Genomic DNA, 57,075 nt, shown 5'->3' with positions numbered 1-57,075 from the left:
GGATCTTTCTGAATTAAGCACAGGGCTTAAGTTGAATCCGCATATGCCTTATTATCTCGTCCCGATTGTTACGCTAAATAATATCGACCGTTTAGAGGCCCATGAGCTTGCGATTGGAAAAATGAAAATATCCTTTTTTGCCGGCTATCGGAATAAGGAGTTAGAGTCTGATGACACGAATATTGAGACTCAACAGGACGATATTTTATTACGAAAAATGATGGTGCAAACCATCCCTAAACGACAGTTAACAAGTGATATCGAAGCTCTTTGTCGTAGGAAGGCAGGTTTGAGAAATCCGCAGGTGTTCCTTGTGTATCAGGAATTTCAGCCGATGATAGCCTGTACGCTAGAAATGGAGGATCGCTTCGATTTACTGATGGTCGTTGATTCTCGCTATCCAGACTGTAAGCCTAGTATTCTTGTGACCTATAAGGATGGGAGTCAAAACGAATTTCAGCCTGATTGGTCCGATTCATTTATTCAAAACATGGACAAGCTCCTTTCCTCTCTCATCGATGATAGTGAAGAGGCACTGAATCAAGTAAACAAGGAAATCGCTACTGTCCCGGTGAATTCACCGATACAAAAGAGATCTACACAACAGCGAGCAAGGATTTTCCATCGGTTAAAACGACGGAGGGTGAGGGCTTCCCAACCTTCTAGGAGACATCGCGCACGGAAATCTAATATAAGTGATGAAATGCGATTCCTCGTAGAAACGAATGGGACCAAGCTGATTACCCATATAAGCCGTCATCATTATGAGGAATCCAGCCATTTATCCCTATCAAAATTATTACTTTCTACTAATATCAAAGCGGAGGAGGAAATCTAGATGTCCCAGCAGGTGGATCTGAACAAGTTACGCCAAACGATTTTAGCTAGTCAAAATAAAAAGGAAGCGTTACCAGCTGATAAAGATCGAAAAGTGATGGTGACGAAAGAAGGGAAAATTGTCGCTGGCGGCGATGCCCATAGCAAAAGTCAGAAGCAATTATCGGAGGTTCATCAAGGCGTATTTGCGCAGTCAAGAATCGAGGCCGAAAAAAAGGTCGTTAAGGAAAAGTTTCCCGGCAACACTCAAATGCTTGAAGTAGATGGGATTCACGGCTGGTATTATTCATTTAAAGATGAATTTACACGGCTTTATAAAATGTATGCCTATTTTGATGGCACGGCTTATCAAGTGAAGGTAGTTTATCCAGAGGTGGAGGGGAGATACAAAAGTGTTCATGCCTGTCATTTGTATTCCGATGGACGAATTTGTTTTGGCAACCAATATGGCGGTGGCCTGCCCTCACTAGAAAAGGCTTATGCCAAATCAGTTCTTTGGGCAAATGGCTTTACCATTTTTGAAAATACAAAGTTATATCCATTTTCAACAAACAATTTGTAGAACGGAGGGATAGCAATGGATGGAGATAGACAGTCTATTCTTTCGGATCAAGTTAAAAATGAAATACTGGACGGCCTCTTTTCGCGTACGCTTGGTGTTCTTACTAAAGATATTTTGACAAAACATGTTCTTGTTGTCGGGATTGGCTCCGTCGGTTCCTATATTTCCGAACAGCTAATCCGCAGTGGTGTTGGACAGCTTACTGCGATCGACCCTGATATCGTAGAATATTCGAATCTATCCAGAACTATTTTTACCCTTCATGATGTTGGAAAGCCAAAAGTGGAGGGGCTATCCCACAAGCTCCATCAGATTCATCCAACGCTGAAGCTGCAAACCTATCAGCAAGATATTCATGATTTTGACGCAGTATCGTTAAAGGAGATTTTTACACAAGCGGATGTGGTCGTGGCGGCAACGGATGATCCCGGGGCTCAGCGAGTAATCAATCGCTTTGCCTATGGGACCGGAAAGCCGGCGGTATTTGTTGGTCTTTATCAGGGGGCTGAAGGAGGCGAGGTTATTTTAAGCATTCCAGAAAAAACAGCCTGTTATCAGTGCAGTACATCGATTCGACATGAATTGGAACAAAATGCTGGCAAGGTGGCAGTCAAGACAGACTACGGAACAGGGAAATTAGAGGGAGTCATTGCGCTTGCAGCGGACATTCACCATGTCTCAAGTGCAGCCGTGAAGATGATTTTATCCTTGCTCGTCCCTGAGGAATCCAATGTGAAATTAAAAGGGTTCGTATCGGAGGCCATCGATAAGGAGTTTACCTATCTCACCTTTTCGATGAAGGATCAATATTGGTTTTATCCTCATCTCTTTGATGGTGTTCCGGGGCAGCATGCTTATCAAAGTGTCTGGCTGACGCCGACACGAAAAGAGGATTGCCCGATTTGCGGAAAGGTCGAGGAGCGAACCGGTTTAACCTTAGCCCCCGTTACCACTCCTTCTGCCGAAAGTATTCGAAAGGCGTTTACGTAACATGTCTCATCCAGATTTAAACCGTCTTAGAAACCAAATCCGTAAAGTCGAAGCCGAAAAGAAAAAAGCGAATCAAAAAATGGAAAGAGTATTATGGGGCATTTTGATAATAAGTTTGGTGACGATTGTGTTCGTCTTCCTGAATGTTGTTCCATAAACTATGCCGAACGTGAAATCACAATAAAAAGACCTCTCTGTTGAAAGTTGGAGGGGTCTTTACCTGTAGTTTATTTCATTTATATAGGATTTGGAAATAAAAAAAGGATCTTAAATCCATTAAGATCCTCGAATGCTAGACTTGGTTTACTAACATGGTAATTACTGCACTTAAGATGACTGTGCCGATCATAATTGAAACATAGATAAGAGTTTTCTTCATCTTTTTCTTACGAAAGGCTTCTTCTGGTGTAATCCATATGCTTTTTGACATACATAGTTGCTCCTTTATTGTTTAATGGCGGCTGGCTGACTTTGTCACAATGACCTTAGTCCCTTTAGCTTTGCGTCATCACTTTTCAGTGATTTTGCCCTTGCACCTCACTAAAGACCATTATATACAGATTTTATATAAAAATCATCAAAATTCGACAAAAAACTTTTTGGAAAAGATAGGTCGATTGTCAATGTTTTTTTAGGGCGTAATGCCTATTTCTCCGCAAAAAAAACTTGAAAAAGCGTAAGTGGTGGCCACTTACGCTCGGATTCTGTCGTTTTCAAAAATGTAGTAATTTGATCATTAATTTGATCCAACCAATAAATGCAATCCATAATGGAACACTTAAAGACGTACCCCAAAGCAGTCCGGTCAGGAAATTCCCTCGTTCTTCCATGAAATCCACTCCCAAATAAAAGTTGTAGATTAGCTTTTGTGATTTCCGGTTGTCTATTAGTGTTTGACCAAATGAACCATTTTCATACTTTAGGATAGCAAAAAGAAACAAGAAATGATGGAGAATTATACGGGATAACGAACAAATTTGTTCGACAGATTTAACCAACAAAAAAGCCGAGTAGATTTCTCTACTCAGCTTTTTTGCTTAATCAAGCTCTATCCCCTGACCAAGGCGCTTCCGCTTTGTTATTTTATTGTAGCTCTAGTTGAGCTTTTAATTCATTTTGTACCCGTTGTTGTTCTTCAGCTGTGACGATTCCATAATAAATATTATTAATTTTTGTGCCACTTGATTTGATCTCCATTTGTTGGATGTTTTGACCGGCAGATTTATAATTTTTTTGGATATCAAACATTTGGTCAAAAGTTAGGTTTGTTCGGACATTGTTACCAAGGGCTGAAAAGATATCAGAGAAATTCGTTAAGCTTGATAGGCTGGCACCTTTATTGATAACTCCTTGAATAATTTGGCGTTGTCGCGTTTGACGACCAAAGTCACCGCGCGGATCTTCATATCGCATTCTGGAGTAGCTTAACGCTTTTTCACCATTTAGGGTAAGCTCCCCTTTTGTAAAATGAAAGCCATCATAAGTGAAATCAAGGTCGTTATTAACGGTTACGCCGCCAACGGCATCAACAATATCTTTAAAGCCTTCCATATTAATCTGAATATAGTAATCGATAGGAATATCAAGGAAGTTTTCAACGGTATCCATCGCCATCGGCACGCCGCCAAAAGCATAAGCATGGTTAATTTTATCCTCTTTCCCTTTTCCAATGATTTCAGTTCGCGTGTCACGTGGTATGCTGAGCATCTTAACGGAATTATTGTTAGGATTCACCGTTAAGACAATAATCGTGTCTGAGCGGCCCTTATCACCTGAGCGCTCATCCACACCTAGCATTAACACGGAAAATGGATCTTTCTTCTCGAGAGCAATAGGCTCCTCGCGTTTCACCGATACTTCTCGTTCAATCGGTTCGTGCATGGTGTCAACTGCACTTTTAAAAGATTTATATACAGTGAAAGCATAGGCGCCACCAGCTAATAACAAGATTAATAGGATAATTCCCGTGACTTTGAGCCAGGTTTTCTTCTTCTTTTTTTGCGACCTCATTCGGTTATTCCTCCAAAAATCTACAATATTTTACATCTAAAAGATAGAATAACAAAATATTGCTTCCAAGGATATAGAAAAATAGTGGAAGGGTTACATTTTACTTAGTTCTTTAGCGCTGAAAACGCTTTCTGCCAAAAAGAGTTAAATTGTAGAAGCAGATAAAGGTTAACAAAGGCAAGTTTGGACTACTATTTTCATGAAAGTAATTTGTAGGAAAATGCTGTAAATGATAAAAATAAATAATATAAAAATGATGAATAACCGACAAGAACTAACACCCTAGCTGGAAAGTCGTGGATATAATTAACATACTATTGCAATTAAGCATATTGTCCTATTAGTGATTTGTTCAATATGGAAGGTAGTATTACTTAAGTTGTAGTGGTGAATGGTAACGGCACACCTCTTGATAGGACGGTGCGATTGAACGAATGACGGCAAAGGGCCACTAAGCCTATTTGTCTGAAATAGTGAAGTTATATATAAGGGGTGAAATGAATGATTGTTTCCGATAGTCCAGTGGACGCCCTCGACAAAGAGTGGTTTGCACTGATATTAGAAGCACGTCAATTGGGATTATCCATTGATGCGGTACAGGAATTTCTAAAACAGGATAGTAAATAACAACCCTAAATAAAGGATGGTACATAGAGTGGTGATTGACTAATTTGAGTGTGGGCCTATAAACAATTAAATAATGAGGGTGTTCCAAAAAAAAATTTGGAATACCCTCTTTTTATTTTGATAAAAGGGAAAACTGAGGATAGGGTTTAAGAAAGGAATGGACGAATGAATCGAATTCAAGTGCTGTTGGCAGACGATAATCTAGCTTCAATGGAGATCATAAAATATTTTATAAGTGATTTACTTGACTTTCAGCTTATCGGACAGTGTGAGAATGGAGATGAACTGGTCGAACAAGTTATGTTAAAGAAGCCAGACCTTGTCCTGACAGATGTTAATATGCCAAAGAAAAATGGCCTCCAAGCGGTCAAAGAATGTCAGATGTTTTACCCGAATCTGAAGGTCATTTTTTTAACAGGTTATGATGATTATGCGATCGATGCCTTTAATTTTGCTGCGGTTGATTATATCGTCAAACCAATTGAAAAAGACCGTTTATTCCAGGCATTAGAAAAAGCAAAAGATATCATATTGTTTGAACAAGGGAAAATGAATGAGCAACTGGAGAACACTAAAAGGAATGTCCTGCTTCTAAAGGACAACAGCTGTACCCGATTTATCCCATTTGAAGATATTTACTTTGTTGAAAAAGCTGGGAAAAAGTGTCTTGTATATACAAAGGCAGAAATATATGAAACAAACGAAACGATTGGAAGAATATTAAGCCGTCTGGATGACTCATTTTTCCAAGCGCATCGCTCCTATATCATTAATTTGCAAGAGGTTATGCAAATTACCCAGCATAACGAAACTTTTATTGCATATTTTAGAGGTTATGATAAACAAGCAGGTATTTCAAAACTGAAAATTAATGAAGTGAGAGAAAGAATCGGAAGGTAGAAAACTTAGGAAAGGATGTGCGATATTCATTCTTTTTTTTTCATTTCTTTTGTTATTGATCATGCTTTTGATTATTGTTTTTATTCTTTCAGTTATCGTTTATAAGAAAAATGGGGCAGAACGGCAAGTAGTAGAGTCGAAGGAACATATAAGAAAATCTCAGCAGGATTTAATAAATACGATTCAAAGGCAGCAAGGAATGACGTTTAAATTTATGAAGCTTGGGGGCCAATATATCCATACCTTATGTGAAGGGGAATTGCTCGGAAAATTAGGTTTTACTCCTGCAATGGTTGTAGGAAAACCCTTGCATTCCATCCTGCCGAAGGAGGATGCTGAAAACAAAATGTACTCCTATACAAGGGCATGGAATGGTGAAATTACAAGCTATGAAGCAAATTTAAACGGAATCGATTATTATGTCACCTTAAGTCCAGTCTTTCATGAAGGAAAGGTCAGGGAAGTTATTGGGTCTGGGGTTGATATAACTGAGCGGAAAAAAACAGAAATTAAATTGAGAGAATCCAATGCGTTAAGAAGAACGATTATTGATAGTTTGCCAATTGGAATGATTGTCATCGGGAATGACAAAAAAATTATTGCAATGAATCGAACTTTTCACCAAGTTTTTCAGTTGGAGGATCCTATTCAGAATATTATTGGCCAATCTGCATTAAATTACTATGATTTCTTTTATGGAAATAGTGAAGAGGAGGAGGAAAAGGTTAACGAAATACTGTTGAGGCAAGTACCAACAGTTGATGAAGTAGAAATCTTCAATCATCGAATTTTCCAAAGAAGTTATTTTCCTTTTTATATCGATCAGGAACTGAAAGGGCATTTATGGACATTTGAAGATATTACCGAAAGGAAGATGATGGAAAGAGGTATCATTCAAGCAAAAGAAGTAGCGATTAAGGCGAATTTGGCGAAATCGGAGTTTTTAGCCAATATGAGTCATGAACTTAGGACACCACTCAATGCCATTCTCGGATTCTCCCAATTGCTAGAAATTAAGGAACCTTTAAGTAATCAGCAAGGTATATTTGTCAAAGAAATTTTAAAAGGTGGTCGTCATTTATTAAATCTGATTAATGAAGTACTTGACCTTTCAAGAATTGAAGCTGGGAAATTAAAAATTGTAACCGATACAATTAACATTTGCAACGTCCTGAATGAATGTATGAATTTAGTAGGACCATCAGCGGAAAGCCGAGGGATTCGCATCATGAATGAACCTTCAGCTTGTGTGAATCAATTTGTCCATGCAGATCCGGTAAGGCTTAAGCAAATTATCCTGAACTTATTAAATAATGCGATTAAATACAACAAGGAAAACGGGAAGATATTTCTTTCCTGTGAAACTCGTGGTGATTTCCTTTATATTCATATCCGTGATACCGGAATGGGAATACCATTGGATGAACAAATTCGAATTTTTGAGCCTTTTTATCGACTGGAACACCCTCAAGTTGAAGGGACCGGAATAGGACTCTCACTTGTCAGGCAACTAGTTCAATTGATGGATGGCGAAGTTGGTGTCGACAGTCGTTTAGAAGAGGGAAGTGATTTCTGGTTCAGTCTGCCAATGGTCCATTCCTATCATCCCGAACTTACACAGTCGCTTATGATGCAACCAAGTTCACTGCCGCTGAAGAAAGGGAAGTCGATTTTATATATTGAAGATCATCAAACGAATGTCCAATTAGTCGAGGAAATCCTTACTACTGTTGAAGGAGTGATGTTGGATTCAGCTACAACGGCAAGAGAAGGCTTACAGATAGCCAAACAGCGCAAATTCGATCTTATCTTATTGGATCTCCATCTTCCAGATGCAAATGGTTTTGACGTGCTTGATCATTTAAAAGCAGATTCAGAGACGAAGAAAATTCCTGTCATTGCAGTAAGTGCCAATGCAATGAAGGAGGATATCAACTGGGCATTAACGAAGGGCTTTGATGAATATGTTACGAAGCCAATTGATGTACCTTCTTTTTTAAGTGTGATAACAAAATACTTGAATGAATAAGGGGAAGAGCGGTTCCAAGTATCGGAATCGTTCTTTTTTTATATTTTTTGAAAATTTGTATTTTGTCGTAATATGTCCTTTTTATGTCGTAACCTGTCCTCAGGAAATATTTTTATGCGGCTTTTAGTGCCTCTCATGTCCTATATCGATTAGACATTAAGGCCTAGAGAAGGTACATTATTGCTAATAACAAATTCCTGCTATCCGATTAAGCCCTAAGCGAATGGATGAGAATAATCCTTTGAAGATCAAGGGAAATTAATCTTATTAAAGTTCGCAGGAAAAGAGGGGTTGAATTGGATGAAATGAACGTAATCATAGCGGATGATGATCTTCCGTCCAGTACTCTTCTTGGTTATTTAATTGAGCTAATGCCAGGATATAAAGTAGTCGGTATGGCTGGCAATGGACAGGAATTGCTGAAATTGGCATCAAAGGAAAAACCAAATATCATTTTAGTCGATATTCAAATGCCTGGAATGAATGGAGTGGAGGCCGCGAAAAAGTGCAAAGAAATGTTTCCTTCTCTTCAGGTGATATTCACGACTGGTTCTGATGAATATGCCGTTGAAGCTTTTAGTCTTTCAGCGGTTGATTATATTGTCAAGCCGATTGAAAAGGTACGTCTCTATATTGCTTTGGAAAAAGCTAAGCATTTGTTGAAAATACAAGAAAATAAGAGTGTGAAGGCGGGATCGAAAAGTAAGCTGGCGATCAAATCAAGTAATACCTCTGTTTATCTATTCATTGAGGACATCCTTTATATCGAAAAAGAAGGAAGAAAAACGATTCTTCATACCGAAAAAGATCGATATGAAACACTAGAGTCGCTGCAAGAAATCACAGAAAGACTCCCTGAATACTTTTACAAGACACATCGTTCTTATTTAGTAAATTTAAGGAAAATCGTAAAGATTGAAGCTTTCGGGGAAACCTACCTAGCAAGTTTTTCGAATCTTCAAAAAACCGCTCATATATCAAAGCTTAAAATTAATGAAGTACACAGATTACTTGGATTATAAAGTCCTAACAACTTTGAAAGGAGGTGAATCCACATGAAAGCACGTGTAAAGAATATTCTAACGGTTACGGCTGTGATTGCTGCAGCATTAGGTCCTGTCATCGGTCGCCCTTGGTGGTAATGATTGCTGAGAAAGACTTGGGCATTCCTGTGGATGAATCTTCCGTGGAGATCCAAGTCTTTTTTTATTCGAGATTAATAGAATTTTCTAGCTACAGCGCCTAGGGGTCATAAGCCACTGAACAAGGTGCTTCCACATTCTGATAAGGAGGTCATTGAAATGAAATATTTTCTGTTATTTTCTATTATTCTTACTTTATTGCAAAAAAGAAATCCCCTTACTGTCATTAATAATATTAAATTTCAATGGCCTCTTTTGATCATTGTTAGCTTTGGCGTTCAAATTGCCCTGGTGATCATTACGATTGAAACGAAAGAAAAATTAGAGTTAATCCTTACCCTTACGTTTATAGCAATGATTATTGGGCTTTGGAAAAATAGACAAATTGCCGGGGTAAAATGGATTGTGATTGGAGCATTATTAAATTTAATGGCACTTCTGCTACATGGAGGACTAATGCCGGTATCGGAATCTGCCTTAATTCAGACCGGGCAGGAGGTAGATTCGTTCGAAACGGATTCCCGCCATCAGTTGATGGAAAATTCGATGCCATTTTGGCTCTTCGGTGACTGGATTCCAGTTGTGCGCTATGTGTTAAGCCCTGGTGATCTCCTTGTCGGAATGGGAATTATCCTTCTTATCACTAAAAACTCTTCTAAGTTTTTACTATCAGGTGAGAGAAAATGAAAATGCATAATTGGTATACAACAAGTCTTGTCATCCTAGCTGCTATCGCCCTTTTCTATTCTCTTTCTGAAATAGATTCATACTTTAATAATATTTTTATCGTTTTAACGATCATTGTCATTATTTTAGAGATATTCCCCATCAAGGTTCCAAGTGGGGATCAATACGCAGCTGGAAGTATTGGCTACTTGTTTTTGTTGATTCATGAAGGTTTTTCCTTTACAGTAATGGCTATTTTTATAGCCACCTTGGCCTATTATGTAAGAAGCCTAAGAAGAGGTAAAATCCCGATCATTCGCCTGTTTGTTACGATTGGAATGTATATAGTCTCTGCATTTTCCTCACTAATTGTCTGGAAGCTGACCAGTTCATGGAATATGTTTATTATGGTTGCATTAGTCGCCTTAGTATTTGAATTGGTAAACATTGTTCTACTTGAAGGAATACAGGCAACCGTCTTTCAGAAAAAAATGTTTACGAACATCCGACAACAATTAAAGGAACTTACCTTGCCAGTAATCATTTGTATTATTGTTATCCCACGGTTAATGCTGTGTCAAACAGAGACAGATTTAATCGTTTCATTATTATATACTCTTTTCTTTTTATTAATTGTGATCTTTTTTTCCTATGAATTCTCGAAACAATTTTCGCTTCGCCAGGCTAATTCCAAGGCATTCATTCAAATACTTGAGGGAAGTATTGCTCCTAGTCTAGCTGGTCATGGGAATCGTGTCGGGGTTATTTGTGAAACGATTCTTGAAGGTATTAATTATCCGAAGAGAAAACGAAATGATTTAGTACAGATTGCCGTCATTCACGATATTGGGAAATCATTCATTTCTTCGAATATTTTTCGAAAGCGCGGAAATTTAACGTTATCTGAGGAACTTGAATATAAGAGTCATCCTGAAAAAGCCGTTGATATTGTCAAGACGATGTATCCGAATGAGTCGTTTTCAAATTGGATTCTTCACCATCATGAAAGATGGGACGGGAAAGGATTTCCCCGCGGTATACAAGGAGAGGAGATCCCTTTAGAATCGCGGATTATCGCCCTCGCCAATGAATTGGATTACATCCTTACACGGCAAGAGGATCCTGAAACGGTGTTAAAGCTGCTAAAGGAGCGAGCAGGAACAATACTCGATCCAAAACTAGTAGCAAAAGTGGAAAAATGCCACATCGAGAACATCCTTTATGATATTTCTTACGATGAGGTTGTAAAGGAAAGACAAGAGTTAATGGAGGAACAGTATTCGACTCAGGAGAGTTATACAAGTATTGGTGATTCTTTTTTTATTCAAATGAAGGAGGGCCAAGCGCTAACGGCTAACCATCCGCTTCCTAATCGATTGCTTCAAGAGTTAACGAATACAGCTCTTGAACGACAAGAACCTGTCCATGAGACGTTTATCCACGAACAACGCACATTAGACCTTCACGCGCAAACTTTGCACAATGGTGAAGTAACAATATTTGCTCATGATTTGACTCCTTACCTAGGGTTTAGAAAGCAATTGGAACAGAATATTTTAGAGTCCTATGTTGAGGTTATTAATACCTTGTCAGAAGGTAAAGTTAAACTTCATGCCTCAAAATCAAGTCTTGTCGACCAGTTAGGTGAAAAGATTGCAGAGATGGCGATCAATGGGAATGCCGATGTACCAAAAAGCCGCGTTTTGGCAGTGGATATTCTAAAACAATATCCAACAGTTTTTAATTTGATGCAAATTCAAATTGCTGTTTCAGAGGCTGCGACCAATATTGTTAAGCACGCAACGGGTGGAAATTTATCCATCTACCTACACGAGGAAAGAATACAGTTTTTTATTTCGGATAAAGGATCGGGAATCCCACTGCATGAAATTCCTAAAACGATATTGGTTTCTGGGTACTCCAGTAAAAAGTCATTAGGTCAAGGGTTTAAAATGATGGCCACTTTGTCTGACGGCGTTCAGGTCCACACTTCTTCAGAGGGAACCTACATCTTAATAGACTATAAACGAAAAGAAATCACATCCTAATGACTTGCTAGTAACGGATGACAACGATGAGGAGAGGGATACAGTGAGTTTAACGATCCATATAGAAAAGAATCTGGACCAGGCAGTCGTCCAAATCAACGGAACAATGGATATCACGACGATTGAGGTATTCGCTACAAAGATGGACAAACTGGCAAAGGTTTCTCAGTTGCTTTTGGACTTTTCAAATTTAGAGTTTATTGACTCTACGGGAATTGGAGCGATTATGGAGCTTATTTATCTTTCTCAAGAGCAGAACTTTACGATTAAGTTAACTGGAATGGATGAGACTATCCATAAGATTTTTGAAATAGTTGGTCTTTTCACAATCCTAGAAGCCCTCAAAAAGGAGGGGACATAAATGAAATTTCGTGAACGTTTATTTTTTCAGTATGACGGTATTGAAACAAAAGAATTCCAAAATGATTTAAAAACATTGAAGCGGGAAATTTCATTAGCTAAAAATATTCAAAGCAAACTTTTAAATGGAGAGAGTCCGAGATTACTATCCGGAGAAGTGAGTGGAACCTCGATTCCTGCTAGATGGATTGGCGGAGATTACTATGACTTCTATCCACTGACAAATGGGAAAATCCGAATTGTAATCGGTGATGTTATGGGGAAAGGGATTCCCGCTGCTATGTTAATGATTTTGACACGGGGTGCTTTTCGCAGTGCAGCGCAAAGTACCTCAGGTCCAGGAGAAACATTAACAGCGATGAATAATGCCCTTTATAAGGATCTTCGTTCGTTAAAATCCTTTGTAACGGTTTTGTGTGCTGATTGGGATCCGAAGCAAGGTAAGCTATCCTTTGCCAATGCTGGCCATAATCTTCCTCTTTTTATCAAAGCCAATCAAGTGGAGGAATTACCTAAAGTATCGGGTGTAATGCTAGGAGGATTGCCTAACCAGAATTATCAGGAAGGGCAAATTCAGTTAGAGCCAAATGAATATGTTTATTTTTATACAGATGGAATTGTCGAAGCGCAGAATAAAGCTGGAGAGCAGTTCAAAATCGACCGGCTGGTAGACGTTATGCTACAAAACCAGGGGAAGAGTGTCTACGATATTGAACAGGCTGTTATTGACGCTGTCTTTCAATTTATGGATGGAAACTATCAGAAGGACGATATTACGATGGTGACATTGCAAATGGGTGAGCAACCCAGATTATCCTAGATAAAATGTACCAGGATCCTTGAGAAAGGGGGAGAGTTTATGAAAAGATCATTGATTACTAAACTAGTTGATAAAGGACTAGACCTGTTTAGAAGTTCAAAACCTCAGGTAGTGATGGACAATATTCAGTCAGAACCAAAGGATTTTTTCAGTCCGGAAAGCACGAAACATGTTTATGAACCAGTTTTGAACCGGGTAGAATTGGAATCTATGGATAAAGAAGAGTATGGACAGGTTTGGGTTAAAGATGGCCAAATTTTTTGTAAGGAAACAGTCTCGCATTTTCCAACAATTACGCCTCCAGAGGGAGTATCCGTGTATAAAAATGGAAGCTTGGTAACGAAAACAACAGCTGTAACCCAAAAGGATGAGGTGATAATCAAGCTTCAAAATGAGTTCAAAACGCCATCCTGGTCGATTGAACTCGATGACTTAAAGATGACGGCCACGCTTCACCTGGAACCGGGGTACCGGAAAACGTACCGCATCGTTGATCACGAACCGAGTTCCCATATTCAGCTTGAAGTACAGCTGCATGAAGAGAGTATCATCCCCTTGCAAAAGAAGCATTTGGAACAACGAATGAAGGCATTAGGTATTTCCTATGGCATTCAAAAACTTGCTCTTCATCAAGCATTGGAGGCAGAAGAACCTGGGGTATTTACGATCGCAAGAGGGGTCTCCCCTAAAAATGGTGAAGATGGCTGGTTAGAATGTGTCGTTGAGACAAAGATGTTTGATCACAACAAGAGCGATAAAGCGCCTGGATCCTATAGGTTTCCGCAAGTGGAAAAAGGGCAACTGATAGGCGTGATCCATTCGCCAAAAACAGGGAAGGTTGGGTATAGCGTAACGGGGGATCCTATTCAACCAGATGCTCCCAAAAACATGATTGTTCATGTGGGAAGAGGAGTAGATATCGTAGATGAAGGGACGAAACTCGTCGCTGTAAAACCCGGCCGCCCCTATATCTATCATAATGGCATTAAAGCAATGGTGTCCGTTATCCCTAAAGCCACTTTTTCTACTAATCTCGATGGTCGTATAGTGAAAAATCTACATCTTGGAGATATAGAAGTCGAGGGGGATGTTGGAGAAGGAATAAAGCTTGAAGCATTGGCGGCGATTATGGTTCGTGGATCGGTTGACGAAGCAACCATTCAAGCAGGAAGCCGCATTATCGTTTCGCAAAATGTCATCAACAGCCATTTAAGCGCAGGAAAAATTTTTCGATTATTTGAAGATGTTAGCAACTTAATTGGTAAGATATCCAAGGATATCAAACAGTTTGCAGTAGCGGTTGAACAGGTGTATCAATCACCCGTTTTCAAAACCTCTGATATTACCAAAATGGGACTGAGTTCCTTAATTCGAATTTTATTAGAAAATAAGTTTAGAGATTTACCACCATTAATTAAGGAATTCAATGTGTTGATCAAGAAAGCAGACAAGCTCGAGCTAATTGACTCCGAATATCGAGAGGTTTGTTCGATCTTAACCAATGGCTTCTTAAAGATGGTTGCGACACAATTTAAGAACCCAGAAGACGTCGCTACTTTGGTCAAAAGATTAGACGACATCCATGTGTTAAATGCACCATCTAAGAAACCAGATGCACAGATTATCCTTCCTTACACGTTAAATAGTGAGCTTTACTGTAACGGAGATATCTTTATCGTAGGAAAGGGTTCCTTCCATACGAAGATACATTCTGAAGGTAAAGTGCAAATATCTGGAGTTCTACGGGGTGGTGTCAGCTATGCAGCTGGTGGAATAGAGGTAAATGAGACAGGTAACACAGGAGGGACTCCTACTCGAATCAAAGTGCCTGACGATCAATCGATAAAAATCAACCAGGTCTTGGAAGGGACGATTATCGAGGTCGGATCTCACGTTCACTATTTTAAAACTCCTGAAGAGAATGTATTTGCTCGAGTTAGCAAAGAAGGGAAATTGTTATTAAAGTGAAAATTTTATGAAGGAGGAGATCTTATGTTTGAACATCAGATGGTTCAAGAAGGGGAAAAAGCATCCGTTTATTTAAAGGGTGACATGGACATCGAAATCACGGAATTGATGGAAGAAGAGATTCTTCCAGCTTTACAAAAGTTTAAGGAAGTAGTCATCAATTTTGCTGACGTTTCTTTTGTTGATTCTACTGGGATGGGCTTATTCATGTATCTTGTTCAGCAGTTACAGGAACAAGGTACTGCTGTTACGGCTGTTCAATTAACGGAGGAAGTCCATCAAGTTTTTGAGCTTTTACAAATTCCAGAAATTTTAGGGCGGGAAGTTTTCCCTGAAACAGTAGAAAGTTAACTAGAAAAAACCGCTGCTAGTACTAAGGCAGCGGTTTTACTATTTTTGGAGACTAGGAGTCATGCAGCAGTTTTGATTTTCTACTATCATAACTTTAGAACAAAAGTAGCCCCTAATATACTTGGTTTTCCGCATTCCAAACATAAATTAATCGTTTGTTAATGTGGCATCAAGCGCAATAATTAATAAGATGAATGAAATTCTTATCATTTTATCCTTGGTAACCATCTTTAGCAGGATAAGAAGGACGATTCCGAGAGCAGGATTATCTTCAACCATCAGTATTGTGATGATATCTAATAAACTAATCACAAACTCTTCAATTTCAATTTCATGATTTTCCATCGGAACAGCCTCCTTTTTCAATAGCATATTAAAGTAATAAAAGGGGTGTTACCAATGTCTCCACACAAAAAAGCAGTAAACACTGCTTTCTGTCATGTTAAAAGAATCGAAATTTCCGTGAAGCGGTAGAAAAATTATTGGTCATTGTGGATCCCGTAAAAATATTATTATTTAACTTAAAATGGTTCATTTTTATCAAAGTAGATTCATACATAAAACAGTGGGAATTTTCCCCTTGTATGAATTCACCTTGTTAGGAGGCATTTTATGATTCAGCAGACCGTAGAAATTAACAGCAAGACAGGGTTATATCCGCGAACGGTTACGGAGTTAGTTCAGTCAGCATCGCAATTTAAATCGGAGATTTTCCTTGAGTTTAATGGACGCAGGGTTAATTTAAAATCAATTATGGGGATTCTATCGCTGGCGATTCCAAAACAGGCCCAAATCACAATAGAGGCTGAGGGAGTAGATGAAAAGGAAGCTTTAGAGCAAGTAATAGGTACAATAAGATCCGTCTCATAAGTAAGTTTGCAAATAAAACAGCCAGCATCTTAAAAATGCATGGCTGCTTCTTTTTGATTGGATTTTTTACTCAATCAAGAATAAAGAGCGACACCAACGAGCCCGGAGAGTACAATGACATAGACCGGATTCCAGCGAAGTTTTAATAGGGCAAATAATGATAATCCAAAAATCACGATTAAGCTTAGTGAACGAAAGGAAAGATTTAGCGTTACTAACTGATTAGCTTGGGCAAAGCTGATGGCCGCAAAGATAATTAAACTAGTCACAAGCGGCTTCAACCCATAAAAAATCGCCTCGACAACAGAATTGTGGTGGAATTTTATAAAAAAGGTAGCAACCATGATGACTAGAATCATTGAGGGAAGCAACATAGCCACGAAGGAAATGATAGCTCCGCTAATTCCAGCAGTAGAGTAACCGACAAGAATGGCACTATTTGCCGCGATTGGACCTGGAGACATTCCGGCTATCGCAATCATATTCGTCAACCGTTCTGCAGACATCCAGCCATATTCCGTAACGGCTGATTCAATGATCGGGATCATGGCGTAGCCTCCGCCAAAAGAGACAAACCCCATTACAAAGAAGGTTTGAAATAGCTCCCACAACACCATGTGTATCCCTCCTTTTCTTAGATCCCAGCACCCATAAAATAATCAGGATTTGTGGCTGGATCATGTTCTTTCTTTTGTTTTGCATCTATTTTGTAACCTAACTTCTTTTTAATAAAAATCGCGATTACACCCACTGCTGCCCCTAAGAAAATGGCGAGGACCGGGTGGATAAAAAATAATGTTGGAACCCCTAAAACCATGATGAAAAAAGTAGTTTTATCAACAATTGCTGTTTTCGCAATTTTAATAGCGGCATAAACGATGATCGCCACAATGGTCACGCGGATGGAAACAAATGCCGCTTCCAGCTTAGGATTTTCGTGGATGAAAAAGTAGGAAATCCCTAAAGCTAGGACAATTAAGAAGGTAGGGAGTGAAACACCAGCCATTGCTGCCAAAGCCCCTTTAATTCCGGCAATTCTGTAACCAATAAAGGTGGCGGAGTTAATGGCAACTGCTCCAGGTACAGATTGCGATAGGGCAAACACATCCGCAATGTCATCACTCATTAACCATTTTCGTTTTTCTACTATTTCTTTTTCAATTGATGGAATCATCGCATAGCCCCCTCCAAACGTGACAGGGCTAATTTTGAAAAAGGTCCAAAATATTTGAAACAGTAAGGTCCATTGGTCTTTCATTATGATCCTTCTTTCTATTGGTTGTCCTCAGGAGAATCCATTCTATCTATTAAGTTACCAAATGTAGGGGAATGGGTAAATAGCAACAAATGTAAAAAGGGACAGACCCTACTGGATCCGTCCCTTTGAAAAATATTACTTACCTTCGATTTCTGGCTTCATTTCGACAGGCTTTCCAGCTTCGACTAACGCTTTCGTGCCAACTAGGAAAAATGATAGGATAAATATCAGTACTCCAGTTCCGATAAGCAACCATTCGATTTTCACGATGTCTGCGATTGGTCCGAATACTAACATTCCTAACGGCATCGTAGAGGTGGAGATCATTCCCATCACCCCAAATACCCTTCCTAAATAATCTCCCTCAATTTTTTCCTGTAACAAGACGGTAGCAGGTGTGTTAAAAAATGGCATTGCTATACCTACGATGCCCATAAAAATAAGATAAATCCAGAAAATAGGAATGACTCCGAGTGCGAAGGTACCGGCTCCCATGATCAGGGTGGCTATTGTCATTGAGTGAATTTTGTTTTTAAACCCTCCCCAAGAGGCTATGACAATTCCACCTGCCATCATCCCAATCGAAAAAGTAATCTCGATTGCAGTTAAACGCCAAACATCGTTCCCGAAACTCCGTGTTACCTGTAGTGGTGTTAGGAATGCTACCGGAGCAGCAAGGAATAAGAAAATGGCAAAAAACAGAAAGAATTTTTTCAAAAAGTCGTGATTTTGAATATAGACTAAACCTTTTTTCATGTCGTTAAAATAGCTGGTTGTTTGCTTTTCTAACGCTTTAGCATGAGTTGGAACATGTAAAGCGGTCATTAGAATAATGATCGCAATTGCTGCTGTAATTACATCGATGAAGAAAATCACTTCCATGGATGCCATAGTGAGCAATGCAGCACTGACCATCGGAGCAACGAGCATAATGACTGCCTGAATACTTCCGTTCATTCCGTTCACCTTCGTCAATTTATCCTCAGGTACTAGCTGGGGAAGAATCGCTCCAACTGCCGGCGTTTGAATCCCCGTTCCAACCGCGCGTATCGCAGACATTACAAACAGCAGCCAAAGTGCTTCGTATCCCATTAAAAACAGAATTGCCAAAATCAATGTCGATACCGCAATCAGCGCATCGGCAAGTATGATAAGGATTTTCCGATTGTAGCGATCGGCCCAAACACCGGCAAATGGTGAGAGAAAAAAGGTTGGGACAAAGCCGCAAACGATGGAAATGGTCATCATCACACCTGATTGGGTATTTAAGGTGATATACCACATAATCGCATACTGGACCAAGGCCGATCCAAATAGCGAAATGGTCTGGCTTCCTAAAAAGAGAATGATATTCCTTTTCCAAGCCTGTTCATTTGTTGGTTTCATTTCATTACACGTCCTATTCAGTTTTTTGTTTGTTGAAAAAAGACAGAGTAAATGGACAAGTGGTGGTGAATTTTTCCTCAATGGGTAAAATTTTCTTTTTAAAGACAACAAAAAAGAGGGTAGAATCGTCCCCTCTTTTTTACATAACCGTAAAATAAAGATTTCCTTAAAAATAGGCAGACTTATCCCATTTACCCTGCATATAAGCAGAGTCTTTGAACGTATTCAATTAACGGTTCAAAGCTTGGTAACGAAGTCTAATAGATGCCGTCATTTTAAGCGAAACCTCCATTTCTTTATAGTTGAGATTTATTTTAACATATTCAGTTCCTGATACCAACAGGTAAATTGTCGCATAATAATTACGTGAATCTTCGAAAAAGTTAGCGATTCTTGACTGTCTCTTGTATAATGTTTTCATTAATGATAGCGAGGTTTTGACAATGAATTCATTTATTAAGGATCAAATGGAAATATTTCAGGAACAGAATAAGAATCGCGGAAGACTATTGGTCAGTTGTCCGGACCAGCCAGGGATTGTCTCCGCAATCTCAAAGTTCTTGTTTTCACATCAGGCCAATATTATTGAATCCAGCCAGTATTCAACCAACCCTGAGGGAGGAACCTTTTTCATTCGGATTGAATTTGAATGTCCTGGTTTGAAGGAAAAAGCACAAGAAATGGAACGGCAGTTAGCTGAAATTGGCGAGCAGTTTTCGATGGAATGGCGGTTTACTCATGTTCATCATGTGAAAAGAGCCGCAATCTTTGTCTCCAAGGAGCTTCACTGTTTGCTTGAGCTTTTATGGGAATGGCAAAGTGGGGATTTAATGACGGATATTGCCGTGGTTATCAGTAATCATGAGGAAGCAAGGGAAGTGGTAGAGGGCCTTGGAATTCCGTTTTATTACATCCCGGCGAACAAAGATATTCGTGAGCAGGTCGAAGAAAAGCAGCTTCAGCTTTTAAATGAATATAAGATCGATTTCGTTGTATTGGCGCGTTATATGCAAATCCTGACACCGAAATTTGTCGCTGCAAATCCGTTTAGAATTATCAATATCCATCATTCGTTTTTGCCTGCATTTGTTGGCGCAAGGCCGTATGAACGGGCGTATAACCGCGGTGTTAAATTAATCGGTGCTACATCTCATTATGTCACCAACGACCTTGATGAGGGTCCAATCATCGAACAGGATATTGCTCGTGTTGACCATCGTGATGATGTTGATAGTTTGAAAAAAATTGGCCGCCGTATTGAACGAAGCGTATTAGCTCGGGCGGTGAAATGGCATATTGAAGACCGGATCATCGTTCATGAGAATAAGACGATTGTGTTTTAGATAGAAAAGATGAACTTAGGTGGTGACGAGGAGGTTTATAATGCCCGAAAACCGAAAAAGGTGTGGGCTACGGTCGTTATGAGAGGTTTATAATGCCCGATATCCGGAAAAGGTCTGGGCTACGGTCGTTATGAGAGGTTTATAATGCCCGAAAACCGAAAAAGGTGTGGGCTCTGGTCGTTATGAGAGGTTTATAATGCCCGAAAACCGAAAAAGGTGTGGGCTACGGTCGTTATGAGAGGTTTATAATGCCCGAAATCCGGAAAAGGTGTGGGCTACGGTCGTTATGAGAGGTTTATAATGCCCGAAATCCGGAAAAGGTGTGGGCTACGGTCGTTATGAAAGGTTTATAATGCCCGAAAACCGAAAAAGGTGTGGGCTACGGTCGTTATGAGAGGTTTATAATGCCCGAAATCCGGAAAAGGTCTGGGCTAAGGTCGTTATGAGAGGTTTATAATGCCCGATATCCGGAAAAGGTGTGGGCTACGGTCGTTATGAAAGGTTTATAATGCCCGATATCCGGAAAAGGTCTGGGCTCTGGTCATTATGAAAGGTTTATAAATGCCCGAATCATGCAATTAAGAGTCTGCGTTTTTGTTGATTATAAAAAGAGAAATTACAGAACTCACTTTTGTTTCTTTGGAGGATACCTAGATGGTAGATGTTATGACAGAAATAAACATTAACCGCCCAGTTAAACGAGTATCAGAATATGCAGCGAATCCCGATCATGCCCCAGAATGGTATGTGAATATTCAATCGGCTGAGTGGCAGACACCAAAACCACTGAAGATAGGATCAAAAATTGCCTTTAAAGCACAATTTCTCGGGCGAGAGCTTGCCTATATCTATGAAATAAAAGAGTACATTCCAGAAAAGAAATTAGTGATGAGTACAGCGCAGGGACCATTCCCTATGGAAACCACTTATTCATGGGAGTCACTTGATGAGAATCAGACACGAATGACCTTAAGAAACAAAGGAAATCCAACCGGTTTTTCCAAGCTTTTCGCACCGTTTATGGCCAGCATGATGAAAAAAGCAAACAACAAGGATCTGAAAAAAATTAAGGCGATACTTGAAAGCAATCCCAGCTAAAACCAGCTGGGCTTTTCTTTTTTAATAAGCAAAATTCTCCAGAATAATCCCTATTAATGGTAAAATTCGTTAAAAGACATTTTTTGAAGAGGTGGAGATCGGATGACGCAGCCTAAAGTATCTGTTGTAATCCCGACGTATAATCGGCTAATGCTCCTTGGGGAATTAATCGAAGCTTTAAGCAGGCAAACCTTTCAGGATTTTGAGGTCATCATTGTCAATGATGCTGGGGAAAGTGTTGACATTCTAAAAGAGGTTTACCCGAATTTGAGCATCATCATCGTTGAAATGGAGGAAAACTCGAAGCATGTTCATGCGCGGAATCAAGCTCTGGAGCGGGCAAGTGGGGAGTTGATCATGCTGATTGATGATGATGATTTGATTGTTCCAACGCATATGGAAACGATGGTAAACGCCATTCAGGGTTATGATTTAGTGTATTCCGATGTGGAAATCGTTCATTTTCAGGTGGAGAATGGGGTGAGAACGCCTGCGAATCGATTTATGTTTGCCTATGAAATGAATTTGGAAGCAATGAAAAAGTTCTCTACCTTTGTTTCATCGGGTTCCTTATACCGGAGGGAGATTCACAATGACTTAGGATTATTCGATCCAGATGTACATAACTACTGGGATTGGGATTTCTTTCTCCGGGTGGCGGAAAAGTACCAGGTTAACCGTGTTCCTACAGCGGGTGTATTATATGATTTTTCTGATGCTAATAACAATCAATCAAAGGATCATTCCTCCGCTTCAAGAAGATTCTATCTTGATGCACTGGCAAAAAAACACAACCTTGGAAAACTACCAACAAAAAACTTTTTCACCCTCTTAGAAGAACCTGAGGTTAAGCAAAGGAGCACCGAAAGTAAACAAATTTGGGATGGAGAGCCTTTCATTTCGAAACTGGTGCCTTTCACCTGATACGAGTTACATGCCAGATTGCCTTGTCAGGAAAATTTTTTAAATAAAGGTAATCCCTTATGGAATATTAAAACTATGATAATGAGAAAGGGGTTTTAAAGAATGGACTTTACTGTGAAATGGAAGGGCAATATGGCTTTTTCAGGGATGGCTCCCTCTGGACATGAAATGATCATGGATGCAGCGGAGGAGTTTGGCGGGGAGAATTCTGGTGCGAGACCAACGGAATTACTATTAAATGCTGTAGCGGGTTGTACAGGAATCGATATTATTTCGATTTTGAAAAAAATGAGGCTAGAGCCCACTTCCTTTCAAATGGATGTACAAGGTGATCGTGCCGAAACCCATCCAAAACGGTTTACCGATATTAACATTCATTACGCCTTAGACGGCGATTTACCTGAAGAGAAGGTAATCCGGGCCATTCAATTGTCAAAAGACAAATACTGCTCTGTTTCCCATTCCTTAAATGCTAATATAAGCGTAAGCTATTCGATTAATGGTGTGAAAGGTGAGAAGCCGATATAAAAAAATAGATCCGGCAAATGGCCGGATCAAGAAAAAATTTCTTAAAAGGGGGTTTGTGAAAAGAAGCATATCGCTTACTTGTTTACTAGCTTACCCTTAAAAAATGAACAAACTATGAATAAACCATGATATTAATATGAAAAAACAGCCTGAATCCGTTTTCAGGCTGTTTTTTCAAGGTAAAGTATTACATTCGACTTTGAGAAGTGTCCAGCTGCAGCGCCTAGAGGCTCTGGGTCATAAGCTTGTCTAGTTTCGGCTCCTTGGGACTCGAGTCGTAAGCCGCCCACTGAATGAAGGCAAAAAAGCGCCTTCTTTCAGTGTTCGTCTTACGCCTCCGTCCCAGGGCAGTCGCCTCCACTTTTCGGTCAATCCGTCAAGAAGGTTAAAAAGCAACCTTCTCGCCGGCTCGTCTTATGCCTGTCGCCTCTGTTCAAGGCGCTTCCGCTTTTCTATGTGGTTAGAAAAACATCTGGGATTCCGGCTTGTTTGACCTCAGTTACACGCTTTTCAGCATTTTCCCTGCTTGAAAATGCCCCTGCTTGAACGCGGTACCAAGTTTCACCAGAAATGGAGGCTGTTACAACAAATGACTCAATGCCTCTTGAACGTAAGAAAGTGACACGCTCGTCCGCATTTTCTCTTGCTTTAAAGGAACCAGAAATAACTTTGTAAAGAGTTCCACCAGGTGGGGGTGGTGGGGGACTAGATTTTCGCGTTAGATTAAATGCTTTAGCAATACCATTGGCATGTCCTTGAGCAACGTTTTGCCGCCAAGAGGCTTGCTTCATCAGCCCGGCATCCTGTGCATTATCAATAAATCCATTTTCTGATAGCAGGGCATCCATAGAGGATTCACGCAACACGTGAAAATTCGCCTTTTTTTGTCCGCGGTCTCGCAGTTGATTGAGTTTGGTTACTTCTGCATGGATAATATCTTGGTATTGTGCTGTTCGTGAAGAATCCGATAAGCCGCTATAAATATAGTCTTCATAGCCAGTTCCGCCGCCTGCATTAATGTGAATGGATAGATAAAAATCGGCTCCCCAAGCATTCGCCTCATCTGTCCGCTGATTCAGGCTTTTCGTCGAATCGCCTGTCCGGCTCATCCTGACCTCAACATTTTCATATTGATCAATTAAAATCGAGCGGATTTTTAGGGCAATATCCAATGTAACATCCTTCTCACTAAGTCCATTACCGGTGGCACCAGGGTCTGTGCCGCCATGTCCAGGATCTAAATAAAGTTTCATTACCTTTCCTCCTTCCATCTATATAATATGTGACAAGCTTCCATAGGGTTCGGGTGCCTGTCACGACTCGATTACGTAACCTGCCATTCTTTCATATAGATTTAAAATCGATTGTCCGTACTGATCTCCTGGAACTGCCCATTTTCCGTTTAAATCGACCCAGGCTGGTGCCGAGCCTCTTTGTACGAGGTGAAAACGCGGGTCGACCAAATTGTACTGATTAGGGAGGGGCGCAGTTGTCGCGTAGGCGTACAAATGCTGGAGGTGGGCGAGCACGCCTTCTTCCGGTGTTGCAAAGCTTGCTCCTCGTTGCTCTCCGCCTGTTGCCCCAATCCCAGAATAGTTGTTTTGCTCGGTGCGGACATCTCCGGTATAACGGAAATAATCCGTTTCGTGAAGGGCTTGGGCAAAGGCGACATCACCTCTTATACCATAATATCCACCAAGGGTTTGATATAAAGCACCCAATTCAGGTGCTTTGGGATTGATACTTTTCGCAAATTGGTTCATTTGTTCTGCTGATATACTGATTGGACCTAAGATTAGGATTTTATCAGAGGTGTCGGGTTGACTGCTGGTTTCGGCAACGAGGAAAGCATCTTGAATTCCTGCATGTTTTACTGTAGCCAAGCGGTTTTCAGCATTCGCACGAGTGGTAAAAGCACCAGCCTGAACACGGTACCACGTTTCACCATTGATTGCAGTGGTAACGACAAATGATTCGATCGACTTGGAGTTCAGAAATGCAGCACACTCGTCGGCGTTTGCTTTGGACCTGAAAGAACCAGCGATTACTTTATAAAGTGTTCCTCCCGATTGTGAGGGTATCAAATTTTCCATCTCATCTCCTCCTCTATCCTTCTATCTATATTATGGGACAAGTTGTATTTTTGCGCGGGCTAGCTTTTCATTATATATATAGAAAAAAGCAGGAAAATTAGACACGGCATGGTTTATAAAAATATAAATGCCCTGGATTACAGTTTATCCATATTAATTTCAAAAGATTATTGACATGATAGAATATTTTTATTATTCTTAATTTATAACAAATGTAAGTACTTGTAACAAATGTTACGGTTTTTATTCTCACTCTATATGCAGTAACATTTGTTATTTTTAAGTAAAATGAAAGCGCTATAATCTTAACGGGAAATGCCGCATGCATCGATTACTTAGAAAAGTAGATTAGGAGGGGGATTATGCAGCTAGCCATTATACTTTGTGCCATTCTCATTATTCAGTATTTATTGTCTTTTATCCAAATTAAGCATTACAAGAAGAACATCGACAAAATTGTGAGCGATTACAAAGGGGAAAATGGTTATTTCATGTTCTCAGGTATGGAGCGAGGTAAGTTCAAACCAGGAGCGATCGCCATTTTGGTAGTCGACCAGGATTACATTATTCATGAGTGTCATATGTTAAAAGGAATGTCCGTACTCACTAAATTTAAACCATTAGAAAACTATAAAGGCAAGCATGTGGGAGAAATTGTGAATGATGTCAACGATACCATTCCGGAAAAAGGGAAAAGCAAACTGCCCGCGAATAGTAAAGCATTGTTAAAAGCAAGTGAAAATGCCTTGTTATCGATAGCTAAGAACAAAATTTCAATGGGAGTATAAAAGGAGGTCAAGCAAATGGAATGGATTAAGTGGTTAGGGGAACATTTTATCGGAATGTTCCAGGCTGGCGGAGAAACGTTTATGGGGTTAGTAACAGGAATCGTTCCAACGCTGGTCGTGTTATTGACATTTACGTATGCAATGATGAAATTTGTCGGTGAGGACAGAGTGACAAGAATTATTCAATTTGCAGCAAAATACACCTTGTTGCGCTATACATTGATGCCGGTTCTTTCCGTCTTAATGTTAACCAATCCTATGGCCTATACATTTGGCCGCTTTTTACCTGAAAAACAAAAACCTGCTTTCTATGATTCAGCGGTTTCTTTCGTTCATCCGGTAACAGGATTATTCCCATATGCGAATGCTGGTGAATTATTTGTTTATTTGGGAATTGCAAATGGCATTCAAGAGTTGGGTCTTCCGGTCGCAGACCTTGCTGTTCGATATTTTATTGTTGGTGTCGTGGTGATCCTAATTCGTGGAATTGTTACTGAAATGATCACAAAATATCTCGCCAAAAAAGAAGGCGCTGATTTAGCATAGAAGGGAGAGGTTCTTGATGGGTTATCGTGGCGTATTTGTATCAAAAGGTTCAGGCGGATGGGGGCAAGGTTTATATATTGAACCGACCACAAAAAAGAATAAAATTGTGTCTATTACTGGAGGGGGAATCCATCCGGTTGCAGCAGCAATAGCAGAGTTAACCGGAGCGGAAGCGGTTGACGGCTTTAAAGGTTCATATCCTGAAGAAGAAATGGCATGTGTTGTTATTGACTGCGGTGGAACAGCCCGGATTGGTGTTTACCCCATGAAACGTATCCTGACAGTGGATGTACTTCCTTCTTCCCCTTCAGGTCCACTTTCGAAATATATAACGGAAGACATTTTTGTATCAGGGGTTACAACGAAAGATGTTGCCATAGCTGAAGGTTATAATCAAGCAGCTGGGGCGCAGGAAGTAACCGACGAACCAAAATTTGACACAAAAGATAAGGAGAAGTTTAAAGAAAGTTATACAGAATTGAAAAAGGAAGTTGTCAGTCAGCAAAAAGATAATATTCTACTTCGTTTTTCAAAAGGAATCGGTAACTTTACAGGCACATTCTATCAAGCAGGCCGGGACACCATCGATATCCTACTGAAAAATATCCTTCCATTTATGGCGTTTGTCAGTATGCTAATGGGGATTATCAACTATACCGGAGTAGGTGATTGGATTGCACAGGCACTAACTCCGCTCGCGGGTTCACTATGGGGACTACTCGTTATCGTTATCGTTTGTACCCTGCCATTCTTATCTCCTGTACTAGGGCCAGGAGCCGTTATTGCACAGGTAATCGGGGTATTAATTGGAACACAAATTGCATTAGGAAATATTCCGCCACAATTTGCTTTACCAGCATTATTTGCCATCAATGGTCAGGTAGGTTGTGACTTTATTCCAGTTGGTTTATCACTCGGAGAAGCGAAACCTGAAACCGTACGGTACGGGGTGCCTGCAGTATTATACAGCCGCTTAATAACTGGTGTCGTATCTGTTGTGATTGCCTATTTTGCAAGCTTTGGAATGTACTAAGAACTAGGTGGAACTATGCTCGCATTTTTGGAGGCATAGTTTTACTGTTTTTTAAGTCAACAAGAATATACAGCCTGCATATGTGAAGAAGGAAGAGGATGACTATGGTTATACAAGATAGAAGAATTCTTGTGAAAGTAGCTCAAATGTATTATGACGAAGGCGCTACCCAATCAGAGATTGCTGAAAAAATTGGAATCAGCCGTTCCCTCGTATCTAAGGTTTTAGCGAAAGCGCGAGAAGAGGGGATTGTTGAAATCATTATCCATGATGAACAAGCTCATCAATTCGGAAGTTTGGAAAGAAAGATTGAGCGGCTATACAACTTACGGGATGTTATTTGTATTGAGAGTGTCGGCCGGGAATCTTCTAAAAAACAATTAGGAGAGGCTACGAGTGTTTACTTGCAGCGAGTAGTTAAAGACGGACAAATTATCGGCTTTTCCTCTGGGACAACTTTAAATGAAGTGGCAAAAGCGATGAATTCCGTTCAATTGTTTCCTTCTGTTACGGTTGTTCCTTTAGTTGGAGGGATGGGGAATGAAAGAGTCGATATCCATTCCAATCATATAGTGGCTAAAGTTGGGGCGGCATTAGGTGCTAAATATGAATTACTTCATGTACCTGTCATGGTGGATACAAAGGAAGCTAAGGATGTGTTAGTCAGACAACCCTCGATTCGCTGTACGCTAAATTTAGCAGAGAAATCCAATATTGCCGTAGTAGGGATCGGTGGAAAACCAGAGGATTCCACCATGGTGAAATCATATATGGGGCCAGATCATCAGCAAATTACAAGTGACAGCGAAATTGTTGGTGACATTTGCTACAACTTTATCAACAGGTTTGGAAAACCAGTAGACACTTCATGGAATGAGCGTGTGATTGCGATTGAATTGAAAAAATTGAAAGAGATTCCGCTTGTCATCGGTGTTGCCTCTGGTTTAGAAAAGGTACAGGCCATCCAAGCTGCACTTGAGGGTGGATTAATCCATGTTCTGATTACGGATGAAGCAACAGGAAATGCACTGGTGGAAGGATAATAAGACTAGCTGCACATTCTACAGGTGCAGCTTTTTTGTTTTCTATACAAAGGAAATACGGTTATGTGGAAGGGAAAAGAAGAGTCTTTGTTAAGAGTAGAAGTAGATCAATGTAGCTAGTAGCAAGATAAATTATAATATTTTATTTTATCTGATATTTTTGAAGATTAAGACTTGACAGTGTTTTAATAAGCGCTTACACTTAAATCACAGGAACAAATGATAATGTAGATTACAAATGTTACGAAAATAAGGTAAGTGTTATCGTTTATAACATTTGTACATGCTTTTTAAATGTAAATCGAGATTTATATTTTTATAGAAACATTGGCGCTATTAAACAATTCCTAGGAGGAATCAAATATGTCAATTTACACTAAGCTTTTACAACGTGAACGTGAAAATGCACCAATTAAAGTCGGTGTCATCGGCGCAGGTCAAATGGGTTTTGGAATGATCGCTCAAATCTCAAAAATCCCTGGAATGATCGTAACTGGCATATGTGATGTGAATGTGGAGGCAGCACAAAGAGCAGCTGATTTTTATATTTCGCAATCAACAAGAAAAGATTCAATGGTCGTAACAAGTGATTATCGTGATGTCATTCAGTCAAACAATGTTGAAGTGGTTGTAGATGCAACGGGAGTTCCTGAAGTAGGAGCAAATGTTTCTCTTGAAGCGTTAAGATCAAAAAAGCACATCGTTCTTCTAAATGTAGAAGTAGATATAACGATCGGTTCCATCATGCATCAAATGTTTACGAATGCAGGACTAGTATACACTGGTTCTGCAGGTGACGAGCCGGCGGCTACTCTAGAATTATATGAATTTGCCAAAACAATGGGCTTAGAAGTATTGGTTGCTGGGAAAGGTAAGAACAATCCATTCAACCCATTATCCAACCCAGATGTAGCAGCAGCAGAAGCGAAGGCCAAACACATGAGTGCACATATGCTTGCAGCCTTCCAAGATGGAACAAAGACAATGGCAGAAATGAACCTTTTAAGTAATGCGATTGGTTATGTACCAGATAAAGTCGGAATGCACGGTGTTTCCGCCACTCTTCAAGACGTTGCGGATAAATTAGATCTTAAGGAAAATGGTGGAGTTTTAGATAACTTTGGCGTTGTTGAATATGTTAATGGTTTAGCTCCAGGAGTTTTCGTTATTGTGAAGAGTGATCTTGAGCCAGTGGATGAAGAGCTCCGCTACTTAAAAGTTGGTAAAGGACCACACTATGTATTCTATCGTCCATACCACCTTGCAAGCTTAGAAACTCCAATCACGATCGCAAAAGCTGTATTAGAACACGATTCATCCATTCATCCGCTAGGTGCACCAATCTCTGAAACGGTAGCTGTTGCAAAACGTGACATCAAAGCAGGTGAAACACTTGACGGTATTGGCGGCTACAGCGTACGCGGTGTCCTTGAAACACACCGGGATATGAAGGTAAACGGGCATATTCCAATTGGTTTAATCAGTGGTAAAGTGGTGGCCAAGAAAGATATCAAAACAGGTCAATTCTTAACACAGGATGATGTGGAATTAGATACAAATACAACCGTTTGGAAGTTAAGAGCATTACAAGATCAGCTTTTTCCAACAAGCACAGAACAGCGTCCACTTGTCACACTTTAAATCTAACAAGCGAACAAAGTCGGGAGGATTAAGATGACGAAATCAGTAGTTAAAGAAATTGGGGTATTAGTACCAACTTTTAAAGATGATAAAATTTTGATTTTATTCGGACCACAGGCACCAAAGGAATTGCGTGAAATGGCGGTTATCCATGAATTTGAAAATCTTGAAGAAGAATCATTAAAGCAAGGTGGAACGATTCAATTTGGTGACGAGAGCTTCACGATTACAGCTTTAGGCAACCTTGCGAATAAGAACTTCAAGGAATTAGGACATATTTCGATTTACTTCCAGGAACCAATGGAGGAAGTTTTGCCAGGTGCAGTTTTCGCCGCACCACACATCTTCCCAACGATTGATGAAGGAACGGTAATTTCAATTAAATAATCATCCTGATAACAGCGCTGACTATAGGGAAAAGGAGGATCTAGTTTTGATAAAAAAACTTGTTCTCTTTTTCCCTTTTTTCTTTTTTTAGTCATCACAATCCCTTTATTATCAACACTTTGTCCAATTGTGAAATAATCAAAATATACAGTTTTTTTCTTGACTAAAATGTAGATAGATTATATGATATTTACAAATGTAACAGTGTAGAACAATTGTAAAAGGAGGAGTAATAATGATGGTTAAAACATTGAAACTTCCAGAGATGATTACAGAAGAGAAGTTAAGAGATTTATATAAAGAGATGTGGCTGATCCGCTATTTTGATGAGAAGGTCGACCAGTTTTTTGCGAAAGGGCTTATTCATGGTACAACACACCTAGCTGTTGGCCAGGAGGCATCCGCTGCTGGTTCCATTGCGGTAATTGGCCGCAAAGATAAAATAGTGAGTACTCATCGTGGTCACGGTCATTGTATTTCAAAAGAAGGGGACGTCAACATGATGATGGCGGAACTTTTCGGCAGAGTAACCGGATATTGCAAAGGAAAAGGCGGTTCCATGCACATTGCCGATGTTGAAAAAGGGAACCTTGGTGCCAATGGAATTGTTGGCGGCGGTCTTCCACTCGCGGTAGGAGCAGCCCTTACTTCAAAAATGAAAAATGAAGGTTATGTAGTACTTTGTTTCTTCGGTGACGGTGCCTCAAATGAAGGAAGCTTCCATGAATCTGTGAATCTAGCAGCCATTTGGGATCTGCCAGTAGTATTTATTTGTGAAAACAACCAGTACGGAATGTCAGGTCCGGTTAAAGAAATGACACGTGTTGAACATATCGCCGACCGTGCAGTTGGCTACGGAATTCCTGGTAAGGTTGTGGACGGTCTGGACATGATCGAAATTATGAATTCGGTTCATGAAGCTGTGAAACATGCGCGAAGCGGCAATGGCCCATCATTAATCGAAATGAAAACATACCGCTGGAAAGGTCACTCTAAGAGCGATGCGAAAAAATATCGTACCCGCGAGGAAGAGAACGAATGGAGAGCGAGGGACGGAATCAAGCGTTTTAAAGAAACATTAATCGAAGCGGGGGTATTAACAGAAGAAACGGCAAAGCAACTGCAGGACGCGGCATCCCAGCAAATTGAGGATGCAGTTAAGTTTGCTGAGAACAGCCCGGAACCATCACTTGATAGCTTACTAGAAGACGTATACGCGTAAAGAAGGGAGAAGAACAGAATGGCGACTAGACAAATAACCTATTTAGAAGCAGTAAGAGAAGCGATGAGCCAGGAAATGCGTGAAAACAATGATGTATTTATTCTTGGTGAAGATATCGGTGTTTATGGGGGAGCATTCGGTGTAACACGGGGGATGATCGAAGAGTTTGGCCCGGAACGAGTCCGCAATACTCCTATTTCAGAAGCAGCGATTGCTGGTGCGGCAATCGGCTCGGCATTAACAGGCATGCGCCCAATCTTAGAACTTCAGTTTTCTGACTTTATTACGATTGCTATGGATCAAATGGTGAACCAGGCAGCAAAAACGCGCTATATGTTCGGCGGTAAAGGAAAAGTGCCAATGGTGCTGCGTACACCTGCGGGTTCGGGTACGGGAGCAGCAGCTCAGCACTCCCAAAGCCTTGAAGCATGGATGGCACATATTCCAGGATTAAAAGTCGTGCAGCCTTCAACTGCTTATGATGTTAAGGGTTTGTTAAAAGCCGCGATCGACGATGATAACCCCGTTATTTTTTACGAACATAAATTATTGTATCGAACATCCGGTGAAGTTCCAGAAGAGCCTTACAAAATTGAATTAGGTAAAGCAGATATCAAACGTGAGGGAACAGATGTAACAATTGTCGCTACAGCGATCATGGTTCATAAAGCACTCGAAGCAGCAGCAGAGCTTGAAAAAGAAGGAATCAGTGTAGAGGTTGTCGATCCACGTACGATTGTTCCACTTGATAAAGAAACGATTATTAACTCTGTTAAAAAGACCGGACGTTTAATCGTGGTTCACGAAGCCGTTCAACGCGGTGGTTTCGGGGGAGAAATCGTCAGCGTGGTGGCTGAAAGTGAAGCATTCGATTATTTAGATGCACCAATCAAGCGTCTTGGCGGTAAAGAGGTTCCAATTCCTTATAACCCAACCTTGGAAAAAGCAGCGATTCCACAAGTTCCAGACATAATTGCAGCAGTAAGAGAAACGGTTAAAAACAAATAAGGAGGAGGGACAATCATGGCAAAAGAAATATTCATGCCGAAGCTAAGCAGTACAATGGCCGTCGGTACCCTCCTTCAATGGTTTAAAGAAGAAGGGGATGCCGTTGAAATAGGCGAACCACTTTTTGAAATTATGACCGACAAAATTAACATTGAAGTAGAAGCTTACGATCAAGGTGTTTTATTGAAAAAATATTTCGATGTCGATGCGGAAGTTCCGGTAAATCAGATTGTTGGTTACATCGGAGAAGTAGGTGAAAACGTACCGGATCATTCACCAGGCATTTCTGGTGAAGAAGCACCTGCGGATGAAAAGGTAGAAGCACCTGTTTCCGAGCAGGAGGCGGCTCCGACAGCTGAAAGTGTTGTCCAAGATGGTGAAAAACCGCGTGCGACTCCGGCAGCACGCCGAATTGCCAGAAAGAATAATCTCGAATTAGTCTTTATCCAAGGCAGCGGACCAAACGGCCGTGTTCATAAAAAGGATGTTGTCGCACACTTAGAAACTGCAGCTTCAGCACCGAAGGCTACCCCGCTTGCGCGTAAAGTTGCATTAGCGGAGCAGGTTGATCTAGGAGCAATTACAGGAAGCGGTGCAAATGGAAAAATCGTTAAAGGTGATGTTGTTTCTACAGCAGCTCCTAAGCCTGCAACCTCCGCTTCATCAGTAGCTTCGCCACCAGTACCACAGCGTAGGAAAATGTCTGGTATGAGGAAAGTTATTGCTGACAGAATGGCGAAAAGTGCTTACACAGCCCCACATGTCACGCTTACATCCGAAGTGGAAATGACGAAGGTGAAAGAACTTCGGGCAGCGCTTCTTCCGGTGATTGAAAAACAAACAGGCTTAAGGGTATCGTTTACCGATATTCTTGTAAAAGCAGTTGGTGCAGCACTTGCTCGTCATCCACAAGTCAATGCTTCCATTGACGGGGACGAAATTGTGCAGCACAGTGAGGTTAATATCGGTCTTGCCGTTTCTGTACAGGACGGTTTGATGGTACCGGTGATTAAAGATGTATTAAGCAAGGGGCTTGCTGAATTGACGAAAGACGCCAAAGACATCGGCAAGCGAGCCCGCGATAATAAACTATTGCCAGAACAGATGAAAGGCTCTACTTTTACCATCAGTAATCTTGGTATGTATGCCGTTGATGCCTTTACCCCAATTATTAACCAGCCTGAGAGCGCGATTCTTGGCGTCGGTCGGATTCAAGATAAGCCTGTAGCCGTGAACGGTGCGCTTGAAATTCGTCCAATGATGACGCTTAGTCTTTCATTTGACCACCGGGCTATGGATGGAGCTCCGGCAGCAGCGTTCTTGACCGAGTTAAAGCAGATTCTCGAAAATCCATTCGAGTTATTGGTATAGGGGTGAATGAAAATGACGAAATCCTACGATATTGTTGTGGTCGGAGGAGGCCCAGGCGGTTATGTAGCAGCGCTTCATGCTGCTGAACTTGGTAAAAAAACAGCACTAATTGAAGCAGATTTTCTTGGGGGAACATGCTTAAACCGCGGCTGTATCCCGTCCAAGACTTATTTAAAGCATTCAGAAGTTATTGAGCAAATTGAAAAGGCAAAGGACTGGGGAATTGAAACCGGCAGCCTGAGCTTTTCTTTCAGTAAAATGAAAAATCGAAAAGATGAAGTCATTCAACGTCTTCGCGGCGGTATTGGCTTTTTACTAAAGCAGGGAAAAATCGATGTATATAATGGTTACGGCTCAGTGTTACCAGGCGGCGTGGTAAAAGTAAAAACCGTAGATGGAGAAGAAACCGTACAGGCAGCGAAGGTAATTGTTGCAACAGGATCAACACCAGCTGTTCCGCCAATTACAGGTTTAGATACAGTCCAATTTGACACAAGCGATACCATTTTTGATATTCCTGAAATTCCAAAATCAGTCGTGATTATCGGCGGCGGCGTAATTGGCGTTGAATTTGCCACGATCTTTGCTTCGTTAAAAGCTCAGGTATCAATTGTTGAGGCAGCGGACAGAATCATTCCAACTGAAGATGCTGAAGCATCCAAGTTCTTAACCAAAATGTTGAAGAAAAAAGGCATCAAGATTTATACAGGGGCGAAGGTTCAACGCGTTCAGGAAGCTGTAGGTGTAAAAAACGTCATTTGTGAGGATGCGAGGGGGAAAGAATTATCACTGCAGGCGGATACTCTGCTTGTCAGCACCGGTCGCCGTCCCAATCTATCTGCTGTCGCGGAGCTTAATGTAGAACAGAACGGACCATTCATCCAAGTAAATGAAAAGATGGAGACAAGCGTACCGAATGTGTATGCCGTTGGTGATGTCATCGGCGGCTGGCAGCTGGCTCACGCGGCAAGTGCAGAAGGCGTTGTTGCAGCAACAAATGCCGCCGGCGGTGTGGATAAAATCGATTATAAAGTGATGCCGCGCTGTATTTATACATTACCAGAGATTGCTTCTGTCGGTTTGTCAGAAGAGGAAGCACAGAAGCAAGGAATTGAAATTCGTGTGGAGAAGTTTGTTTTTGCGGGCAGTGGTAAAGCATTAAGTGCTGGGCAGCCAGAGGGCTTTACCAAAATCATCTATGAAGCAAAATACGGAGAAATCATCGGTGTTGTCATGGCTGGAGCTCATGTAACCGAAATGATTTCTGAAGCATCCGCCTTTATGTATCTAGAAGGAACAATTGAAGAAGCCGCTAAAATGATTCACCCGCACCCAACGATTTCAGAAACCTTCTTCGAAGCGGCAGTAAATGCAGTGTATAAAATGAAATCAAGCAGTGAGAATAATAGTTTAGTAGGATAATAATTTGATCCAGTATATTCGTTTTAGCAGGAAAACTGTGTAATTTAATATGAAGGATCTTTTTGTTACAAACTTAAACCAAAAATAAATTTACTATTCTAAATATTTATGAAAATTGTATTGATTTTTTAGGTATGATGGTATATTCTTAGGTTACAAATGTAACAGACCGAAACAAATGTAAACATTATGTAAGCGCTTAATTATACTTTCTTAATAATAAAAGCCTATTATGATTGGGGAGGATGTCATGTTTTTTGACATAGGAGTTTCATTTTTTCAAGCAGAATTTACTAGCAAAGAAGAAGCACTTGAAAAAATGGCAGATGCATTATTCTCTCAAGATTTAGTTACAAGTGATTTTAAGAGAGGCATTTTAGATCGAGAATCTCAATTTTCAACAGGGCTTCCAACGGTACCGTTTGGAGTAGCGATACCACACACGGACACTGACAAAGTAAAAGAAAATCAGATTGCTTTTGCATCGTTAACAGAACCAGTGAAATTTCAGATGATGGGGAGTTCTGGTGATGAGGTGGAAGTAAGTATCATCTTTATGTTGGCAATAAAAAATGCAGACGAGCATCTTAGTACTTTACAAAAACTAATTGAGGTATTCCAAAATGAATCTCTGATTAAAAAACTAGGTGAATGTAGCAATCAACATGAGTTCAAGCGGATTTTACAAAGTGTGGGATTAGAGTGAAAATGAACGACAATATTATGTTTAAAACAATTGGTTGTGACTATATTACTATATTTAGAAGGGGTTGATATTTGTGCAGGTGTTACAATGGTTTGTTGATCTTGGTCCTAGTGTCATGTTACCGGTTTTGCTCTTTATTTTTGGACTTGTTTTAGGTACAAAACCTGGAAAGGCATTTAAAGCGGGTTTGACTGTTGGTATTGGTTTTATTGGTCTAAATCTAATTATAGGATTGTTAACAGACAGTTTAGGCCCCGCATCTAAAGCAATGGTTAAAAATTTTGGCTTTAATTTAGAGACCATTGATGTTGGTTGGCCGGCTGCAGCAGCTATTTCGTATGGTTCAGCATTAGGTAGTTTAGCTATCCCGGTTGGTATTGGACTTAACGTATTGCTTTTAGTTTTTGGATTAACTAGAACCTTAAACGTCGATATTTGGGATTATTGGCACTGTGCGTTTACGGGTTCACTTGTATATATGTTAACAGGGAATTTTTATTTAGGATTATATACAATTGCCATTCACGTTATTGTAGTTCTATTCCTTGGAGACCTAATTGCAAAGCATATTTCAAGGTTTTATGGATTTCCAAACATTACGTTCCCGCACGGAGCATCTGCACCATCCTTTTTAATAGCTTTGCCATTAAATTGGGTATTTGACCGAATCCCTGGTTTCAACAAGTTGAAAGCTGACCCAGAGACCATCCAGAAACGCCTTGGAATCTTTGGTGATACCACCGTGATGGGTGTGCTAATTGGTTTAGTAATCGGGATATTAGCTGGTTATGATGCAAAAGCAGTTCTTCAACTATCAGTTCAAACAGGAGCAGTTATGCTGTTAATGCCAAGAATGGTTTCTTTACTTATGGAAGGTCTTTCACCAATTTCGGAAGCAGCGAGTGAATTTGTTAGAAAAAGACTTCCAAACCGCGATTTGTATATAGGTATGGATAGTGCTTTATCTGTAGGACACCCAGCTGTATTGTCATCTTCTCTTATTATTGTTCCTATTACGCTTTTTTTAGCAGTGATCTTACCTGGAAACACGGTTCTGCCTTTCGGTGACTTAGCGACAATTCCATTTTTAATCTGTTTAATGGTTCCGGTTTTCAATGGTAACATCGTCCGTACAGTAGTTGCTGGAACTTTATATATGGCTGGAGGTCTTCTAATCGCAACATGGGCGGCGCCTTTGATCACAGATGCTGCCATCAATGTTAACTTTGATTTGGGTGACAGCACTAGTATCTCTGCTCTTGTTGATGGAGCTGTTTGGACAACTTTGTTGTTCGTAGGATTAGGAAAGCTTTTAAGCTGGGTAGGGATCACGATTATCGGTGTTATATCAATTGGTGGATTAATATATTTAAACAAAATAAAGGGGAAGAATACGGCAAGCTCAAATGACCTGAATTTATAAAATGAATATTTCTCCTATGCTCTCAAATTAAGGAATAAAAGGGGTGAGAGATTCCTTGGAATCCGTTAAGAGATTGGTTTGTGAGGCAAATAAAGCATTGATTGAACACGGACTTGTTAAATGGACTAGCGGAAATGTAAGTTTTCGAATAGCTGAGGAAAATTTGGTAGTTATTAAGCCGAGTGGTGTTCACTTTTCCCAATTAACCCCTGAGAAAATGATAGTAGTAGATTTAGAAGGAAATATAGTTGAAGGTAATTTAAAGCCTTCTGTTGATACTGCCAGTCATTTATATGTTTATCGCCATCGAAATGATGTTCATAGCATTGTCCATACACATTCTCCTTTTGCAACTAGCTTTGCGATTAGAGGGGTTGGAATACCGAGCTACGCAACGACTGCAGCAAATTTGTTTGGGGAAGGGATTCCGTGTTCATCCTTTGCGGCTATTGGTGAAGAAGAAATTGGAAAACAAATTGTTGACTCTATCGGAGAATCACCAGCAATATTACTCAGGAATCACGGGGTTTTCACAATTGGCAAGGACCTTGAATCTGCATTAAAGACGGCCGTACTTGTTGAAGAAATTGCAGAATACACTCATTATGCCACTTTGCATAACTCAGATCTGGAGCCTTTGGATCAAGAGACTACGAGTGCCTGCAAATCCTTTTATAAAACAAGTTATGGGCAAGTTAGAATTTAAACCAACTAAAATGAAAGCTAAAGGGAGCTGTAGGAAAAATGAAAAAACTTTTAATTATGTGTGGCACTGGAATTGCAACCTCAACAGTAGTTGTTGGAAAGGTAAACAATTGGTTAAAGGAAAATGGATTAGACAGCAAAGTAAAAGTGTATCAATCTAAAATAAGTGAAGAATTAAGCCGTATTGATGATTACGACATTGTTATTTCTACGACACTTGTTCCAGATAAACTAAAAGAGAAAGTCATAGATGGTGTACCTTTATTAACAGGTATTAATGTAAATGTAATGTACGACCGTTTAAAAAGTGAAATACTTGCCTAATTCTACTTATCTATAGTGTTTAGCGACTGTGCCGAGAACTAGTTTTCTCGGCTATTTTTTCTATAGGTATAGATGCTTTTGGAAAAAAATTGGTGTAAAATGTTCTTATACATAACATTTGCTTTATAAAACAAAAATGCATTGCCGTAAAGGGGATGGCTAAAAGTGGATTGGCAAGAGAAAAGGCAGTTGGTGAAGGTTTCCAACATGTATTATAACGACGGTTGGACACAGGCACAAATTGCCCAAAAATTAGGGGTTTCTAGGCCGGTTATATCCAAATTGCTGCAAAGGGCAAAGGATGAAGGGATTGTTAAGGTTTATATAAAGGATGAAAGTGTTCACACAGTGGAATTAGAACAGCATCTTGAACGTCTTTTTGGTCTTGTAGAAGCAGTAGTAGTTCCAAACAACGGGCTTACAGGAGAAATGGCAAAGCGGGAAGTGGGACAAGCAGGTGCCAATTATATTTCCAATAATATGAAAGACGTTAAGAGTATTGGGATTTCATGGGGCGAGACATTAGCTAATCTTGTTCAGGAATACCCTTTTGAGCGAAGAGAAGAGGTTACGGTTGTTCCGCTGGAAGGTGGTATGGGTGTCAAACAAGTACAAATCCATGCGAATCATCTGGCTAACGAATTAGCGAAAAAGCTTCATGGCACATGCACCTATTTATACGCTCCAGCCATTGTCGAAACGGAAGAACTAAAAGAAAGGTTACTGGCAATGCAGGATATCCAAACTGTTCTTGAAAGCGGGCGGAACGTCGATATCGCTCTTGTTGGAATTGGCAATCCGTTTGCAGAATCAACTTTGATGAAGTTAGGGTATCTTCAGGAAACAGATTTAAGCAATCTTCGTGAAGTCGGAACCGTGGGAGACATTGGTTATCGATTTTTTGATGGTAATGGGCAGCAGGTTCATGACATGTTGAATAGAAAAGTCATTGGTGTAAGCATGGATGACTTTAAAAACATTAATAAGGTCATTGCTGTAGTTGAAGGAGAACATAAAGTTGAAAGTATTCTTGGTGCATTGAGAGGAAAATTTATTGATGTTTTAATCACCGATGAACTGACTGCCGGTGCCATTCTGAAAAAATATAATTCCTAAGTGAATGGCCGTACCATAAAAATGAATACTTGAATAGTATAAATATAAATATGGCATTTATTTATTCTTTTTTAAGCGCTAGCATATAATAAAGAAATGGTATGATATTCCTTTTAAGCTAGATGTCGGAATATGTAGTAAGGAGAAGGTAAATATGAAAATTTCAGAGCTAGATGTCTCCCTTTATTGCTCACGTTGCCATGACGAAACGCTTCACCGCGTTCAATATTTAAATGATAAAATTCACAGTACAGAGTGTACGGATTGTCACCGAAAAATAGAAATGAACCTTAATCCTACTAGAGAACTGTATAAAGAAGTCTACAAAAGAATTACTTCAAAGCCATCAAGATTAACGAAGGAATATAAAGAGGATCTAAGCAAATTCGTCGGTGGTTTTCCAAAAAGAGTCATTAGCAAACCGTATCGATTGATGCGGAATGTTGATGAGACGTGGAAAGCCTTTAAAAAGCTGAAGGATCATCACTAACAATACAACTTACCTTTTCCAGTAAACAAAAAGCTGACATTTTAGTCAGCTTTTTGTGTATTAGGGAATTTAAATGGTCAGATGTAGTTCTCTTTTCAATAACGGCTGAGTAAAAGTTGGCAACAAAATTTCAATCGTCGTTCCCTTACCGACTTCACTATGAATGTTTAACTCCCCACTATGACTTTCAATAATTTTGAAGCAGGTCATTAGCCCCAGGCCGGTTCCTTTTTCCTTCGTGGTATAAAAGGGTTCACCTAAAGTTTTAATTCGCTCCTTTGGAATCCCAATTCCCTCGTCGATGATCCGGATGGAAATTTTACCTTCTTCTTTTTCCTTTATGTGTATGTAAATGTTCCCGCCTTTAGGCATTGCATCGATTGCGTTTTTTAAAAGATTGAGGAAGACCTGTTTTAATTGATTTTCTTCGCAGCTGATCATCGGCAAATCTCCATCATCCTTAATAAAAATCTGAACATTGTTAAGGATGGACTGGGTGTTAATTAAGGTAGTGACATCTTTTATTAAATTCAAAACATTCTTTTCTGTAAATACGGCGACATTCGGTTTGGCAAGAACAAGAAATTCCCCAACAATGGCATTGATTCGGTCAAGTTCGGATAGCACAATGTCATAGTATTCCGATTGCTTGTGGTCTGCCTTAAATAGCTGAATAAATCCTCTAATCGACGTAAGTGGGTTGCGAATTTCATGGGCTATCCCTGCTGCCATTTGCCCTAAGAGCGCTAGTTTTTCTGATTTTTGCAGGAGCCGTTCGGTTTGTTCTTTTCTTTCGGTGATGTCTTTTCCGATTGTCAAAATCGCTTCATTTCCGCCAAATTGGATAGACATTGAGGAACCTTCAAAGAAAATATTCGAGCCATCTAGTCTTTTAAACTTATATTCCATATTGTTTAACGGCATTTTTTCCTTTTTTATTTGCTTAAGGCGCTCCATCAATCGATCTTCATATTCCGGGACAATATAGTCAAAAATGGAGGTACCAATGACATCGTTTTTATCATTGGCACCAATCATCGCAAGCGAGGCGTGATTAGCATATATCACTTTATTGTTACGATGTATAAAAATGGCTTCAGGAAGTGAATCGACTAGTTGGATATAGCTTTTTTCACTAGCCCGCGCTTTCTTTGCGTATGTCCGCGCCCAATCATATTGCCATCCCACCAGCCAGGCGATGGAGGTGAAGATAAAAAAATCAATCGTAAAAAACTGGTCATACCCCATCAGCTTCTGAAAGGTGTTAAATAATATTGAAATCAGTACTAGAATAATTTGACCCGATTTATTCATGAGTTGGCCCTCTTTATAAGCATAATTTGCTATAATCATACCACTTTCGATGTTTAGCACTACCCGAAATTTGTCGAATAATTAAATTTTTCTGTGATAAAGTGCCTATTTTTGTCCTACGAAAAAATAGCATTATAATGATAGGGAGTTCCTAAGATGGGAGTGGGTCAGAATGTCTGAAGAAATAGAATTAGCGACATTTGCGGGCGGTTGTTTTTGGTGTATGGTATCACCATTTGATGAGCAGCCTGGGATTAAGGAGGTCGTCTCTGGCTATACCGGCGGAGAAAAAGTAAATCCGACCTATGAGGAAGTATGCTCGGGAACAACGGGACATTATGAAGTTGTTCAAATAACGTTTGACCCTGTAGTGTTTTCTTATGCAAAATTACTGGAGTTGTTTTGGCAGCAAATTGACCCGACAGATATCGGAGGCCAGTTCTCTGACAGGGGTGATTCGTATCGGACGGCCATTTTTTATCATAATGATGAGCAGCGGGAACTCGCTGAAAGATCTAAAATTGAACTCGCCTCGAGTGGACGCTTTAAAAATCCGATTGTAACGGAAATTCTCCCAGCGGGTCCTTTTTATCCGGCCGAGGAAAAACATCAGAATTACTATAAAAAAATGCCATTTCACTATAATCATTATCGCGAAGGCTCCGGTCGAGCCCGTTTTATCCGTGAAAACTGGAAAAAACAGAAAAGTGATGAGGAATTGCGGAAGGAACTAACACCTCTGCAATTTGAGGTTACCCGGAATAATGCTACCGAGCCGCCGTTTAAGAATGAATTTTGGGATCATGATGAAGCAGGAATCTATGTGGATATTATTTCAGGAGAACCTTTGTTCAGTTCTGTGGATAAATATGATGCTGGCTGTGGTTGGCCAAGCTTTACAAAACCACTGCTACGAAATGAATTAGAGGAAAAATTTGATACCTCTCATGGCTTACGGAGGATCGAAGTTCGCAGCAAAACCTCCGACTCCCACCTAGGACACGTCTTCGACGACGGCCCAGGACCTGATCGAGCCAGGTACTGCATTAACTCTGCTGCACTACGATTTATCCCAAAGGATAAGCTTGTCGAGGAGGGGTATGCGCAGTTTTTGAAACTGTTTGAATAATGAGGGGGAATAATGCGGTGACAGGCACCACAAATGTACAAATGTCCGTCTCGAGTGGACAGTTTACAAAAAATCAAGAGTGACAAGGTACTCTCATTTTTGAGGGTGCTTGTCACTCTTTTGCTTGCTTTATTGGTAGGTGCTTTCTTCCAGTTGTTTTTTTAGTGGAAGGGGCTTTTGCTGCTGGATTAGGAAGAAGAATACTCCTGCTAGCACAAGTAAGCCTCCTGTAATTTGTGCACCGACAAGGCGTTCACCTAGTAAAAGGAAAGCCAAAATCGTTGCACCAACAGGTTCTCCTAAAATACTCATTGAAATCGTTGTTGCATTGACGAAGTTTAGAAGCCAGTTGTTTATCACATGACTAATCGTTGGCACGATCGCTAGTAAAAGGAAGATTCCCCATTCTTTTGCAGGGTATCCTGTAAACGCCGTTTCGGTCCCAATATTGTAGATTACGAGAGCCATAGAAGCAAAGGAAAATACACAGAAGCTATAAATCCAGTGCACGACTTTCTTTACGGTTGTTTGTCCAATTAATAAATAGCCAACCACGGCGATCACGCTGAAGAAGGAAAGCAAATCGCCAAGAATAGCCTTCTGGCTTAAACCGAAGTCCCCCCAGCCAATCATGACTGCACCTACAATTGCGATTCCCATCGTCATTAAAGCAGGGACAGTGGTCCTTTCTTTAAATAACCAAAAGCCACCAATAAGTGAGACAATTGGCTGCAAGGCAAGGATGATGGTGGAGCTTGCGACAGTTGTTAATTTCAGCGAACCGAACCATAAGACGAAGTGCAAGGCCAAAAATAGGCCAGAAAAGAAGAGGAAGAACCAGTCTTTTTTAGCAATTTTTTTAAATTCCGCTCGGTATTTCCAAACGATAGGCAGCATGAGGATGCTAGCAAATATCATCCGGTACATGCTTAATATAGAAGCTGGCGCGTCTGACCATTTGACAAATATCGCAGAAAAGGAAATGGCGATGATCGAAATCGTCAACGGCAACGTGATGGATTGAGAACGATTTGATTTCATTTTTTTCTCCTATCTTGTTGTTTACATATCTTCTTGATCCACATTAAGTTCGATTAAATTCCCGTCGGGGTCAGCGCAAAATATTTGAGCAAAGCCGCTTTTACTGTCGGGCTTGTTTAAGATTTCGACTCCATTCTTTTCGAGCCACTCCAATGTTTTATGGTAATTCTCTACTCTTAATGCAAAATGGCCCTCTCTGCTGCTAAGGCGCTTATCTTTTCGAATCGTTTGAGAGGAAGGAAGGACAATGAGGTGAATTTGCTGGTGCCCAACCTCATACCAAGCGCCAGGGAAATCAAAAGTAGGGCGAGCAATTTCATTTAAACCTAAAATATTGCTGTAAAAATCCTTCGCACGGTCCAATTCGGTCACCGTTAGACTAACATGATGAAGCCCTTTATACTGAATCATGACGCACACCTCTTTGAATAAATTTTACTAACAGCATCATACCATAGATTTTTTCACAATGGTTGAGAAATGGTTAAGAAATGGAAAAAGGCTAATCAGGGATTAGCCTTGTCCTTTTGAATCGATCATATTGTTAGGATTTTGAGTACAGTTTTTCAGATTGAGTGGTATTTGCTTCTAACGTTTTCATAAACCGTTCAATGCGTTTTATCGCTTCTTGAAGCTGTTCCATTGAAGTAGCATAGGAACATCTAACATAGCCTTCGCCACTTTCGCCAAAGGCACTGCCAGGTACGACCGCTACTTTTTCAGCTAAGAGCAGCTGTTCGGCAAATTGCTCCGATGTAAGCCCCGTTTTTTTGATGGATGGAAATACGTAAAAGGCTCCACCTGGGTTATGGCAATCTAAACCGATGTTATTTAACGACTGAACGACATAATTTCTCCGTCTGCGGTAGCTTCTCCTCATTGTTTCTACTTCATGATAGGTATTCCGTAGTGCTTCGATTGCACCGTGCTGCAGCATATGGGGTGCGCACATCGTTGTATATTGCAAAATTTTCACCATTTGCTCAGCAAATACGACTGGTGCCGAAACAAAGCCTAATCTCCAGCCCGTCATCGCAAAGCCTTTGGAGAAGCCGTTGATTAAAATGGTCCGTTCGTACATGCCTTCGATCGAGGCAAAGCTTGTATATTCTTCGTCATAGGTTAATTCTGCATAAATTTCATCTGAAACGACAATGAGGTCGTGTTTTTGAATGACCTTTGCAATAGCGGAAAGTTCTTCTTTGTTTAAATAACTGCCAGTTGGGTTATTAGGTGAACAAAGGAGGATCGCTTTTGTTTTTTCCGTAATGGCTTGCTCGATTTGTTCAGGGGTTACCTTAAAACCGTTATCTGGATGGGTTGCGACAGGTACCGGTTTTCCGCCTGCTAATGCCACCAGTGGGCCATATGAAACAAAGGCTGGTTCGACAATTAATACTTCATCGCCTGAATTTAGAATCGCACGGAAGGAGAGGTCGATCGCCTGGCTCGCGCCAGCGGTTACGATAACCTGATTCTCCGGATTGTACTGAACATGAAAGCGACTGTTTAAATAGTGGGCTATTTCCTGGCGTAATTCTAGCAGTCCTGGGTTCGCAGTATAAGAGGTGAAGCCCTCTTCTAGTGATAAAATGGCTGCTTCCCGAATGCTCCATGGTGTGATAAAGTCTGGCTCCCCAACCCCCAAGGAAATGACGCCTTTGATTGTGGCAGCAAGATCGAAAAATTTTCGAATCCCAGAAGGTTTTATCTCTTTTACGGTTTGTGATAGATAGTGGTGGTGTTCCTTATTCATGGTGATACCACCATTCTCCGGTCGTTATCTTTGGTTTCACCGAAAATGACACCATCGTGTTTGTATTTTTTTAACATAAAATGAGTTGTCGTTGAGATAACGTTATCAATGGTGGAAAGTTTTTCAGATACAAAGTTGGCGATTTCAGACATCGTTTTACCTTCGATGGTAATCGATAAATCATAAGCACCCGACATGAGATATAAGGAAGTAACCTCCGGAAAGCGGTAGATTCTTTCCGCAACCTCATCAAAACCTACACCACGCTTGGGAGTAACTTTGACATCGATCATCGCGACGATATTTTCTTTTCCCGCAACCTTACTCCAGTCGATCAGGGCCGGATAACTGACTATAACCTTTTCATCCTCTAACTTTTTAATCGTAGCCTGAACGTTGTCTACACTACTGTTCACCATCATTGCAATATCCTCAACAGGAATTCGGTGATTCTCCTCTAGAATGGATAAAATCTCTAACTCTTCACCTGTTAAATGCATAGCATCCACCTCAATCATTAAAATAAGTTATACATAATAATACCTTATTGTTGTGGTTTGTTGAGAATAATATGATAATTTTAGCTACAAATTTTTGTGAATCGTCTCAAGTTAATGATGGAGGTGTTTTTTAGGGTGAATCGAGAAGAGAATGCCTAAACTAAGTCCTAATAGAATTCCAATTCCATCAAAACCAATATCGAATATTCTTCCATCACGAGTGAAAAATAATTGAAGGACCTCGGTTAAAGCTGCATAAGAAATGGATAGAAGCAGAGCGAGAGATTTTGAGTAAATGCACTTGACCAGCAAAACAGTAAGAATAAAAAAAGCAACAATATGACCTAATTTTTGCATCAGGAAATAACTGCTAAGCGCCTTCGGTAAAGGCAATAGCAAGTCCGTTAAATACGGATCGCCATCCTAGCGAAACCGAACCACCCCCGACTCAACCAACCCGCGAAAACTAGACGTACACGCAAAAACAAAAATCACCCCAGCCCACACAAAAACAATTAATCCTCGCATAAAAAACATCACCTCAACCCCATTTTGAACCGGTAGTCTGGGATTCATACATTCATACATGAATGTATGAATGCATAAACAGTGACAGGCACCGCTCGTGGACACTGTCCACCTGAGGCGCACAGTTATGACTCAAGATATTTATTTGTGGCGTGTAGCGCGCTTTTTTCTTGAGCAAATGTGAGGTTAGTGTTTTGATAGTATTATTCTTAAGGAAAGGTGTGAAGTGGACGATGAAATTGTTGAATATCCATCATATTGCGGTGATTTGTTCGGATTATGAAAGGTCAAAGGATTTTTATGTTCGAATTCTTGGTTTGACTCCTGTTCGTGAGGTTTTTCGCGAGGAGAGAAATTCTTATAAGCTTGATCTTGAGGTGAATGGGCAGTACCAAATTGAGTTGTTTTCTTTTGCCAATCCACCTGCACGCCCAAGCTATCCAGAGGCGGCGGGCTTACGGCATTTAGCGTTTGCGGTAGAGGACATAGAGGCAGCAGTGCACGAATTAACTTTGAAACAAGTAGAAGTAGAAGCAATACGGATTGATCCTCATACGAATAAGAAATTTACGTTTTTTGCCGATCCAGATGGGCTGCCTATTGAATTGTATGAGGTCTAAACCAAACTAAGGATTTTTTATAAAGGAGAGAGTAACATGGCGATAAGAAAATTAGAGCATGTTGGTGTGATGGTCAAAGATATCGAAATCTCGATTGAATTTTATCAAAATAAATTAGGGTTGGATTTATTAGACCGAATTTCAGCAAATGAGCCTTCTGTTATCCTTGCGTTCCTTGGTGATCGAAGTAGTGGACAAGTCTATGTTGAGCTCATTTCTGGGGATGAGGAAGACTATCCAGATGAAGGAAAGGTCCATCATATTGCCTTTACCGTTGACAACATTGAAGAAGAAGTAACTCGTCTGCAAGCATTAAAGGTACCGTTTCTCTCGGAAGAAGTGAACATCCTAGCAAACGGAACTAAATATATTTTCTTTAAAGGTCCAGACGGGGAAACACTCGAACTTTTTCAGCCTGCATCCCTATAAAATTGGAAAGCCTTAACATCCTTTTTGAAAAGGGTGTTGAGGCTTTTTTTTATGCTTTGGAAAGACCTGAGATAAACCATCTTTGTCCAATCCCTCCGTGCCCACACGTCCAAACGGCTGTTCGAATACATTGCTAATAGGACAGTTGAATGGAGGGAAAATATGAAAACAAGTAAATTGATTTGGATCATTGTGCTCAGTGCCATATTGGTTCTCCCATTACTACTTCTTTTATTCCATCAAAATGGTGCTGAACGAACGACCACCCCTGTGTCAGAACCACAAGCAGTTTCAGGAGTGGATGCCAATAAGGTGGACAAAACCGAGGAGCAGCCAGCACCACCGGCACCGACACCACCACCGCCGCCGGAAATTGTATGGGGCGTGGATACAGCAAGTAAGTTAGATCAGGCTTTTATGCAATGTGTCGTGGATAACTATGGAAAACCAGTTGTTTTTGGGAGATATTTGGAAACCAAAGAGGGTGTATCATCTGGTTTAACCCAGGAGGAAGTGGCACTTCTTCATGAACAAGGGGTGAAAATCATCCCGATATATAACCACTTTACAAATGCGACAACCTACGAAAATGGTGTTGCAGAGGCAAATATGGCAATTTCCTTTGCGCAAAAATTAGGTATACCTGAGGGAATTGCGATCTTTGCTGATATCGAACCGAATTATCCAGTGGATGAAGGCTTTATCCGCGGCTGGGTGGATACGATGCTAGGTTCGGCCTACAAGCCAGGAATATATGGGGTTTTCACAAATGAAAGTACGCTTAATGCTGCCTATCAAGCAGCCTTAGCCAATAACGGAAATGTCCAAAGTCAAACCATCATTTGGAGCAGCAATCCAGACACAGGAGTCACACCTCAAGCTAACGCTCCCCAATATCAGCCAGGAGCCCCTGAAAACGTCAACGTCTCCATCTGGCAATACGGCATCGACGGTCAGCCCTGCAACATAGACACCAATCTCGTCCAGTCAAATATACTCCAACACCTGTGGTAAAAATGCATAAATGGATGTATAAAATGTGATAAATGAATATTTGGTGCCTGTCACCGCTCGTGGACATTCGTCCACAAGCGGTGACAGGCACCTTTTTTTTGAAAAATTCTGTATAATAAAAGGTAAAAACGGTGTTAGGTGGGGGTTATGGGGATTGAGATTGTTCCGCTTGGGGATTTGGCGATTCGAGTTTGTTTTGGTAAGGAAATTTGTGAGGAGGTTCATCGGGAGGTTGATCAATTTGTTCGGAATTTTGAGGAGGAGAGCTTAGAGGGGGTCGTGGAATGTGTTCCTGGGTACACGACAGTAGTCATTTATTATAATCCTTCGAGAATATGCTCTAGGCGGTTAGTAGAGAAAGTTCAAGTGATTTATCATCTTTCGAAGGAAGCGCCGGCGTTTGAAAAGCTTGTATATACCATACCTGTTTATTATGGAGGAGAAACAGGGGCGGATTTATCCTTTGTAGCCTCATACAATAAGATAAGCGAGGAGGAGGTTATTCAAACCCACGCCGAAAAGGAATATCTCATTTACATGATGGGATTTATGCCGGGGTTTCCTTATCTAGGTGGGCTTTCGGAAAAAATTCACGTTCCGCGGCTCACTTCTCCAAGAGCAAGCGTGGTGGCAGGCTCCGTCGGAATAGGCGGTATGCAAACCGGAATTTATCCAGCGAAAGTTCCATCTGGTTGGAGAATTATTGGGATCACTCCGATTGTGTTGTTCAATTTAGAAAATGATCCTCCTTCCTTATTATCTTCTGGACATTATGTGAAGTTTGTACCAATAGAATTCGAGGAATATCAAGCAATAAAGGCTAATAAAAACTATAAGGTGAAGACGTACAGAAGGAGGGCGCCTAGTGGCAGTAATTGACTTGAATTGTGACCTTGGCGAAAGCTTTGGTGCTTTTAAAATCGGTAATGATAAGGAAGTCCTGCGTTATATCTCATCTGCCAATATTGCCTGCGGCTTCCATGCCGGGGACCCTCATGTCATGATGGAAACGGTTGAACTGGCAATCAAAAATGGCGTTCAAATTGGTGCTCATCCAGGATTACCCGATTTAGCGGGGTTTGGCAGAAGGGAAATGGAGCTGACCCCTAGAGAGATTTATAATCTTACAGTCTATCAAATTGGTGCTTTGTCCGCAGTCGCGGCTTCAAAGGGTGGAGCTTTGACGCATGTGAAACCACATGGGGCTTTATATAATATGGCGGTGAAAAATCGTTTGATTTCCGATGCAATCGTACAGGCAACCGCAGATGTAAACCCAAACTTAGTCCTTTATGGGCTAGCAGGCAGCGAATTGATCCAAGCGGGAAAAGAAAAGGGGCTTCTCGTTGCCGAGGAGGTTTTTGCAGATCGTACCTATCAAGCAGATGGAACATTAACGCCGAGATCTGCTGCGAACGCAATGATTCATGACCCAGAAATTGCAATAACAAGAATCATTCGCATGATAAAAGAGGGTAAAGTAACCGCCGTGGATGGTTCGGATGTTTTGATGAAGGCGGATACCGTTTGTGTTCACGGGGATGAGCCAAGGGCATTGGAGTTTGTAAGAGAATTAAGGAATGCTTTGCACGCAGAAAACATTTCGATAATAAAGCGTTGGAAGAAAGAATGACAGCTATTTTTAAAGTCTTATCGGCAGGATTACAAACAACCGTACAGGACCAAGGAAGATACGGGTACCAGCGGTTTGGAATCAGTCCTTCTGGGGCAATGGATCCGTACTCAATGAAGATGGCCAATTTGCTGGTGGGGAATCTCCTAGGTGAGGCGGTACTTGAAGTGGCGCGGAACGGTCCCCGATTAGAGGCATTGGCTGATTTTTCGATGGCCATCTGTGGCGGGAATTTTTCGCCAACGCTTGACGGGAATCCAGTACCAATGTGGAAGGCTATGAAAATCAAGCAGGGGCAGGTTCTTTCCTTTGGCAGGTGTGTGGAAGGAAGTTGGGCGTATATTGGGATTGCTGGCGGTATTGATGTCCCTCTCGTATTGGGGAGTAAATCGACATTTGTGAATGGGAAATTTGGCGGTTATCTAGGCAGAGCTATAAAAAAGGGAGATATTCTTGATGGAAATCCGATTATAAGAAGGAATCGTTTCGTTCATCCAGACCTCGTTCCTAACTATGAAAAAGAGCTGTCTGTAAGAGTAGTACTGGGACCGCATCTCGACAAATTCACTCCAGAGGGGATTCGTACTTTCTTAACAGATGCATATACGATTTCGCCGCAATCCAATCGGATGGGTTATCAATTAACTGGACCAAAAATAAAGCACCAAGCCAGTGCCGACATCATTTCCGATCCCATTCCATTAGGCGGGATTCAAATTCCAGCCAGCGGACAGCCTATCATCCTCATGGCCGAGCGCCAAACCACCGGCGGCTACACAAGAATCGGAACCATTCTCTCAGGTGACATCGCGAAACTTGCACAAGCACCGCCTGGCAGTCACGTTCGTTTCGTTGCAGTGGATTTGGTTGAAAATACTGGTGAAGATTTCGGTGCCTGTCACCATTCGTGGACAAATGTCCGCTCTAGTTGGACACTGAGGTCCCAAGATTCCTTGGTAGACATCGTGAATGTATTGTTTAAGGTTCACCATTTTTGATTTTCAGGGGGAGTGGAAATGAGGGTTGAGGAGTTAAGGGATGAGCGATTAGCTGATTTTATTGCGTATTGTAGGAAGCATAGGTTAGAGGTGGATGATTCGTATTTGTATGAACAGGATTTAAGAGATTTTGAGCTCTCTGCAGAGAATCCTACTTATATAATGACGAATCAGAGTGGGGTGGTCGTTGCCGCTGCATCCCTGATTATTGATGATTATCATAAGCGGGGGAAAAGAGCTCGTTTTCGTATTTTTCACTCGGAATTAGAAGATGCAAATGGATACCAATTGCTAATGGAAGCCATCCTCAAGCACACCAAAGACTTAGATAAGGTTTTTCTATTTATCCCGGTGGAAAACAGAGAATTAACCAAGTACATCGAAGAGTTGAAGTTTACGGTGGAGCGGTACTCGTTTTTACTTGTCAGAGCAGAACAGGATGTACCAGCCTACACCCTGTCGAAAGAGTATGAAATCCGCCCCTTTATGCCTGGTCAGGATGAAGAAATTTGGTGTCAGGTGAGAAATGCTGGCTTTGCCAAGCTTCAAGGGAGTGAAACTCCAGTCACCCCAGAAATGGTGAAAAAGATGATTGCGGAGCGAGATTATCTTGAGGGCGGGATGATGATTCTTTTTCATAAGGATCGCCCTGTCGGAGTAATTAGGGGATCAGATGATGAATACGAAAATTCACCAATCATGAATATCGGACCGATTGCCATTATTCCAGAGTATCAAGGCAAAGGCCTAGGAAGATGCCTTTTGAGAGCATCGTTACGTTTTGCAAAGGAACAAACTTATGACAAAACCGTCCTTTGCGTGAACGGAGATAATGAGCATGCCAAAGCTCTATATCTGCAGGAGGGGTTTAAACAAGTCTCGGCTGTTGCCTGTTTTCAATACTTTTTATAGGAATAATAAGTTTTCATAATGGATCTGTTTATTCTCGAATAAATATATTTATTTTATTTCGGTTCACATTACCATTCGTTCCATATGCTTTACTAATAAGGGGTGAAGTGTAATGAAAAACGATCCATTTGATATCGAAACGCTGAAGCACATTAGGAACAGACTTGATTATATTTACTCGATAGCGAATTGTAATTACAATGACAACCCTGAACTAATGGACACCATTAAAGGTTTGGCTCAAGTAGCAAATATGTTTTCGAATATTAAAATACAAGAGTTAAACAATCATGTTGAAACACCAAGCCCTCAGGGATATATCCTAGCAGAACTGGCAACTTCATATTCTAGAATGAGAGAATATGAAAAAAATAAAGACAACGATTTTCCTGCCTGGAAACTTTAATTGCATACAGAAAGTGAGAAAGGACTTCGCTTAAAGCGGGTCCTTTCTTTCTCGTTTCATAGAAAAAGAAAAGCAGGATTCCACAATATTATGGAACTGTCTGTCACTTGTGTCGCTTTCCTTTGTTTAATATAGTAGAAGTGAGAAAGGGAAAATTTTTACATATGGATATGATCCTGATGCCGTTTTAGCTGGAAGGGGATTTTTATGAGGATTAGTAATTTTTCAATTAGGCGTCCTATTTTTACACTTGTAACGATGTTTTTAATATTGATTATGGGGGGAGTGTCGCTATTTAATATTCCGATGAAACTGATTCCTGAAATCAGTCCGCCGGTTGGGGTGGTGGTGACGACATATCCAGGTGCCAGTCCGAAGGAAGTGGTGGAGAAGGTAACAAAGCCGCTTGAAGCTAATCTTGCTACTCTTCCAGGTATTAAAACGATGACGTCTACTTCCCAGGAAGGCGCGAACTTCATTCTAATGCAATTTTCGTGGACGACGGATATTGATGAAATTCAAAATGAGGTGATTCAAAGGCTGGATCTAACTCCGCTTCCTGAGGATGTTGGGAAGCCGCGTTTTTTGAAGTTCGACCCTGCTCAATTTCCGATTATCCAGCTGTCACTATGGGCCGAGCAGGATGAGGAATCTTTGCGGGAGCTTGCGGAGCAGCTAAAGCTTGAATTGACCAAAGTCGATGGGGTTGCAAGTGTGAATCTTTCCGGCACCTCGGCACATGAAGTGAGGGTTGAACTAGATCAGGAAAAGCTAAAGAATCTACAACTGAGTCAGGCAGAGGTTATAGATATTATCAAAGCCAATCATATTTCCCTGCCAGGAGATACCATTTTAACTGAAGGAAAAGAACTTACAACCAGGATTATTAGTACCATTGATTCGATTGAGACATTGAAAAATCTAACGATTATCGCAAATCCAATCTCTGGGGTAAACATTACACTGAAGGATATTGGCCAAGTTGAGCTGGCCAAAGTAGATGACCACACGATTACGAGGACAAACCAGCAGCCATCCGTGCTTTTAAGCGTCCTGCAGCAGTCTGATTCGAATACGGCAGCTGTTTCCCAAGCATTTACTAACCAGCTTGATTCTTTGCTAGAAAAAGAAAAATACAAAAACATTCAGTCCGAAATCTTATTTGATCAAGGTGATTATATTCAAATGGCCATTGGGAGTATTACCAATTCGCTTCTTGTCGGTGGTGTCCTAGCGATGGCGGTTTTGTTCCTATTTTTGAAAAATATTAGAAGTCCGCTGATCATCGGGATTGCCATTCCATATTCGGTGATTGTGACGTTTGTGTTGATGTATTTTGCTGATTTTACCTTAAATATTATGACACTCGGAGGACTCGCGCTCGGTATCGGAATGCTTGTTGATAATGCGATTGTCGTGATTGAAAATATTTACCGTCACCTGGCGATGGGGAAAAATCGTAAGGAAGCGGCACAGGATGGCACGAAAGAAGTGGGTGCTGCGATTACGGCTTCGACGTTAACGACCGTTGCTGTATTTTTACCAGTGGTGTTTATTACTGGCATTATCGGGGAGTTATTTACTGAATTTGCTCTAACGATTTCCTTTAGTTTGTTGGCTTCATTGGCGGTGGCATTGACGGTGGTTCCGATGCTGGCGAGCCGCCTTTTAACAGCTCCGAAAAAAAATCTGGTCGATAGGAGGCAGAAAAACAGCTGGACGAAGAGGTTGGACAAATCTGTTCGCTGGTCATTGAAGCACAGGAAAGTGGTGTTGCTGATTACCGTTATTGCCCTCGTCCTTAGCGGGTTTGGATTGACAACAGTGGGTACACAGTTTTTACCGAGTACGGATGAAGGATTTTTTAGTGTTCGGGTTGAACTTGAAAATGGTGCGGCCCTGACGGAAACGGAGAGGGTTCTTTCCGCACTCGAGGATCAATTAAAAAATAAGGAAGATGTCGATAGCTACGTCAGCTTAATTGGCACGACTCAGGAGGAGACCTTTAGGGGGACGACACACGCAAACGTCGGTGAGCTTTATATAAAGATGAAGGAACTTGAAAAAAGGAACCGCTCGACCTTTGAATTTGTCGATGATGTAAAGACTGAGATGGAGAAAGCGGCAAAACAGGCAAATCAAACAGCGGTGCTTTCTTTTAACCTCCAGTCCTCAACTGCCTCCGCTCCTCATACCTTAACCTTCAGCGTCAGAGATCATGACGAAGCAAGGTTGAAAAAATCAGTAGATAAAATTTACGATGCAGTGAAAGAGCTGGATGAGGTGAATGAAATATCAACGGATTTAATGGAAAAAGTCGATGAGATTCAGGTGGAAGTGAACCGCGAGTCCGCGTTAAGACATGGGCTGATGCCTGCGCAGATTGCGGTCATTGTCAATGATGTGACCCGGGGGACAAGAGCGACCCAGATGGTATCGGAGGAAGGGGAAATATATAGTATATTTGTCGAATATGACCGCGACATTACCCGTAATTTAGACAACCTTAAGGGGCTGCTTCTGAAAAAGCCGGATGGGACCTATGTAACGCTTGGTGAGGTGGCAAATATAGAAACCAAGAGTGGTCCTGTCGATATTCATAGAATTAACCAGCAATCAGCTGTTCAGTTCACCTTAAAGTATAAATCGACGACGAATTTAGGGGCAATTTCCAAAAAAGTTGACCGGGAGATAGCGGCCCTCAATCTTCCTGAAGAATCGGAGATTGTTTTTAGTGGCGAGCGGGAGCTCCTTGATTCTTCCATTGATGAACTAACCCTTGCACTTGTGCTGGCTATTGTGTTTGTATATCTTGTGATGGCAGCACAGTTTGAATCACTTAAATATCCTTTTGTCATCATGTTTACGGTTCCTTTGATGGTGGTGGGAGTAGCGATTGCTTTAAGCGCAACCCAGACACCGATTAGTCTTACGGCAATCATTGGTGTCATTGTTTTGGCAGGGATTGTCGTCAATAATGCTATTGTCATTGTCGATTTCATCAACCAGAAAAAGTCAGACGGGATGGATAGTGCTGAAGCAATCGTTGAATCAGTCAAAGATAGGGCTAGACCGATTTTAATGACGGCCTTAACAACAATTCTCGGGCTGGTTCCACTCGCCCTCGGAATTGGGGAAGGCACGGAAATCAACCAGCCGATGGGCATTACCGTCATCGGAGGCTTGTTCAGTAGCACATTACTGACATTATTCGTTATCCCAGTCATCTATAGCTACTTTGACAAAAAAACAAGAAACATGAAAATAACAGCAAAACACCGATAGGAATCCCAACTGGGGTTCCTATTTTTGAAGCGGGCTCATTTATTACCTGCTGTAGCCAAATTCAGTCAAAGCCAAACTCAGTATATAGAATAAAAGGGAACTGTCCACGTGCGGTGACAGGCACCAATTCAATGTTGTATTATTATAGTAGAAAAATAGTTAGAAGAGTGGTTGTTTATATGAAGAATACGGTGAAGGATATTGGGTTAATTTTGGTGGGGTCGCTTATATTTGCGATTGGGGTGAATTTTTTTACGATTCCTAATGGTCTTTCGGAAGGCGGGATTTTAGGGATTACGATTGTTACCCACTACTTGTTTGAGTGGTCTCCAGGTATTGTGAGTTTTGTTTTGAATGGGGTTCTTTTGTTAATTGGTTATAAGTTTTTTGATAAAAGGACAATGGTTTATACGCTAATTACGATTGCCTCCAGTTCTGTCTTTTTGCTTTTAACCGAAGAAATTGGAAGGAAACTGACCGATGACTTGTTTCTAGCTTCGATTTTTTCTGGGCTATTGGTTGGTGTCGGGTTAGGCGTGATTTTTCGAACTGGCAGTACGTCAGGTGGGTCGACCATCTTAGCGAGACTTACGAACCAATTGTTAGGTTGGAGTATTGGGAAAGGGATGTTGATTTTTGATGTTGTAGTCGTGGCTGGTTCTGTTTTCATCATTGGTCTCGAAAAAACAATGTATACCTTGCTTGTTGTTTATGTTGGCGCGAAAGCGATTGATTTTATTGTCGAGGGACTGGATGAAAAAGTGGCTGTTCTTATCATTTCCAATTCGCCCGAAATGGTCTTGTCTAACATCACGACAAAAATGTCTAGAGGGATAACCGTTCTTGATGGACGAGGCGGGTACACAGGACAGAATAAAGAAGTGCTCTACATAGTCATTAATAAGCAAGAAATCGTTCAGTTGAAAACCATAATTAACGAAATCGATCAAAACGCCTATGTTACTATCCATAATGTCCATGAAATGATTGGCAAGGGATACAAAGCAGCGTAGTGCTGGATAAATGAGCAGGGTAGGAAGATATCCCTGCTGTTTTTTTAGAATTGATCGGAATAGCTTGAAAATTGTTACTTTAATATTTTGGATAAAAAGCTATTGCATGCATGAAGTAACGGTGGTATATTAATATCTGTTGTTGCGAAAACAACAAGATTTTAAAAAAGAAAATAAAAAAGTTGTTGACTTTAGGTTGATAACTTGATATTATTAAAAAGTCGCCTTTGAGCGATTTGAAGAAATTGATCTTTGAAAACTAAACAAACAAAAACGTCAACAAATAATAATTATCATGTTTCTTCTATTATAAAAGAAATATGAGCCAACGTAACTTTATGAGCTATATCAACTTTCTTGGAGAGTTTGATCCTGGCTCAGGACGAACGCTGGCGGCGTGCCTAATACATGCAAGTCGAGCGAATCTTGAGGTGCTTGCACCTCTTGGTTAGCGGCGGACGG

At 40.7% G+C, this 57,075-nt stretch carries 60 protein-coding genes, 1 rRNA gene and 1 riboswitch (1 of these 62 only partly in view); of the genes, 47 read left to right on the top strand and 14 right to left on the bottom strand.

Annotation, left to right across the window (positions count from 1 at the left end):
- The 4 genes in view from ACWM35_RS11045 to ACWM35_RS11030 are tightly spaced (at most 15 nt apart) and all read left to right on the top strand, a layout consistent with a single transcriptional unit that may run on beyond the window.
- Window positions 1–838: the 3' portion of a Mov34/MPN/PAD-1 family protein gene (locus ACWM35_RS11045; RefSeq protein ID WP_454818290.1), read on the top strand. The gene continues 269 nt to the left of window position 1, outside the view; 838 of the gene's 1,107 nt are visible here — the last part of the coding sequence; its start codon lies beyond the left edge, outside the window; it ends in the stop codon at window positions 836–838.
- Window positions 839–1,399 (top strand): hypothetical protein, encoded by a 561-nt coding sequence (locus ACWM35_RS11040; RefSeq protein ID WP_454818288.1) that lies wholly within the window; start codon window positions 839–841, stop codon window positions 1,397–1,399.
- 15 nt (window positions 1,400–1,414) lie between these two features.
- Window positions 1,415–2,389, top strand: a complete 975-nt coding sequence (locus ACWM35_RS11035; protein WP_454818287.1) for a HesA/MoeB/ThiF family protein — start codon at window positions 1,415–1,417, stop codon at window positions 2,387–2,389.
- Window position 2,390: 1 nt separating this feature from the next.
- Window positions 2,391–2,546 (top strand): hypothetical protein, encoded by a 156-nt coding sequence (locus ACWM35_RS11030; RefSeq protein ID WP_454818285.1) that lies wholly within the window; start codon window positions 2,391–2,393, stop codon window positions 2,544–2,546.
- A gap of 135 nt (window positions 2,547–2,681) precedes the next feature.
- Here ACWM35_RS11030 and ACWM35_RS11025 read toward each other — a convergent pair whose 3' ends face one another.
- Entirely contained in the window at window positions 2,682–2,819 is a 138-nt protein-coding gene (locus ACWM35_RS11025) for a hypothetical protein (protein WP_454818283.1), read from the bottom strand.
- A gap of 23 nt (window positions 2,820–2,842) precedes the next feature.
- Window positions 2,843–2,928: riboswitch (cyclic di-GMP riboswitch) on the bottom strand.
- Window positions 2,929–3,472: 544 nt separating this feature from the next.
- Window positions 3,473–4,399, bottom strand: coding sequence for a polyisoprenyl-teichoic acid--peptidoglycan teichoic acid transferase TagU (tagU, locus tag ACWM35_RS11020; RefSeq protein WP_454818281.1), 927 nt, complete (start codon window positions 4,397–4,399; stop codon window positions 3,473–3,475).
- Window positions 4,400–4,900: 501 nt separating this feature from the next.
- On the opposite strand from tagU, the gene ACWM35_RS11015 reads away from it, so the two are divergent.
- The 10 genes from ACWM35_RS11015 (at window position 4,901) to ACWM35_RS10970 (ending at window position 15,310) form a co-directional block, all read left to right on the top strand.
- Complete coding sequence (locus ACWM35_RS11015) at window positions 4,901–5,026, top strand: anti-repressor SinI family protein (RefSeq protein ID WP_454818279.1); 126 nt, start codon at window positions 4,901–4,903, stop codon at window positions 5,024–5,026.
- A 165-nt stretch (window positions 5,027–5,191) separates the two neighbouring features.
- On the top strand, window positions 5,192–5,926 hold the full coding sequence (locus tag ACWM35_RS11010; RefSeq protein WP_454818277.1) for a LytR/AlgR family response regulator transcription factor: 735 nt from the start codon (window positions 5,192–5,194) through the stop codon (window positions 5,924–5,926).
- 61 nt (window positions 5,927–5,987) lie between these two features.
- Entirely contained in the window at window positions 5,988–7,955 is a 1,968-nt protein-coding gene (locus tag ACWM35_RS11005) for a PAS domain-containing hybrid sensor histidine kinase/response regulator (protein ID WP_454818275.1), read from the top strand.
- Between the two features lie 305 nt (window positions 7,956–8,260).
- Complete coding sequence (locus ACWM35_RS11000) at window positions 8,261–8,977, top strand: LytR/AlgR family response regulator transcription factor (protein ID WP_454818933.1); 717 nt, start codon at window positions 8,261–8,263, stop codon at window positions 8,975–8,977.
- Window positions 8,978–9,256: 279 nt separating this feature from the next.
- Window positions 9,257–9,784, top strand: a complete 528-nt coding sequence (locus ACWM35_RS10995; RefSeq protein WP_454818273.1) for a DUF5317 family protein — start codon at window positions 9,257–9,259, stop codon at window positions 9,782–9,784.
- Entirely contained in the window at window positions 9,781–11,811 is a 2,031-nt protein-coding gene (locus ACWM35_RS10990; RefSeq protein WP_454818271.1) for an HD domain-containing phosphohydrolase, read from the top strand. The genes ACWM35_RS10995 and ACWM35_RS10990 overlap by 4 nt, the downstream gene beginning before the upstream one ends.
- A 43-nt stretch (window positions 11,812–11,854) precedes the next feature.
- Complete coding sequence (locus tag ACWM35_RS10985; RefSeq protein ID WP_454818269.1) at window positions 11,855–12,172, top strand: STAS domain-containing protein; 318 nt, start codon at window positions 11,855–11,857, stop codon at window positions 12,170–12,172.
- The gene (locus ACWM35_RS10980; protein ID WP_454818267.1) at window positions 12,173–12,991 is read left to right on the top strand and encodes a PP2C family protein-serine/threonine phosphatase; all 819 of its coding nucleotides are present in this window, start codon (window positions 12,173–12,175) and stop codon (window positions 12,989–12,991) included.
- 39 nt (window positions 12,992–13,030) lie between these two features.
- Window positions 13,031–14,959 carry a flagellar assembly protein A gene (locus tag ACWM35_RS10975; RefSeq protein ID WP_454818265.1) on the top strand — a complete coding sequence of 643 codons (1,929 nt, stop codon included), beginning with the start codon at window positions 13,031–13,033 and terminating at the stop codon, window positions 14,957–14,959.
- A 24-nt stretch (window positions 14,960–14,983) separates the two neighbouring features.
- Window positions 14,984–15,310 carry an STAS domain-containing protein gene (locus tag ACWM35_RS10970; protein WP_454818263.1) on the top strand — a complete coding sequence of 109 codons (327 nt, stop codon included), beginning with the start codon at window positions 14,984–14,986 and terminating at the stop codon, window positions 15,308–15,310.
- Between the two features lie 147 nt (window positions 15,311–15,457).
- Here ACWM35_RS10970 and ACWM35_RS10965 read toward each other — a convergent pair whose 3' ends face one another.
- Window positions 15,458–15,655 (bottom strand): hypothetical protein, encoded by a 198-nt coding sequence (locus ACWM35_RS10965; protein ID WP_454818261.1) that lies wholly within the window; start codon window positions 15,653–15,655, stop codon window positions 15,458–15,460.
- A 267-nt stretch (window positions 15,656–15,922) separates the two neighbouring features.
- Here ACWM35_RS10965 and ACWM35_RS10960 point away from each other — a divergent pair, with 267 nt between their 5' ends.
- Window positions 15,923–16,180 carry an HPr family phosphocarrier protein gene (locus ACWM35_RS10960; protein ID WP_454818259.1) on the top strand — a complete coding sequence of 86 codons (258 nt, stop codon included), beginning with the start codon at window positions 15,923–15,925 and terminating at the stop codon, window positions 16,178–16,180.
- A 74-nt stretch (window positions 16,181–16,254) separates the two neighbouring features.
- Here ACWM35_RS10960 and ACWM35_RS10955 read toward each other — a convergent pair whose 3' ends face one another.
- From ACWM35_RS10955 to ACWM35_RS10945, 3 genes are all read right to left on the bottom strand, one after another.
- A complete protein-coding gene (locus tag ACWM35_RS10955) occupies window positions 16,255–16,797 on the bottom strand; it encodes a chromate transporter (protein WP_454818257.1) in 543 nt (180 codons plus the stop codon).
- 17 nt (window positions 16,798–16,814) lie between these two features.
- The gene (locus ACWM35_RS10950) at window positions 16,815–17,438 is read right to left on the bottom strand and encodes a chromate transporter (protein ID WP_454818255.1); all 624 of its coding nucleotides are present in this window, start codon (window positions 17,436–17,438) and stop codon (window positions 16,815–16,817) included.
- Between the two features lie 135 nt (window positions 17,439–17,573).
- Window positions 17,574–18,824, bottom strand: a complete 1,251-nt coding sequence (locus tag ACWM35_RS10945; protein ID WP_454818253.1) for an MFS transporter — start codon at window positions 18,822–18,824, stop codon at window positions 17,574–17,576.
- A gap of 443 nt (window positions 18,825–19,267) precedes the next feature.
- Here ACWM35_RS10945 and purU point away from each other — a divergent pair, with 443 nt between their 5' ends.
- The 4 genes from purU to ACWM35_RS10925 all read left to right on the top strand — a co-directional run bounded on the left by purU (window position 19,268) and on the right by ACWM35_RS10925 (window position 22,717).
- Window positions 19,268–20,167 (top strand): formyltetrahydrofolate deformylase, encoded by a 900-nt coding sequence (gene purU / locus ACWM35_RS10940; RefSeq protein ID WP_454818251.1) that lies wholly within the window; start codon window positions 19,268–19,270, stop codon window positions 20,165–20,167.
- 654 nt (window positions 20,168–20,821) lie between these two features.
- Window positions 20,822–21,265, top strand: coding sequence for an SRPBCC family protein (locus ACWM35_RS10935; RefSeq protein WP_454818249.1), 444 nt, complete (start codon window positions 20,822–20,824; stop codon window positions 21,263–21,265).
- Window positions 21,266–21,367: 102 nt separating this feature from the next.
- Window positions 21,368–22,189, top strand: coding sequence for a glycosyltransferase family 2 protein (locus tag ACWM35_RS10930; protein ID WP_454818247.1), 822 nt, complete (start codon window positions 21,368–21,370; stop codon window positions 22,187–22,189).
- Between the two features lie 102 nt (window positions 22,190–22,291).
- Complete coding sequence (locus ACWM35_RS10925) at window positions 22,292–22,717, top strand: OsmC family protein (protein ID WP_454818245.1); 426 nt, start codon at window positions 22,292–22,294, stop codon at window positions 22,715–22,717.
- 452 nt (window positions 22,718–23,169) lie between these two features.
- On the opposite strand, the gene ACWM35_RS10920 is transcribed toward ACWM35_RS10925, so the two are convergent.
- Together ACWM35_RS10920 and ACWM35_RS10915 are read right to left on the bottom strand one after the other, a co-directional pair.
- On the bottom strand, window positions 23,170–23,970 hold the full coding sequence (locus ACWM35_RS10920) for an N-acetylmuramoyl-L-alanine amidase (RefSeq protein ID WP_454818243.1): 801 nt from the start codon (window positions 23,968–23,970) through the stop codon (window positions 23,170–23,172).
- A gap of 60 nt (window positions 23,971–24,030) precedes the next feature.
- Window positions 24,031–24,810 (bottom strand): SPOR domain-containing protein, encoded by a 780-nt coding sequence (locus ACWM35_RS10915; protein ID WP_454818241.1) that lies wholly within the window; start codon window positions 24,808–24,810, stop codon window positions 24,031–24,033.
- Window positions 24,811–25,172: 362 nt separating this feature from the next.
- Between ACWM35_RS10915 and ACWM35_RS10910 the strand changes: the two genes are divergently transcribed.
- From ACWM35_RS10910 to ACWM35_RS10835, 16 genes are all read left to right on the top strand, one after another.
- On the top strand, window positions 25,173–25,598 hold the full coding sequence (locus ACWM35_RS10910) for a transcriptional regulator GutM (RefSeq protein ID WP_454818239.1): 426 nt from the start codon (window positions 25,173–25,175) through the stop codon (window positions 25,596–25,598).
- Window positions 25,599–25,613: 15 nt separating this feature from the next.
- Entirely contained in the window at window positions 25,614–26,144 is a 531-nt protein-coding gene (srlA, locus tag ACWM35_RS10905) for a PTS glucitol/sorbitol transporter subunit IIC (RefSeq protein ID WP_454818237.1), read from the top strand.
- A 16-nt stretch (window positions 26,145–26,160) separates the two neighbouring features.
- On the top strand, window positions 26,161–27,177 hold the full coding sequence (srlE, locus tag ACWM35_RS10900; protein ID WP_454818234.1) for a PTS glucitol/sorbitol transporter subunit IIB: 1,017 nt from the start codon (window positions 26,161–26,163) through the stop codon (window positions 27,175–27,177).
- 104 nt (window positions 27,178–27,281) lie between these two features.
- Complete coding sequence (locus ACWM35_RS10895; RefSeq protein ID WP_454818232.1) at window positions 27,282–28,220, top strand: sugar-binding transcriptional regulator; 939 nt, start codon at window positions 27,282–27,284, stop codon at window positions 28,218–28,220.
- Window positions 28,221–28,583: 363 nt separating this feature from the next.
- A complete protein-coding gene (locus tag ACWM35_RS10890) occupies window positions 28,584–29,861 on the top strand; it encodes an NAD(P)H-dependent oxidoreductase (protein ID WP_454818230.1) in 1,278 nt (425 codons plus the stop codon).
- Between the two features lie 33 nt (window positions 29,862–29,894).
- Window positions 29,895–30,248, top strand: a complete 354-nt coding sequence (locus ACWM35_RS10885) for a PTS glucitol/sorbitol transporter subunit IIA (protein WP_454818228.1) — start codon at window positions 29,895–29,897, stop codon at window positions 30,246–30,248.
- Between the two features lie 238 nt (window positions 30,249–30,486).
- Window positions 30,487–31,470, top strand: a complete 984-nt coding sequence (locus ACWM35_RS10880) for a thiamine pyrophosphate-dependent dehydrogenase E1 component subunit alpha (RefSeq protein ID WP_454818931.1) — start codon at window positions 30,487–30,489, stop codon at window positions 31,468–31,470.
- A gap of 18 nt (window positions 31,471–31,488) precedes the next feature.
- Window positions 31,489–32,478: an alpha-ketoacid dehydrogenase subunit beta gene (locus tag ACWM35_RS10875; RefSeq protein ID WP_454818227.1), complete on the top strand. Its 990-nt coding sequence runs from the start codon at window positions 31,489–31,491 to the stop codon at window positions 32,476–32,478.
- Window positions 32,479–32,493: 15 nt separating this feature from the next.
- On the top strand, window positions 32,494–33,849 hold the full coding sequence (locus tag ACWM35_RS10870) for a 2-oxo acid dehydrogenase subunit E2 (protein WP_454818225.1): 1,356 nt from the start codon (window positions 32,494–32,496) through the stop codon (window positions 33,847–33,849).
- Between the two features lie 12 nt (window positions 33,850–33,861).
- A complete protein-coding gene (gene lpdA, locus ACWM35_RS10865; RefSeq protein WP_454818223.1) occupies window positions 33,862–35,271 on the top strand; it encodes a dihydrolipoyl dehydrogenase in 1,410 nt (469 codons plus the stop codon).
- A 250-nt stretch (window positions 35,272–35,521) separates the two neighbouring features.
- Window positions 35,522–35,977 carry a PTS sugar transporter subunit IIA gene (locus tag ACWM35_RS10860; RefSeq protein WP_454818221.1) on the top strand — a complete coding sequence of 152 codons (456 nt, stop codon included), beginning with the start codon at window positions 35,522–35,524 and terminating at the stop codon, window positions 35,975–35,977.
- Between the two features lie 73 nt (window positions 35,978–36,050).
- On the top strand, window positions 36,051–37,400 hold the full coding sequence (locus ACWM35_RS10855) for a PTS galactitol transporter subunit IIC (protein ID WP_454818219.1): 1,350 nt from the start codon (window positions 36,051–36,053) through the stop codon (window positions 37,398–37,400).
- 43 nt (window positions 37,401–37,443) lie between these two features.
- Window positions 37,444–38,106: an L-ribulose-5-phosphate 4-epimerase gene (locus ACWM35_RS10850; RefSeq protein ID WP_454818217.1), complete on the top strand. Its 663-nt coding sequence runs from the start codon at window positions 37,444–37,446 to the stop codon at window positions 38,104–38,106.
- A 38-nt stretch (window positions 38,107–38,144) separates the two neighbouring features.
- Window positions 38,145–38,429 (top strand): PTS sugar transporter subunit IIB, encoded by a 285-nt coding sequence (locus ACWM35_RS10845; RefSeq protein ID WP_454818215.1) that lies wholly within the window; start codon window positions 38,145–38,147, stop codon window positions 38,427–38,429.
- A 207-nt stretch (window positions 38,430–38,636) separates the two neighbouring features.
- Window positions 38,637–39,545, top strand: coding sequence for a sugar-binding transcriptional regulator (locus ACWM35_RS10840; RefSeq protein ID WP_454818929.1), 909 nt, complete (start codon window positions 38,637–38,639; stop codon window positions 39,543–39,545).
- 154 nt (window positions 39,546–39,699) lie between these two features.
- Window positions 39,700–40,035, top strand: coding sequence for a bh protein (locus tag ACWM35_RS10835; protein ID WP_454818213.1), 336 nt, complete (start codon window positions 39,700–39,702; stop codon window positions 40,033–40,035).
- 69 nt (window positions 40,036–40,104) lie between these two features.
- Here ACWM35_RS10835 and ACWM35_RS10830 read toward each other — a convergent pair whose 3' ends face one another.
- A complete protein-coding gene (locus tag ACWM35_RS10830) occupies window positions 40,105–41,349 on the bottom strand; it encodes an ATP-binding protein (protein ID WP_454818211.1) in 1,245 nt (414 codons plus the stop codon).
- Between the two features lie 172 nt (window positions 41,350–41,521).
- On the opposite strand from ACWM35_RS10830, the gene msrA reads away from it, so the two are divergent.
- Complete coding sequence (gene msrA / locus ACWM35_RS10825; RefSeq protein ID WP_454818209.1) at window positions 41,522–42,478, top strand: peptide-methionine (S)-S-oxide reductase MsrA; 957 nt, start codon at window positions 41,522–41,524, stop codon at window positions 42,476–42,478.
- Window positions 42,479–42,607: 129 nt separating this feature from the next.
- Here msrA and ACWM35_RS10820 read toward each other — a convergent pair whose 3' ends face one another.
- From ACWM35_RS10820 to ACWM35_RS10800, 5 genes are all read right to left on the bottom strand, one after another.
- A complete protein-coding gene (locus ACWM35_RS10820) occupies window positions 42,608–43,519 on the bottom strand; it encodes a DMT family transporter (protein WP_454818207.1) in 912 nt (303 codons plus the stop codon).
- Between the two features lie 21 nt (window positions 43,520–43,540).
- Window positions 43,541–43,930 (bottom strand): VOC family protein, encoded by a 390-nt coding sequence (locus tag ACWM35_RS10815; protein ID WP_454818205.1) that lies wholly within the window; start codon window positions 43,928–43,930, stop codon window positions 43,541–43,543.
- A gap of 133 nt (window positions 43,931–44,063) precedes the next feature.
- Entirely contained in the window at window positions 44,064–45,275 is a 1,212-nt protein-coding gene (locus ACWM35_RS10810; RefSeq protein ID WP_454818203.1) for an aminotransferase, read from the bottom strand.
- The gene (locus tag ACWM35_RS10805) at window positions 45,272–45,775 is read right to left on the bottom strand and encodes an Lrp/AsnC family transcriptional regulator (protein ID WP_454818201.1); all 504 of its coding nucleotides are present in this window, start codon (window positions 45,773–45,775) and stop codon (window positions 45,272–45,274) included. Before ACWM35_RS10805 ends, ACWM35_RS10810 begins: the two co-directional genes overlap by 4 nt.
- A gap of 111 nt (window positions 45,776–45,886) precedes the next feature.
- On the bottom strand, window positions 45,887–46,132 hold the full coding sequence (locus tag ACWM35_RS10800; protein ID WP_454818200.1) for a VanZ family protein: 246 nt from the start codon (window positions 46,130–46,132) through the stop codon (window positions 45,887–45,889).
- A gap of 404 nt (window positions 46,133–46,536) precedes the next feature.
- On the opposite strand from ACWM35_RS10800, the gene gloA2 reads away from it, so the two are divergent.
- The 11 genes from gloA2 to ACWM35_RS10745 form a co-directional block, all read left to right on the top strand.
- Window positions 46,537–46,923 carry an SMU1112c/YaeR family gloxylase I-like metalloprotein gene (gene gloA2 / locus ACWM35_RS10795; protein ID WP_454818198.1) on the top strand — a complete coding sequence of 129 codons (387 nt, stop codon included), beginning with the start codon at window positions 46,537–46,539 and terminating at the stop codon, window positions 46,921–46,923.
- A gap of 36 nt (window positions 46,924–46,959) precedes the next feature.
- Window positions 46,960–47,352 carry a VOC family protein gene (locus tag ACWM35_RS10790; RefSeq protein WP_454818197.1) on the top strand — a complete coding sequence of 131 codons (393 nt, stop codon included), beginning with the start codon at window positions 46,960–46,962 and terminating at the stop codon, window positions 47,350–47,352.
- 162 nt (window positions 47,353–47,514) lie between these two features.
- Window positions 47,515–48,366 carry a glycoside hydrolase domain-containing protein gene (locus tag ACWM35_RS10785; protein ID WP_454818195.1) on the top strand — a complete coding sequence of 284 codons (852 nt, stop codon included), beginning with the start codon at window positions 47,515–47,517 and terminating at the stop codon, window positions 48,364–48,366.
- 147 nt (window positions 48,367–48,513) lie between these two features.
- Window positions 48,514–49,245 (top strand): 5-oxoprolinase subunit PxpB, encoded by a 732-nt coding sequence (gene pxpB, locus ACWM35_RS10780; protein WP_454818193.1) that lies wholly within the window; start codon window positions 48,514–48,516, stop codon window positions 49,243–49,245.
- A complete protein-coding gene (locus ACWM35_RS10775; RefSeq protein ID WP_454818192.1) occupies window positions 49,232–49,999 on the top strand; it encodes a LamB/YcsF family protein in 768 nt (255 codons plus the stop codon). Before pxpB ends, ACWM35_RS10775 begins: the two co-directional genes overlap by 14 nt.
- On the top strand, window positions 49,996–50,997 hold the full coding sequence (locus ACWM35_RS10770) for a 5-oxoprolinase subunit C family protein (RefSeq protein WP_454818190.1): 1,002 nt from the start codon (window positions 49,996–49,998) through the stop codon (window positions 50,995–50,997). Before ACWM35_RS10775 ends, ACWM35_RS10770 begins: the two co-directional genes overlap by 4 nt.
- A gap of 18 nt (window positions 50,998–51,015) precedes the next feature.
- The gene (locus ACWM35_RS10765; protein WP_454818188.1) at window positions 51,016–51,909 is read left to right on the top strand and encodes a GNAT family N-acetyltransferase; all 894 of its coding nucleotides are present in this window, start codon (window positions 51,016–51,018) and stop codon (window positions 51,907–51,909) included.
- Window positions 51,910–52,021: 112 nt separating this feature from the next.
- Window positions 52,022–52,315 (top strand): hypothetical protein, encoded by a 294-nt coding sequence (locus tag ACWM35_RS10760; protein WP_454818186.1) that lies wholly within the window; start codon window positions 52,022–52,024, stop codon window positions 52,313–52,315.
- Window positions 52,316–52,522: 207 nt separating this feature from the next.
- Window positions 52,523–55,600, top strand: coding sequence for an efflux RND transporter permease subunit (locus tag ACWM35_RS10755; RefSeq protein ID WP_454818184.1), 3,078 nt, complete (start codon window positions 52,523–52,525; stop codon window positions 55,598–55,600).
- A 179-nt stretch (window positions 55,601–55,779) separates the two neighbouring features.
- On the top strand, window positions 55,780–56,613 hold the full coding sequence (locus tag ACWM35_RS10750) for a YitT family protein (RefSeq protein WP_454818182.1): 834 nt from the start codon (window positions 55,780–55,782) through the stop codon (window positions 56,611–56,613).
- A gap of 354 nt (window positions 56,614–56,967) precedes the next feature.
- Window positions 56,968–57,075 (top strand): 16S ribosomal RNA (locus tag ACWM35_RS10745); the annotation flags it as partial.

The organism is Neobacillus sp. K501 (genome assembly GCF_053749995.1).
Note: the sequence above shows the minus strand (reverse complement) of the source record. Positions and strands in the feature narration are given on the sequence as shown.

What these genes read in the sequence shown, in the direction of transcription:
- ACWM35_RS11040 (WP_454818288.1), top strand. Translation starts at nt 839, where the DNA reads ATGTCCCAGCAGGTGGATCTGAACAAGTTACGCCAAACGATTTTAGCT.
- ACWM35_RS11035 (WP_454818287.1), top strand. Translation starts at nt 1,415, where the DNA reads ATGGATGGAGATAGACAGTCTATTCTTTCGGATCAAGTTAAAAATGAA.
- ACWM35_RS11030 (WP_454818285.1), top strand. Translation starts at nt 2,391, where the DNA reads ATGTCTCATCCAGATTTAAACCGTCTTAGAAACCAAATCCGTAAAGTC.
- ACWM35_RS11025 (WP_454818283.1), bottom strand. Translation starts at nt 2,819, where the DNA reads ATGTCAAAAAGCATATGGATTACACCAGAAGAAGCCTTTCGTAAGAAA.
- tagU (WP_454818281.1), bottom strand. Translation starts at nt 4,399, where the DNA reads ATGAGGTCGCAAAAAAAGAAGAAGAAAACCTGGCTCAAAGTCACGGGA.
- ACWM35_RS11015 (WP_454818279.1), top strand. Translation starts at nt 4,901, where the DNA reads ATGATTGTTTCCGATAGTCCAGTGGACGCCCTCGACAAAGAGTGGTTT.
- ACWM35_RS11010 (WP_454818277.1), top strand. Translation starts at nt 5,192, where the DNA reads ATGAATCGAATTCAAGTGCTGTTGGCAGACGATAATCTAGCTTCAATG.
- ACWM35_RS11005 (WP_454818275.1), top strand. Translation starts at nt 5,988, where the DNA reads ATGCTTTTGATTATTGTTTTTATTCTTTCAGTTATCGTTTATAAGAAA.
- ACWM35_RS11000 (WP_454818933.1), top strand. Translation starts at nt 8,261, where the DNA reads ATGAACGTAATCATAGCGGATGATGATCTTCCGTCCAGTACTCTTCTT.
- ACWM35_RS10995 (WP_454818273.1), top strand. Translation starts at nt 9,257, where the DNA reads ATGAAATATTTTCTGTTATTTTCTATTATTCTTACTTTATTGCAAAAA.
- ACWM35_RS10990 (WP_454818271.1), top strand. Translation starts at nt 9,781, where the DNA reads ATGAAAATGCATAATTGGTATACAACAAGTCTTGTCATCCTAGCTGCT.
- ACWM35_RS10980 (WP_454818267.1), top strand. Translation starts at nt 12,173, where the DNA reads ATGAAATTTCGTGAACGTTTATTTTTTCAGTATGACGGTATTGAAACA.
- ACWM35_RS10975 (WP_454818265.1), top strand. Translation starts at nt 13,031, where the DNA reads ATGAAAAGATCATTGATTACTAAACTAGTTGATAAAGGACTAGACCTG.
- ACWM35_RS10970 (WP_454818263.1), top strand. Translation starts at nt 14,984, where the DNA reads ATGTTTGAACATCAGATGGTTCAAGAAGGGGAAAAAGCATCCGTTTAT.
- ACWM35_RS10965 (WP_454818261.1), bottom strand. Translation starts at nt 15,655, where the DNA reads ATGGAAAATCATGAAATTGAAATTGAAGAGTTTGTGATTAGTTTATTA.
- ACWM35_RS10960 (WP_454818259.1), top strand. Translation starts at nt 15,923, where the DNA reads ATGATTCAGCAGACCGTAGAAATTAACAGCAAGACAGGGTTATATCCG.
- ACWM35_RS10955 (WP_454818257.1), bottom strand. Translation starts at nt 16,797, where the DNA reads ATGGTGTTGTGGGAGCTATTTCAAACCTTCTTTGTAATGGGGTTTGTC.
- ACWM35_RS10950 (WP_454818255.1), bottom strand. Translation starts at nt 17,438, where the DNA reads ATGAAAGACCAATGGACCTTACTGTTTCAAATATTTTGGACCTTTTTC.
- ACWM35_RS10945 (WP_454818253.1), bottom strand. Translation starts at nt 18,824, where the DNA reads ATGAAACCAACAAATGAACAGGCTTGGAAAAGGAATATCATTCTCTTT.
- purU (WP_454818251.1), top strand. Translation starts at nt 19,268, where the DNA reads ATGAATTCATTTATTAAGGATCAAATGGAAATATTTCAGGAACAGAAT.
- ACWM35_RS10935 (WP_454818249.1), top strand. Translation starts at nt 20,822, where the DNA reads ATGGTAGATGTTATGACAGAAATAAACATTAACCGCCCAGTTAAACGA.
- ACWM35_RS10930 (WP_454818247.1), top strand. Translation starts at nt 21,368, where the DNA reads ATGACGCAGCCTAAAGTATCTGTTGTAATCCCGACGTATAATCGGCTA.
- ACWM35_RS10925 (WP_454818245.1), top strand. Translation starts at nt 22,292, where the DNA reads ATGGACTTTACTGTGAAATGGAAGGGCAATATGGCTTTTTCAGGGATG.
- ACWM35_RS10920 (WP_454818243.1), bottom strand. Translation starts at nt 23,970, where the DNA reads ATGAAACTTTATTTAGATCCTGGACATGGCGGCACAGACCCTGGTGCC.
- ACWM35_RS10915 (WP_454818241.1), bottom strand. Translation starts at nt 24,810, where the DNA reads ATGGAAAATTTGATACCCTCACAATCGGGAGGAACACTTTATAAAGTA.
- ACWM35_RS10910 (WP_454818239.1), top strand. Translation starts at nt 25,173, where the DNA reads ATGCAGCTAGCCATTATACTTTGTGCCATTCTCATTATTCAGTATTTA.
- srlA (WP_454818237.1), top strand. Translation starts at nt 25,614, where the DNA reads ATGGAATGGATTAAGTGGTTAGGGGAACATTTTATCGGAATGTTCCAG.
- srlE (WP_454818234.1), top strand. Translation starts at nt 26,161, where the DNA reads ATGGGTTATCGTGGCGTATTTGTATCAAAAGGTTCAGGCGGATGGGGG.
- ACWM35_RS10895 (WP_454818232.1), top strand. Translation starts at nt 27,282, where the DNA reads ATGGTTATACAAGATAGAAGAATTCTTGTGAAAGTAGCTCAAATGTAT.
- ACWM35_RS10890 (WP_454818230.1), top strand. Translation starts at nt 28,584, where the DNA reads ATGTCAATTTACACTAAGCTTTTACAACGTGAACGTGAAAATGCACCA.
- ACWM35_RS10885 (WP_454818228.1), top strand. Translation starts at nt 29,895, where the DNA reads ATGACGAAATCAGTAGTTAAAGAAATTGGGGTATTAGTACCAACTTTT.
- ACWM35_RS10880 (WP_454818931.1), top strand. Translation starts at nt 30,487, where the DNA reads ATGGTTAAAACATTGAAACTTCCAGAGATGATTACAGAAGAGAAGTTA.
- ACWM35_RS10875 (WP_454818227.1), top strand. Translation starts at nt 31,489, where the DNA reads ATGGCGACTAGACAAATAACCTATTTAGAAGCAGTAAGAGAAGCGATG.
- ACWM35_RS10870 (WP_454818225.1), top strand. Translation starts at nt 32,494, where the DNA reads ATGGCAAAAGAAATATTCATGCCGAAGCTAAGCAGTACAATGGCCGTC.
- lpdA (WP_454818223.1), top strand. Translation starts at nt 33,862, where the DNA reads ATGACGAAATCCTACGATATTGTTGTGGTCGGAGGAGGCCCAGGCGGT.
- ACWM35_RS10860 (WP_454818221.1), top strand. Translation starts at nt 35,522, where the DNA reads ATGTTTTTTGACATAGGAGTTTCATTTTTTCAAGCAGAATTTACTAGC.
- ACWM35_RS10845 (WP_454818215.1), top strand. Translation starts at nt 38,145, where the DNA reads ATGAAAAAACTTTTAATTATGTGTGGCACTGGAATTGCAACCTCAACA.
- ACWM35_RS10840 (WP_454818929.1), top strand. Translation starts at nt 38,637, where the DNA reads ATGTATTATAACGACGGTTGGACACAGGCACAAATTGCCCAAAAATTA.
- ACWM35_RS10835 (WP_454818213.1), top strand. Translation starts at nt 39,700, where the DNA reads ATGAAAATTTCAGAGCTAGATGTCTCCCTTTATTGCTCACGTTGCCAT.
- ACWM35_RS10830 (WP_454818211.1), bottom strand. Translation starts at nt 41,349, where the DNA reads ATGAATAAATCGGGTCAAATTATTCTAGTACTGATTTCAATATTATTT.
- msrA (WP_454818209.1), top strand. Translation starts at nt 41,522, where the DNA reads ATGTCTGAAGAAATAGAATTAGCGACATTTGCGGGCGGTTGTTTTTGG.
- ACWM35_RS10820 (WP_454818207.1), bottom strand. Translation starts at nt 43,519, where the DNA reads ATGAAATCAAATCGTTCTCAATCCATCACGTTGCCGTTGACGATTTCG.
- ACWM35_RS10815 (WP_454818205.1), bottom strand. Translation starts at nt 43,930, where the DNA reads ATGATTCAGTATAAAGGGCTTCATCATGTTAGTCTAACGGTGACCGAA.
- ACWM35_RS10810 (WP_454818203.1), bottom strand. Translation starts at nt 45,275, where the DNA reads ATGAATAAGGAACACCACCACTATCTATCACAAACCGTAAAAGAGATA.
- ACWM35_RS10805 (WP_454818201.1), bottom strand. Translation starts at nt 45,775, where the DNA reads ATGCATTTAACAGGTGAAGAGTTAGAGATTTTATCCATTCTAGAGGAG.
- ACWM35_RS10800 (WP_454818200.1), bottom strand. Translation starts at nt 46,132, where the DNA reads ATGCAAAAATTAGGTCATATTGTTGCTTTTTTTATTCTTACTGTTTTG.
- gloA2 (WP_454818198.1), top strand. Translation starts at nt 46,537, where the DNA reads ATGAAATTGTTGAATATCCATCATATTGCGGTGATTTGTTCGGATTAT.
- ACWM35_RS10790 (WP_454818197.1), top strand. Translation starts at nt 46,960, where the DNA reads ATGGCGATAAGAAAATTAGAGCATGTTGGTGTGATGGTCAAAGATATC.
- ACWM35_RS10785 (WP_454818195.1), top strand. Translation starts at nt 47,515, where the DNA reads ATGAAAACAAGTAAATTGATTTGGATCATTGTGCTCAGTGCCATATTG.
- pxpB (WP_454818193.1), top strand. Translation starts at nt 48,514, where the DNA reads ATGGGGATTGAGATTGTTCCGCTTGGGGATTTGGCGATTCGAGTTTGT.
- ACWM35_RS10770 (WP_454818190.1), top strand. Translation starts at nt 49,996, where the DNA reads ATGACAGCTATTTTTAAAGTCTTATCGGCAGGATTACAAACAACCGTA.
- ACWM35_RS10765 (WP_454818188.1), top strand. Translation starts at nt 51,016, where the DNA reads ATGAGGGTTGAGGAGTTAAGGGATGAGCGATTAGCTGATTTTATTGCG.
- ACWM35_RS10760 (WP_454818186.1), top strand. Translation starts at nt 52,022, where the DNA reads ATGAAAAACGATCCATTTGATATCGAAACGCTGAAGCACATTAGGAAC.
- ACWM35_RS10755 (WP_454818184.1), top strand. Translation starts at nt 52,523, where the DNA reads ATGAGGATTAGTAATTTTTCAATTAGGCGTCCTATTTTTACACTTGTA.
- ACWM35_RS10750 (WP_454818182.1), top strand. Translation starts at nt 55,780, where the DNA reads ATGAAGAATACGGTGAAGGATATTGGGTTAATTTTGGTGGGGTCGCTT.